The 57,671-nt window shown below is 66.7% G+C and carries 45 protein-coding genes and 1 pseudogene (1 of these 46 running past the window's edge); 20 read left to right on the plus strand and 26 right to left on the minus strand.

The features are described 5' to 3' along the window. Positions 1-285: transposase family protein (locus BST40_RS03960; RefSeq protein ID WP_142276707.1), on the minus strand; the 285-nt coding region annotated here is incomplete at its 3' end. Between the two features lie 799 nt (positions 286-1,084). Here BST40_RS03960 and BST40_RS03965 point away from each other — a divergent pair. The 4 genes from BST40_RS03965 to embB all read left to right on the plus strand — a co-directional run bounded on the left by BST40_RS03965 (position 1,085) and on the right by embB (position 9,980). Beyond that, a complete protein-coding gene (locus BST40_RS03965; RefSeq protein ID WP_158083991.1) occupies positions 1,085-1,753 on the plus strand; it encodes an NHL repeat-containing protein in 669 nt (222 codons plus the stop codon). Between the two features lie 659 nt (positions 1,754-2,412). Next, on the plus strand, positions 2,413-3,408 hold the full coding sequence (locus BST40_RS03970) for a glycosyltransferase family 2 protein (RefSeq protein ID WP_158006389.1): 996 nt from the start codon (positions 2,413-2,415) through the stop codon (positions 3,406-3,408). An 84-nt stretch (positions 3,409-3,492) separates the two neighbouring features. Then, positions 3,493-6,762 (plus strand): arabinosyltransferase domain-containing protein, encoded by a 3,270-nt coding sequence (locus BST40_RS03975; RefSeq protein ID WP_083153539.1) that lies wholly within the window; start codon positions 3,493-3,495, stop codon positions 6,760-6,762. After that, complete coding sequence (gene embB, locus BST40_RS03980) at positions 6,759-9,980, plus strand: arabinosyltransferase EmbB (protein WP_083153541.1); 3,222 nt, start codon at positions 6,759-6,761, stop codon at positions 9,978-9,980. Before BST40_RS03975 ends, embB begins: the two co-directional genes overlap by 4 nt. An 80-nt stretch (positions 9,981-10,060) precedes the next feature. Here embB and BST40_RS03985 read toward each other — a convergent pair whose 3' ends face one another. Then, entirely contained in the window at positions 10,061-11,521 is a 1,461-nt protein-coding gene (locus BST40_RS03985) for an arylsulfotransferase family protein (RefSeq protein ID WP_075549794.1), read from the minus strand. Between the two features lie 116 nt (positions 11,522-11,637). Next, a complete protein-coding gene (locus tag BST40_RS31400) occupies positions 11,638-11,877 on the minus strand; it encodes a hypothetical protein (protein WP_240316536.1) in 240 nt (79 codons plus the stop codon). On the opposite strand from BST40_RS31400, the gene BST40_RS03990 reads away from it, so the two are divergent. The 4 genes from BST40_RS03990 (at position 11,876) to BST40_RS04005 (ending at position 15,080) form a co-directional block, all read left to right on the plus strand. Then, complete coding sequence (locus BST40_RS03990; protein WP_240316537.1) at positions 11,876-12,262, plus strand: hypothetical protein; 387 nt, start codon at positions 11,876-11,878, stop codon at positions 12,260-12,262. The two genes, BST40_RS31400 and BST40_RS03990, sit on opposite strands and share 2 nt — an antisense overlap. 109 nt (positions 12,263-12,371) lie before the next feature. Next, positions 12,372-12,839 (plus strand): hypothetical protein, encoded by a 468-nt coding sequence (locus tag BST40_RS03995; protein WP_240316538.1) that lies wholly within the window; start codon positions 12,372-12,374, stop codon positions 12,837-12,839. Further along, positions 12,836-13,183, plus strand: coding sequence for a hypothetical protein (locus BST40_RS04000; protein WP_075549791.1), 348 nt, complete (start codon positions 12,836-12,838; stop codon positions 13,181-13,183). Before BST40_RS03995 ends, BST40_RS04000 begins: the two co-directional genes overlap by 4 nt. 118 nt (positions 13,184-13,301) lie before the next feature. Beyond that, on the plus strand, positions 13,302-15,080 hold the full coding sequence (locus BST40_RS04005; protein ID WP_083153543.1) for an acyl-CoA dehydrogenase family protein: 1,779 nt from the start codon (positions 13,302-13,304) through the stop codon (positions 15,078-15,080). A 117-nt stretch (positions 15,081-15,197) separates the two neighbouring features. Here BST40_RS04005 and BST40_RS04010 read toward each other — a convergent pair whose 3' ends face one another. The 11 genes from BST40_RS04010 to glf form a co-directional block, all read right to left on the minus strand. Further along, positions 15,198-16,751 carry an acyl-CoA carboxylase subunit beta gene (locus BST40_RS04010; protein WP_083153545.1) on the minus strand — a complete coding sequence of 518 codons (1,554 nt, stop codon included), beginning with the start codon at positions 16,749-16,751 and terminating at the stop codon, positions 15,198-15,200. A gap of 11 nt (positions 16,752-16,762) precedes the next feature. Further along, a complete protein-coding gene (gene pks13, locus BST40_RS04015) occupies positions 16,763-22,135 on the minus strand; it encodes a polyketide synthase Pks13 (RefSeq protein ID WP_083153547.1) in 5,373 nt (1,790 codons plus the stop codon). Between the two features lie 23 nt (positions 22,136-22,158). Continuing rightward, complete coding sequence (fadD32, locus tag BST40_RS04020) at positions 22,159-24,048, minus strand: long-chain-fatty-acid--AMP ligase FadD32 (RefSeq protein ID WP_075549788.1); 1,890 nt, start codon at positions 24,046-24,048, stop codon at positions 22,159-22,161. 351 nt (positions 24,049-24,399) lie between these two features. Beyond that, the gene (gene culp6 / locus BST40_RS04030) at positions 24,400-25,416 is read right to left on the minus strand and encodes a carboxylesterase Culp6 (protein WP_075549787.1); all 1,017 of its coding nucleotides are present in this window, start codon (positions 25,414-25,416) and stop codon (positions 24,400-24,402) included. Positions 25,417-25,645: 229 nt separating this feature from the next. Continuing rightward, entirely contained in the window at positions 25,646-26,551 is a 906-nt protein-coding gene (locus BST40_RS04035; RefSeq protein ID WP_083153571.1) for an esterase family protein, read from the minus strand. 206 nt (positions 26,552-26,757) lie between these two features. Further along, positions 26,758-27,789, minus strand: coding sequence for a diacylglycerol acyltransferase/mycolyltransferase Ag85A (gene ag85A / locus BST40_RS04040; RefSeq protein ID WP_075549786.1), 1,032 nt, complete (start codon positions 27,787-27,789; stop codon positions 26,758-26,760). A gap of 384 nt (positions 27,790-28,173) precedes the next feature. Continuing rightward, positions 28,174-30,051 (minus strand): terminal beta-(1->2)-arabinofuranosyltransferase, encoded by a 1,878-nt coding sequence (gene aftB, locus BST40_RS04045; protein ID WP_089024998.1) that lies wholly within the window; start codon positions 30,049-30,051, stop codon positions 28,174-28,176. A gap of 88 nt (positions 30,052-30,139) precedes the next feature. Continuing rightward, the gene (locus BST40_RS04050; RefSeq protein ID WP_075549784.1) at positions 30,140-31,048 is read right to left on the minus strand and encodes a decaprenyl-phosphate phosphoribosyltransferase; all 909 of its coding nucleotides are present in this window, start codon (positions 31,046-31,048) and stop codon (positions 30,140-30,142) included. Continuing rightward, complete coding sequence (locus BST40_RS04055; protein WP_075549783.1) at positions 31,045-31,602, minus strand: phosphatase PAP2 family protein; 558 nt, start codon at positions 31,600-31,602, stop codon at positions 31,045-31,047. Before BST40_RS04055 ends, BST40_RS04050 begins: the two co-directional genes overlap by 4 nt. Then, entirely contained in the window at positions 31,595-33,493 is a 1,899-nt protein-coding gene (locus tag BST40_RS04060) for a glycosyltransferase (protein WP_075549782.1), read from the minus strand. The genes BST40_RS04055 and BST40_RS04060 overlap by 8 nt, the downstream gene beginning before the upstream one ends. Next, on the minus strand, positions 33,490-34,689 hold the full coding sequence (glf, locus tag BST40_RS04065; protein WP_075549781.1) for a UDP-galactopyranose mutase: 1,200 nt from the start codon (positions 34,687-34,689) through the stop codon (positions 33,490-33,492). Before glf ends, BST40_RS04060 begins: the two co-directional genes overlap by 4 nt. A gap of 264 nt (positions 34,690-34,953) precedes the next feature. Here glf and BST40_RS04070 point away from each other — a divergent pair, with 264 nt between their 5' ends. The 3 genes from BST40_RS04070 to BST40_RS32435 all read left to right on the plus strand — a co-directional run bounded on the left by BST40_RS04070 (position 34,954) and on the right by BST40_RS32435 (position 39,657). Beyond that, positions 34,954-35,895 carry a hypothetical protein gene (locus tag BST40_RS04070; RefSeq protein WP_075549780.1) on the plus strand — a complete coding sequence of 314 codons (942 nt, stop codon included), beginning with the start codon at positions 34,954-34,956 and terminating at the stop codon, positions 35,893-35,895. Positions 35,896-36,047: 152 nt separating this feature from the next. Continuing rightward, positions 36,048-37,688, plus strand: a complete 1,641-nt coding sequence (locus BST40_RS04075) for an LGFP repeat-containing protein (RefSeq protein ID WP_183154937.1) — start codon at positions 36,048-36,050, stop codon at positions 37,686-37,688. Between the two features lie 22 nt (positions 37,689-37,710). After that, a complete protein-coding gene (locus BST40_RS32435) occupies positions 37,711-39,657 on the plus strand; it encodes a spermine/spermidine synthase domain-containing protein (protein ID WP_279629012.1) in 1,947 nt (648 codons plus the stop codon). Positions 39,658-39,688: 31 nt separating this feature from the next. Here the strand turns inward: BST40_RS32435 and BST40_RS04085 are convergent, their stop codons facing one another. From BST40_RS04085 to BST40_RS04115, 7 genes are all read right to left on the minus strand, one after another. Beyond that, positions 39,689-40,144, minus strand: coding sequence for a DUF350 domain-containing protein (locus BST40_RS04085; RefSeq protein ID WP_075549777.1), 456 nt, complete (start codon positions 40,142-40,144; stop codon positions 39,689-39,691). A 51-nt stretch (positions 40,145-40,195) separates the two neighbouring features. Then, entirely contained in the window at positions 40,196-41,362 is a 1,167-nt protein-coding gene (locus BST40_RS04090) for a glutathionylspermidine synthase family protein (RefSeq protein WP_075549776.1), read from the minus strand. After that, complete coding sequence (locus tag BST40_RS04095) at positions 41,359-42,021, minus strand: hypothetical protein (protein WP_240316539.1); 663 nt, start codon at positions 42,019-42,021, stop codon at positions 41,359-41,361. The genes BST40_RS04090 and BST40_RS04095 overlap by 4 nt, the downstream gene beginning before the upstream one ends. A 121-nt stretch (positions 42,022-42,142) precedes the next feature. Further along, complete coding sequence (locus tag BST40_RS04100; RefSeq protein WP_075549775.1) at positions 42,143-42,970, minus strand: Cof-type HAD-IIB family hydrolase; 828 nt, start codon at positions 42,968-42,970, stop codon at positions 42,143-42,145. Further along, a complete protein-coding gene (locus BST40_RS04105) occupies positions 42,967-43,821 on the minus strand; it encodes a lysophospholipid acyltransferase family protein (RefSeq protein ID WP_075549774.1) in 855 nt (284 codons plus the stop codon). Before BST40_RS04105 ends, BST40_RS04100 begins: the two co-directional genes overlap by 4 nt. A 22-nt stretch (positions 43,822-43,843) precedes the next feature. Continuing rightward, entirely contained in the window at positions 43,844-44,599 is a 756-nt protein-coding gene (locus BST40_RS04110) for a lysophospholipid acyltransferase family protein (RefSeq protein ID WP_075549773.1), read from the minus strand. Between the two features lie 3 nt (positions 44,600-44,602). Beyond that, a complete protein-coding gene (locus BST40_RS04115) occupies positions 44,603-45,382 on the minus strand; it encodes a lysophospholipid acyltransferase family protein (RefSeq protein ID WP_075549772.1) in 780 nt (259 codons plus the stop codon). Between the two features lie 88 nt (positions 45,383-45,470). On the opposite strand from BST40_RS04115, the gene BST40_RS04120 reads away from it, so the two are divergent. The 3 genes from BST40_RS04120 to BST40_RS04130 all read left to right on the plus strand — a co-directional run bounded on the left by BST40_RS04120 (position 45,471) and on the right by BST40_RS04130 (position 48,157). Next, complete coding sequence (locus tag BST40_RS04120; RefSeq protein ID WP_083153549.1) at positions 45,471-46,205, plus strand: phosphotransferase; 735 nt, start codon at positions 45,471-45,473, stop codon at positions 46,203-46,205. Between the two features lie 72 nt (positions 46,206-46,277). After that, positions 46,278-47,828: an MBL fold metallo-hydrolase gene (locus BST40_RS04125; protein ID WP_075549770.1), complete on the plus strand. Its 1,551-nt coding sequence runs from the start codon at positions 46,278-46,280 to the stop codon at positions 47,826-47,828. After that, positions 47,825-48,157, plus strand: coding sequence for a hypothetical protein (locus tag BST40_RS04130; RefSeq protein WP_075549769.1), 333 nt, complete (start codon positions 47,825-47,827; stop codon positions 48,155-48,157). Before BST40_RS04125 ends, BST40_RS04130 begins: the two co-directional genes overlap by 4 nt. A gap of 68 nt (positions 48,158-48,225) precedes the next feature. Here BST40_RS04130 and BST40_RS04135 read toward each other — a convergent pair whose 3' ends face one another. Both BST40_RS04135 and BST40_RS31405 read right to left on the minus strand, forming a co-directional pair. Next, positions 48,226-49,782, minus strand: coding sequence for a phytoene desaturase family protein (locus BST40_RS04135; protein ID WP_075549768.1), 1,557 nt, complete (start codon positions 49,780-49,782; stop codon positions 48,226-48,228). A gap of 51 nt (positions 49,783-49,833) precedes the next feature. Next, positions 49,834-50,460 (minus strand): TetR/AcrR family transcriptional regulator, encoded by a 627-nt coding sequence (locus tag BST40_RS31405; RefSeq protein ID WP_075549767.1) that lies wholly within the window; start codon positions 50,458-50,460, stop codon positions 49,834-49,836. 70 nt (positions 50,461-50,530) lie between these two features. On the opposite strand from BST40_RS31405, the gene BST40_RS04145 reads away from it, so the two are divergent. Further along, positions 50,531-51,010, plus strand: coding sequence for a DUF2834 domain-containing protein (locus BST40_RS04145; protein WP_075549766.1), 480 nt, complete (start codon positions 50,531-50,533; stop codon positions 51,008-51,010). Here the strand turns inward: BST40_RS04145 and serS are convergent. Continuing rightward, on the minus strand, positions 51,007-52,263 hold the full coding sequence (serS, locus tag BST40_RS04150) for a serine--tRNA ligase (protein WP_075549832.1): 1,257 nt from the start codon (positions 52,261-52,263) through the stop codon (positions 51,007-51,009). The genes BST40_RS04145 and serS overlap by 4 nt on opposite strands. A 120-nt stretch (positions 52,264-52,383) precedes the next feature. On the opposite strand from serS, the gene BST40_RS04155 reads away from it, so the two are divergent. The 3 genes and pseudogenes from BST40_RS04155 (at position 52,384) to BST40_RS31410 (ending at position 54,377) form a co-directional block, all read left to right on the plus strand. Beyond that, positions 52,384-53,742 (plus strand): septum formation family protein, encoded by a 1,359-nt coding sequence (locus tag BST40_RS04155; RefSeq protein WP_183154938.1) that lies wholly within the window; start codon positions 52,384-52,386, stop codon positions 53,740-53,742. Positions 53,743-53,745: 3 nt separating this feature from the next. Further along, positions 53,746-54,165 (plus strand): annotated as a pseudogene (locus tag BST40_RS04160) (metallopeptidase family protein). Continuing rightward, positions 54,162-54,377, plus strand: coding sequence for a hypothetical protein (locus BST40_RS31410; protein ID WP_082275687.1), 216 nt, complete (start codon positions 54,162-54,164; stop codon positions 54,375-54,377). The pseudogene BST40_RS04160 and the gene BST40_RS31410 overlap by 4 nt, the downstream one beginning before the upstream one ends. On the opposite strand, the gene BST40_RS04170 is transcribed toward BST40_RS31410, so the two are convergent. Both BST40_RS04170 and pheA read right to left on the minus strand, forming a co-directional pair. After that, a complete protein-coding gene (locus BST40_RS04170) occupies positions 54,354-55,052 on the minus strand; it encodes a histidine phosphatase family protein (protein WP_075549763.1) in 699 nt (232 codons plus the stop codon). The two genes, BST40_RS31410 and BST40_RS04170, sit on opposite strands and share 24 nt — an antisense overlap. After that, entirely contained in the window at positions 55,049-56,005 is a 957-nt protein-coding gene (gene pheA / locus BST40_RS04175) for a prephenate dehydratase (RefSeq protein WP_075549831.1), read from the minus strand. The genes BST40_RS04170 and pheA overlap by 4 nt, the downstream gene beginning before the upstream one ends. An 89-nt stretch (positions 56,006-56,094) precedes the next feature. Between pheA and BST40_RS04180 the strand changes: the two genes are divergently transcribed. Together BST40_RS04180 and BST40_RS31025 are read left to right on the plus strand one after the other, a co-directional pair. Next, complete coding sequence (locus tag BST40_RS04180) at positions 56,095-56,901, plus strand: DUF2470 domain-containing protein (protein WP_075549762.1); 807 nt, start codon at positions 56,095-56,097, stop codon at positions 56,899-56,901. Positions 56,902-56,953: 52 nt separating this feature from the next. Next, positions 56,954-57,671, plus strand: partial view of an LCP family protein gene (locus BST40_RS31025; protein ID WP_083153551.1) — the 5' portion only. Its footprint extends 524 nt past the window's final position; the window shows 718 of its 1,242 coding nt (coding positions 1-718); the start codon lies at positions 56,954-56,956; its stop codon lies beyond the right edge, outside the window.

Here is a 57,671-nt window from a genome sequence, read left to right on the forward strand (position 1 = left end):
GTCTTGACGCCACACGTGCGCGCAGCCCGCGCATCGGTAGCGGCGGATCGTGACCAGCAAGGTTGTCGGCCGCAACCCGAATGGCTCGTGCGCAAGTTGACGGGTCACGGTGTCGCGCACCGCACCTTGCTCGCCGCAGCGCCGACACCACGAGTCGTCGCCGACGATCCGGCACGCCAGCACCGCCTGCTCGGGTCCCAGGCGTTGTCCAGTCACCTCCATCCCGAGCTCATCAAGGCGGCAGAACGTGGTCAGATCAGGGCAAGCGAAGGTAGCGTCAGGCATGTCGAGGTCTTCCAGATCAGGTGTGTAGGAACCCTCATCTTCGGAAGACCTCGACCCCTATCCCGGCAACGACGCGCCGACCACCTCTACACCCTCATCTGCGAAGAGCCCTATTGGACCGCTACCGGCGATCGCTGGTATGAGTCGTTCAATCAAATCTGGCGAGACAGCCTGTCGGTTCACGCAGACCAGGACGCCCGCGACGCCGGATTCTTCGTCGGCGAAGACCTATCTGTCACCGACCGGTTTACGGGGTACTCGCTCGCGGAACGAGCCGGCCGTCAAGCGCAGGCACAAGCATTCGCCGGCGAAATCCGTCAACGGGTCCTGCAATTGATTAGCACCGATCAGCAAGTCGCGGGAAAAATTACGAGCGCAATGGGAGGAATCGGCAACATCTTCCCCGAAGATACTCCCACGACTACGACCACCACACCAACTCAGCCGCCCCCACAATGCAAGACTGGGGACATAGCGAAGCTGCAAAGAAAAGTGGACGAATTTAATCGCAGAGAACAAGACTACTTGAGGAGAGTAGCCGCGCATGATAGGAAGCCACGCGATTACAACATGAATGACCCGGCGCAGCGCGAAAGCATACGATTTATGTGTCAAAGAAGAAACTGACCACCGGCAAGACGCTCAGCGGCCAGCGCCATCAGACAGCGCCGCCGAACGACCGCCAGCCGGCGACATCAGTACAGTCGGTGGTCCCGTTCACCGGGCCTGTCCCGTCCCACAGGGCTGGCCGTTGATGCCGCGAATAACGTCTACGTCGCCAGACACCGGCAATAATCGCGTGGTCAAATTGGCTCCTGAATCTGGCGCGCAGCAAGTGGTTGGTTTCTCGGGTCTCAACAGTCCTTTTGGTGTCGCAGTCGATTTGGCTGGCAACATCTATGCTGTTGATGACGGCCAGCGAGTGGTGCAGTTCCTGGTAGGGCGCAACATCCGAAATGTGTTGCCATTTGCCGGCCTGTCCAGCATTGGTGGAATAGCCGTCGATTCCGCCGGAAACGTCTACGTTGTCGACACCGGCAATAATCAGGTGTTGATGTTGCCCGCCGGGTCGAGCACCCAGCAAGTATTGGGATTTTCCGATCTTCACTACCCGGGCGACGTGGTGGTCGATTCGGACGGCAACGTCTACGTCAGCGAAATCTGGACTTATCGAGTCCGAGTCGTGGACGCAGGTTCGGGCCACCAGCACGAGTTGTCCTTTGACCATGATTTGTACCACATCCACGTTTTTGCGGTAGCTGTTGATCGCGCCGCCAATGTTTATGTCACGGACAATTTTCAGGGCCAAGGCTATTGGGTGGCGGAGTTGGCGGCTGGTTCAAGGGCGCCAAGGCTGCTGCCGTTCACCGACCTAGACGGACCCAATGGGGTGGCGGTTGATGCCGCCGGCACCGTCTACGTCACCGATTATGGCCACAGTCGGCTCGCCAAGTTGACATCGCGATAGTCGGCCGCGGTGACATCCCGTTCAGCGAACGCTGAGGGCCGGCGCACCGCGCCGCACACGGTAGGCCCAAAGCTCGGGTTGCACCAGCTGAGCGCGCCGTCGGGCACCGGCGGTTGATTGCTGGCTGGCGATCGACCTCGGCCAGCCGACCGACAGGCAACCCACGCTCCCGGAAGGATACCGCTCAGTCCCGAGATGTGTCGCGGCGCCATCGGCACTAGCAACGCGTTGGTCCTATTTGGCTCGAGCGTTCTGGTCAACCCAATCTAGGATCTAGCATTTGCCAACCGTGATTGACTATTATGTCAACTTATGTTGACGGTTACGCGGGTGCTGCCCCACAGTGACGCCAATCGAGCGACGCCCTCGGGTGGTGCATACCGACCTCAGACCCGGTCGGCTTCGTGGGCATGCGGCGTCCATCGCTCGTCGAGCCACCCGGGTGCCCCGGATCAGAACTCGTGGCGACGCACCTGCAGATCGATGCAGGTCGGGCCGTTCTGCATAGCGGTTTTCGGCAAAGCAATTACTGATCGGGACGCGTGCTCTGGTCGGATCTCTGAACCCTCCCCCCACGGACCGTATTCCGGCATACCTGGAGGCCCACTGATTGCGCCTCGAAGAGATGAAGGGGCAACAGCGTGTCGCAACAGCTATCCGTGACGATCGTTATTCCGGCCTACAATGAGGCCGAGTTTATCGGCAATTGTCTGGAGTCGTGCATAGCCCAATGCTCGCTACCGGAAGAGATCATCGTCGTCAACAACAACTCGGTCGACGAGACGGCGTCGATCGTTTACCGCTATCAAGCGGAAAACCCGCATATCAACATCCGCCTGCTCCATCAAAACGACCGTCAGGGCATTACCCCGACGCGTAACCTTGGCTTCGATAATGCTTCGCATGACGTGATTGGCCGTATCGACGCCGATTCATGTATCAGCCCTGATTGGGTTCAAACGATCCGGCGCTGCTTCCAGGACCCTGACATCGCGGCGGTCACCGGCCCAGTCTTCTATTACGACATGCCCCTGCGGAGGTTCATCCTTTGGCTCGACGACAAAACACGCCAAATGCTGCACCGCAACGCGCGGGACGAAGGGTTTCTCTACGGATCCAATATGGCCATTCGCGCCTCGGCCTGGAAGGAAGTCCGGCAGCTCACACATCCGGATACCGAGAACCTGCTTCACGAGGATATCGACCTGGCGCTGACATTAGTCGAAAACAACTTGCCGATCGCATACGATCCCACACTCGTCGCGGGACTCTCGGGGCGCCGGGTGGAGAGCTCGCCACGAGATTTCTACCGGTATGCGACACGCTACGGCAGGACGACGCGGCTCCACGGAATGAGAAGTCGCATGGCGCCGATAGTTACCGCGATTCTGCTGTTGGGATATTTTCCGGTGCACGCGATAAGGCGTTCATATGATGCCGAGAATAGAAAGCTTTCCTTCCCTATCAAAGCTATACAACGGGAGCGAGCTGCTTTCAGGAACGCCCCGGATACCCGCGCATTTCAGACCGCTCCTCGTGGCTCTCAGCCGGACGCGGCTGGAGTCGGGCGCACCAGGACCCCACCGACCGAGCCCGCGCTGACCGCGCCGAGACTGCGCCCACATCGCCGCTCAGCGCCGGCTCCACGCACCTGACGCAGACTCGATCTCAATAACCACCCCCGCTGTCCGGCCCCGCATCTCAAAGCCACTCAGCCTCGTCGCCTACCATCGACCCTCGTGCCCCTCGACGGTAATGAGCGATCTCACCGGATCGCCCGCCTAGTAGCCGTCGTCTCGGGAATCGCCGGACTGCTGTTGTGTGCCCTGGTTCCGCTGCTTCCGGTGAAGCAGACGACGGCGACCATCCTATGGCCGCAGGGCACGACCGCCGACGGCGATATAACCCAGATCACCGCACCATTGGTATCCGGAGCACCGCGGGCACTCGACATCTCGGTCCCGTGCCCGGCGATCGCCACCCTGCCCGCCGGCGGCGGCCTGGTGCTGTCGACCCTGCCGGCCGGTGGCGTGGACACCGGTAAACATGGCCTGTTCGTTCGGGCCGACAAGGACACCGTCGTCGTCGCCTTCCGCGACACGGTGGCCGCGGTGGCATCGCGCTCGGCAATCGCCGAGGGACGCTGCAGCGTGCTGCACCTGTGGGCCGACGCCGGCGGTGCGCACGCCGACTTCGTCGGCATTCCCGGCGCCGCGGGAACTCTGCCCGCCGAAAAGAAGCCACAGGTCGGCGGGATCTTCACCGACTTGACGGTGGCCGCCCAGCCCGGCCTGTCGGCCCGCATCGACGTCGACACCCGATTCATCACCAACCCCACCGCCGTCAAAACGATCGCGATGACCCTGGGCGCGCTGGCGGTCGCGGTAGCGATCCTGGCTTTGGCGGTCCTGGATCGCCAGAGCCGGGGCGGTGTGCGGCTCTCCCGACGCCGCCCCGGCTGGGCAATCTGGCTCGCCGACGCCGGGGTGATCGCCACACTGCTGCTCTGGCACATCATCGGCGCCACCTCCTCCGACGACGGCTACAACCTGACCATCGCCCGCGTCGCGCCCAAGGCCGGCTATGTCGCCAACTACTACCGCTACTTCGGCACCACGGAGGCGCCGTTCGACTGGTATCTCGGGGTGCTAGCCCGGCTGGCATCGCTGAGCACCGCCGGCGTGTGGATGCGGCTGCCGGCCACGCTGGCCGGGATCGGCTGCTGGCTGATCATCAGTCACTTTGCGCTGCGGCGGCTGGGACCCGGCAAGGGCGGCCTGGCGTCCAACCGGGCGGCGGTGCTGACCGCGGGCGCGGTGTTCCTGGCCGCGTGGCTGCCGTTCAACAACGGCCTGCGCCCCGAGCCGCTGATTGCCCTGGGTGTGCTGGTCACCTGGGTGCTGGTGGAACGCTCGATCGCGCAGCGGCATCTGGCGCCGGGCGCGCTCGCCATCATCGTCGCAATGCTGACCGCCACGCTAGCGCCGCAGGGCCTGATAGCGCTGGCCCCGCTGCTCACCGGCGCGCGCGCCATCGCCCAAATCATCCGGCGGCGCCAGGCCACCGACGGCCTGCTGGCGCCGCTGGCAGTGCTGGCAGCGTCACTGTCGCTGATCACCGTGGTGGTGTTCCGCAGCCAAACGCTGGCGACGGTCGCCGAGTCGGCCCGGATCAAGTACAAGGTCGGACCCACGATCGCGTGGTACCAGGACTTCCTGCGCTACTACTTCCTCACGGTCGAGTCCAATGCGGACGGGTCGATGTCGCGCCGGTTCGCGGTGCTGGTGATGTTGCTGTGCCTGTTCGGGATGCTGTTCGTGCTGCTACGGCGCGACCGGGTGCCGGGGCTGTCCAGCGGTCCGGCCTGGCGGCTGATCGGCACCACGGCCGTCGGCCTGCTGCTATTGACGTTCACCCCGACCAAGTGGGCCATTCAGTTCGGCGCGTTCGCCAGCCTGGCCGGTGCCTTGGGGGCGGTCACCGCGTTCACCGTGGCGCGGATCGGCCTGCACAGCCGGCGAAACCTCACGCTCTACATCACCGCGTTGCTGTTCGTGCTGGCGTGGGCCACTTCGGGCATCAATGGCTGGTTCTACGTCGGCAACTACGGCGTGCCGTGGTACGACATCCAGCCGGTCATCGCCAGCCACCCGGTGACGTCGATGTTCCTTGCGCTGTCGGTGCTGACCGGCCTGCTGGCCGCCTGGTACCACTTCCGGATGGACTACGCCGGGCACACCGAGGTCAAGGACAACCGGCGCAACCGGGTCCTGGCCTCGACCCCGCTGCTGGTGGTCGCGGTGATCATGGTGTTGGGCGAAGTCGGCTCGCTCGCCAAGGGCGCGGCCGCCCGCTACCCGCTGTACACCATCGCCAAGTCCAACCTGGCCGCGTTGGAATCCGGGCTGTCACCAAGCAGCTGCGCCATGGCCGACGACGTGCTGGCCGAACCCGATCCCAATGCCGGTATGCTGCAACCGGTTCCGGGTCAGACCTTCGGACCCGACGGACCGCTCGGCGGCGTCAACCCGGTCGGCTTCAAACCCGAGGGCGTGGGTGAGGACCTGAGGTCCGACCCGGTGGTCAGCAAACCCGGAGTGGTCAACTCCGACGCCTCGCCCAACAAACCCAACGCCGCCATCACCGACTCCGCCGGCACCGCCGGCGGCAAGGGCCCGGTCGGGGTCAACGGCTCCCACGCGGCATTGCCGTTCGGGCTGGATCCCGCTCGCACCCCGGTGATGGGCAGCTACGGCGAGAACACCCTGGCCGCCACCGCCACCTCGGCCTGGTATCAACTGCCAGCCCGCAGCGCAGACCGGCCGCTGGTCGTGATCTCGGCCGCCGGGGCCATCTGGTCGTACAAAGAGGACGGCGACTTCGTCTACGGCCAGTCTTTGAAACTGCAGTGGGGTGTCACCCGGCCCGACGGCGGCATCCAGCCGCTCGGGCAGGTGTTCCCGATCGACCTCGGGCCGCAACCGGCGTGGCGCAACCTGCGGTTCCCGCTGACCTGGGCCCCGCCCGAGGCCGACGTGGCGCGCATCGTCGCCTACGACCCCAACCTGAGCCCCGAGCAATGGTTCGCGTTCACCCCGCCGCGGGTCCCGGTGCTGGAAACGCTGCAGCAGCTGATCGGCTCCCAGACACCGGTGTTGATGGATATCGCGACAGCCGCCAACTTCCCCTGCCAGCGGCCGTTCTCCGAACACCTTGGCGTGGCCGAACTTCCGCAATACCGGATCATGCCCGACCACAAACAGACCGCGGTGTCGTCGAACCTGTGGCAGTCCAGCTCCACCGGCGGGCCGTTCCTGTTCACCCAGGCGCTGCTGCGGACCTCGACCATCTCCACCTACCTGCGCGGCGACTGGTATCGCGACTGGGGAACGGTGGAGCAGTACTACCGGCTGGTGCCGGCCGATCAGGCACCGGATGCCGTCGTCCACCAAGGCGTGGTGACCGTGCCCGGCTGGAGCCGGCAAGGACCGATCAGGGCTCTCCCATGACGGCGGCCATCAGCATGACCGCGGCCGGCCGTGACGTGCGGGTGACCCGCTGGGTGGCGACGATCGCGGGCCTAGTCGGCTTCGTGTTGTCGGTCGCGACGCCATTGCTGCCGGTTGTGCAGACCACCGCGATGCTCAACTGGCCGCAAAACGGACAACTCAATAGCGTTACCGCGCCGTTGATTACGCTGACGCCGGTCGACCTGACGGCCACCGTGCCCTGCGAGGTGGTGCGCGGCATGCCGCCGCAGGGCGGGGTGGTGCTGGGCACCGCACCCAAGCAGGGCAAGGACGCCAACCTGCAGGCGATGTTCGTCGTCGTCAGCAGTCAGCGGGTCGACGTCACCGACCGCAACGTGGTGATCCTGTCCGTGCCGCGCGACCTGGTGGCTTCCCCGCAATGCCAGCAGATCGAGGTCACCTCGACGCACGCCGGAACGTTCGCCACCTTCGTCGGCCTCAAGGATCCCGGCGGGCAACCATTGCGCGGCGGCTTCCCCGATCCCAACCTGCGCCCCCAGATCGTCGGGGTGTTCACCGACCTCACCGGACCCGCGCCGCCCGGGCTGAAGTTCTCGGCGACCATCGACACCCGGTTCTCCACCACCCCCACCACACTGAAACTGCTGGCGATCATCGGCGCGATCGTGGCCACCATCGTCGCGTTGATCGCGCTGTGGCGCCTGGACCAGCTGGACGGCCACCGGATGCGTCGGTGGATTCCACAGAACTGGCGCACCTTCACCCTGCTCGACGCCGTGGTGATCTTCGCGTTCCTGCTCTGGCACGTCATCGGCGCCAACTCCTCCGACGACGGCTACATCCTGGGCATGGCCCGCGTCGCCGACCACGCCGGCTACATGTCCAACTACTTCCGCTGGTTCGGCAGCCCGGAGGACCCGTTCGGCTGGTACTACAACCTGCTGGCGCTGATGACCCACGTCAGTAACTCCAGCTTCTGGGACGCCAGCATCTGGATGCGGTTGCCGGACCTGTTCGCCGGACTGGTGTGCTGGCTGCTGCTCTCGCGTGAGGTGCTGCCACGGTTGGGGCCGGCGGTGGCGGCCAGCAAACCCGCCAACTGGGCCGCGGCGATGGTCCTGCTGACCGCGTGGATGCCGTTCAACAACGGCCTGCGGCCCGAAGGCATTATCGCGCTGGGCTCGCTGGTCACCTACGTGCTGATCGAGCGGTCGATGCGGTACAGCCGGCTCACCCCGGCGGCGCTGGCGATCATCGCCGCCGCGTTCACGCTCGGTGTGCAGCCCACCGGCCTGATCGCGGTGGCCGCGCTGGTGGCCGGTGGGCGCCCGATCCTGCGGATCTTCGTGAAACGCCACCGACTGGTGGGCACGTTGCCGTTGCTGTCACCGATGCTGGCCGCCGGCACCATCATCCTGACCGTCGTCTTCGCCGACCAGACGCTGTCAACGGTGTTGGAAGCCACCAGGGTTCGCGGAAAGATCGGTCCCAGTCAGGCCTGGTACACCGAGAACCTGCGTTACTACTATCTCATCCTGCCCACCGTCGACGGTTCGCTGTCGCGCCGGTTCGGCTTCCTGATCACCGCGCTGTGCCTGTTCACCGCGGTGTTTATCATGCTGCGGCGCAAGCGAATTCCCGGCGTGGCGCGGGGGCCGGCGTGGCGATTGATGGGCGTCATCTTCGCCACCATGTTCTTCTTGATGTTCACCCCGACCAAGTGGGTGCACCACTTCGGGCTGTTCGCCGCGGTGGGGGCGGCGATGGCGGCGCTGACGACGGTGTTGGTATCACGGGAGGTGCTGCGCTGGTCGCGCAACCGGATGGCGTTCCTGGCGGCGGTGCTGTTCATGCTGGCGTTGTGCTGGGCCACCACCAACGGCTGGTGGTATGTGTCCAGCTATGGCGTGCCGTTCAACAGTGCGATGCCGAAGATCGCCGGAATCACGGTCAGCACAATCTTTTTCGCGCTGTTCGCGATCGCCGCGCTGTATGCGGCCTGGTTGCATTTCGCCCCCCGAGGCAGCGGTGAGGGCCGCCTGACCCGCGCACTCACCAGCGCGCCGGTCCCGCTGGCGGCCGGCTTCATGGCTTTGGTGTTCGTCGCGTCGATGGTCGCCGGGATCGTGCGCCAGTACCCCACCTACTCCAACGGCTGGTCCAACCTGCGGGCCTTCGTCGGCGGCTGCGGACTGGCCGACGACGTGCTCGTCGAGCCGGATCCGAACGAGGGCTTCATGACTGCGCTGCCCGGCGACTACGGCCCGCTGGGGCCGCTGGGTGGCATCAACCCGACAGGCTTTACCCCCAACGGCGTGCCGGAGCACACCGTCGCCGAGGCGATCGTGATGAAACCCAACCAGCCGGGCACCGATTACGACTGGGACGCGCCGACCAAACTCAAGACCGCGGGCATCAATGGATCCACGGTGCCGCTGCCCTACCAACTCGACCCCGCCCGGGTTCCGCTGGCCGGCACCTACACCACCGGCGCGCAGCAGCAAAGCAGACTCGCCTCGGCGTGGTATCTGCTGCCCAAGCCGGACGACGGACATCCGCTGGTGGTGGTGACCGCCGCCGGGAAGATCGCCGGGCACAGCGTGCTGCATGGCTACACCCCCGGGCAGACGGTGGCGCTGGAGTACGCCCGGCCGGGGCCGGGCGCGCTGGTGCCCGCCGGCCGGCTGGTGCCCGACGACCTCTACGGGGAACAGCCCAAAGCCTGGCGCAATCTGCGGTTCGCCCGCGACAAGATGCCCGCCGACGCCGTCGCCGTCCGGGTGGTGGCCGAGGACCTGTCCCTGACCCCCGAGGACTGGATCGCGGTGACCCCGCCGCGGGTGCCGGACCTGCGGTCGTTGCAGGAATACGTCGGCTCCACCCAACCGGTGCTGCTGGACTGGGCGGTGGGGCTGGCGTTCCCGTGTCAGCAGCCGATGCTGCACGTCAATGGCGTCACCAAAATCCCGAAATTCCGCATCACACCGGACTACAACGCCAAGAAGCTGGACACCGACACCTGGGAAGACGGCGTCAACGGCGGGCTGCTGGGCATCACCGACCTGCTGCTGCGCGCCCATGTGATGGCCACCTATCTGTCGCGCGACTGGGCCCGCGACTGGGGATCACTGCGCAAATTCGACACCCTGGTCGATGCGGCGCCCGCACAACTCGACCTGGGCACCGCGACCCGCAGCGGATTGTGGTCACCGGGCAAGATCCGGATCGGCCCCTGAGTTCGAGTCTGCGTTCATCGCGGGTGCCAGGCCGCTAGGCACGCGCTGGTCACAGTTTCGGCGACATAGACGCAGTCTCGTCACCGGGCGATCAGCACACTCCTGCCGATGACGGCCCCGTCGGCGCCCAGCGCCTCGAGTTGGTAGTAACCGCCAGCATTCCCAATCTGCGGAATCGACGTGTCGTAGCCGGACCAGGCGACGGTGGTCCGCGGCGTCAAGGTGTTGCTTTCCGGGCCGTGCAGTAACCGCCACCGGTTCACCCTGGTGGCGCCGTTCCAGACGGCGTGTGCGGTATCGCCGGCGAAGGTCAGTTGCGGGGGTTCGACGGGATCGCCGGTCCACTCGTCGAGGAACGCCCGATAGGTACCGCCGGGCAGGCTGGCGTCGAACACCATCTCGCCAGCCGCGGTGAACTCGGAGATGCGTTCGGCGGTGCCCCATCCGGAGAAGGCGTTGCCACCCGGAAGCTGTTGCAGGTTACCCATGGCCCCGACGCTGAGATTTCCCGGGTGCCGCTGGGCCCGGACCAGGCTCGCCCGCCCGGCGGCGATATCCAGATGGATCCATTTCAGGCTGGTCGGCACCACGCCATCGCCCATGTGCCCCTGACTGCCCTCGTAGTGGTTGTCGAACAACGTGATCGTGGCGGCATCGGGCATCTCCACGTCGTGCTGATACGCGAATTCGACGCCGTCGCCCAGGGCGAACGTGGACCGCTTACCACCCAGTCGCCAGTTGATGGCGCCGGTGCGGTAGTCGACATTGAAGACCGTGGAGAGGGCGCGCATGCTGATCACCAGGTTGCCCGCCGGGTCCAGCGCGATCGAGTTCATGTGGTACACGTCGAGCGTTTGGCCGGCGGTGTATTTTGCCGGCGAGTCGCTGATCGCGATGTGGCTCAACGCATCCCACTGGAACAGCGTCTGTTTCGTGGCTACGTCCACCACCGACGCGGTGCAGTTGTAGACCCGGCCGTCCTTCGGCCCGCCGATGGCCGTCAGGTCGGCCGCGACCTCCGGGTAGGACGTGATCAGGGCGCGACCGTCCGCGGTGAGCCGGAATTCGTGCATGTCCGACGGCAACTCGCCGCCGGGCGTCAGGGTCCTGATCACGTTGTAATGTTCGTCGGCGATATAGCTGGCGCCGAGTCCGTGGCCCCATTGCTTGCGGCCCTGCCACCACGTGAGCACCGGCTTTCCCCGGTAGCGCTGGACCCGGAGGTTGCCGGCGGTCTCCCCGGCCGGAAGTTCGCGCTGCCACACCACATGTCCGGATTTGTCGGCGACGACCAGCACACAGGGGCGCGTCACGTTCCCAAGATGGGCCGCCGTGGTTCCGGAGACAAAGAATACGTAGCCGGGCGCACCGCCGGACTCGTTGACCTTGATCGTGTACCCCAGCGACTGCGGCGAGACGGCCGATGCCGCTGGGTTCGCGGACTTGTGCCCGCGGGTACCGACGGCGATCAGCCCGCCCGAGAGAATGGCGCCCGTGGCGACACCGAGTTGTCGCCGCGAGATCCGCAATTCGCGTGTCATCGAACTCGTTTCGACGTGCACATCACCCTGAGCGTCACACCCCTTGGAGAGCGCTACTTCCGGCGGCCGGTCGCTGTGGTTATACACCAGATGCGATGAGCAGGCAGCCTGATTCGTCAGCCCCAGCCGGCAAAGCCTGGCGAGGTTTCGCCGTCGCTGATGCGGTCAATATCTAGTGCGGGTCGGGCAAACCGCGGGGAAAGAACGGTGGGGGCCATGCGCAGGCTGACACGATATATGACCTTTACGGCAGCAATCACTTTGGTGACTTGCCCGGCGGCGACGATCACGGTCGCCACTGCGGCGGCTAATCCGGGCTCGAGCAGCGCCACCAGGGTGGCGCTGGGAGCGGCCATGCGGCAATGCGATTACAGCCGCACCTCGGTCGCGCCCAGGTTGCCGGCGGTTCCTCCCCCTACAGGCACCGGCTCCGCGCTCATCCACCGCGCGGGATCGCAGGCGGTCGCCGAGGTACACCTGGTCAACCCCGCACAGCCCGGGATGCATTACGACGTCGGCCTGATCCAGGCACCCCGCCCATCGACGGCCCCGTGCGGTCCCGGGGCCCCGGGCACCGCTTTCACCGGCCTTGACCTCGATGCGGGCGGGACCGGGACGGTGACCATTCAGGACACGGTCCGGCAGGGTACGACCGGGGTGTGGGTAATTGTCGAGCGTCCCAACAGCAATTCCCAAAACCCCGCCGAGTTCTATACCTCGGAGTTCCTGGTGCCCATGTAGGCGAGGCGACCGCTCGCAAACCAGCAGGGACTTCGGTCCCTAGCGCGGCACGCCGTCGCATGATGCGATTCAAGGTGATTCGTCGATGGCGTCGGATGGAGGTATTGCCATGAACGTCTCACCCGATTCGCAGACCCGAACCCGGATGTTCTCCCGGGTGCTTGGTCCTTTCCTGGTGATCGTCGACGTGACGGCCGTGGTACGTGCCTCCGATATGGCGAAGCTGCTATCACAATTCGAGGCGAATTCGCTGTGGACCTGGGTGACCGGGGCTTTCGTCTTGCTGTTCGGCCTGATGATGGTGGCCAGTCACCAGTACTGGCGCGGTGCGGCGGCGATCATCGTGTCGCTGCTTGGCTGGCTTGTCACGTTGCGCGGGCTGCTGCTGTTGGCCTTTCCCGGGGCCTTCGTGTCGGTCGCCAACGCCATGATCGGGGCGCAGGCCGTGTGGGTGAGCTTATGCGTCGTTTTTGCGCTGGTCGGGCTGTATCTGACCTACGTCGGCTGGGCCCCGACGCCCAGCCGGCCGACCCAGCATGCGGCAACGGCAAGGCCGGATCTGCCACGCGCCGCGTGAGCGCACCCCGGTTTCTCGGCGCAGCGCGCTCGATCGCCGGCCTGGTGGCGACGGCGGTGACCGTCACCGCCGTCGGATGCACCACGACCGAGCCGTTCACCACTGACGGCAGATCATCGGGGGTGCACGAGGACGCCGTGGTCAGGCTCGACACTACTCAGCCGGACAAGCCGGTAGGTGTGCACTTCGGCCGCCATGCGGCCATTTACCTGCTGCAACGCGACGATCCCCAGTTCGCCACGCGGCTGGCGGTACTGCAACGAAGCCTGGACGAGGGGACGCCCGTTCGGTTCGACTACGCGGTGGCGGGGCCGCGGCTCACGCTGGTCGAGCCCGTGAAGTAGCGGTGCGCTGGATTCCGTTGTGGCGCAAGCTGTTTATCGCCACTGAAGCGGCGGGCCGGGTCGGAGCCGCGTCCCGCACGTATAGACATATATAAAACCTATGTAATAGTGTCGCGGGATGAGCGAATACCTGCTGGAGGCCGTGGACCGGCTGCCGTTCTCGACACCGGAAAAGGCCGAGCGCTACCGCACCGAGAATTACCAGGGCGCCACCGGTCTCAACTGGTACCTCACCGATCCCATGCTGCAGTTCACCATGGCGTACTACCTGCAGCCCGAAGAATTGGGAGTCGCCGAGCCGCATCTGACCCGCATCGGTGAGCTGATGGGCGGCCCGGTGACCCGTTGGGCCGAGGAAACCGACCGCAACCCCCCGCAGCTGGAACGCTACGACCGGTGGGGCCACGACATCAGCCGGGTGGTGATGCCGGAATCGTTCACCCGGTCCAAGCGGGCCATTCTGGACGCCCAGCAAGCCCTGCGCGACGACGCCAAGCGGTCCGGCGTGAGCCCGTCGCTGCCACTGTTCGCGTCCAACTATCTGCTCAACCAGGCCGACATCGGGATGGCCTGCGCGCTGGGCACCGGCGGCAACATGGTGCGGTCACTGGTGTCGGCCTACGCGCCCCCCGACGTGCGCGACTACGTCCTGGGCAAACTCAACTCCGGCGAGTGGGACGGCGAGGCGGCGCAACTGATGACCGAGCGCACTGGTGGCTCCGACCTGGGCGCGCTCGAAACCACAGCGACCCGCTGTGGCGACGCCTGGCTGCTGAACGGCTTCAAATGGTTTGCCTCCAATTGCGCCGGTGAGGCGTTCGTGGTGCTGGCCAAACCCGAGGGCGCCCCCGACTCGACCCGGGGAGTGGCCTCCTTCCTGGTGTTGCGGACCCGGCGGGACGGCTCCCGCAACGGCGTGCGCGTCCGGCGGCTGAAGGACAAGCTGGGCACCCGCTCGGTCGCCTCCGGCGAGATCGAGTTCGTCGACGCAGAAGCCTTCCTGCTGTCCGGCGAACCTCAGGCCGACTCCGGGCCGGCCGACGGCAAGGGACTCGGCCGCATGATGGAACTGACCAACAAGTTACGGCTGGGCACCGCCTCGTTCGCCGTCGGCAACGCGCGCCGCGCCCTGGTCGAGGCGCTGTGCTATACCCGCCAGCGGCGCGCGTTCGGCGAGGCGTTGATCGACAAACCGCTGATCCGGCGCAAGCTGGCCGAGATGGTCGTCGACGTCGAAGCCGCGCTGGCGCTGATTTTCGACGGCACCGGAGCCACCAACCACCGTCAGCCGCAAACGATCCGGCAGCGCATCGCCGTGCCGGTGACCAAACTGCGGGTGTGCCGGCTCGGACTCACCGCCGCGTCCGACGCGGTCGAGCTGCACGGCGGCAACGGCTACATCGAAACCTGGCCGGTAGCAAGGATTTTGCGGGACGCGCAGGTCAACACCATCTGGGAAGGTTCCGACAATATCCTTTGCCTCGACGTGCGGCGGGGCATGGAACAGTCGCGGGCGCACGAGCCGCTGCTGGCCCGGATGCGCGATGCGGTCTCGGTGTCCGACGACGACGAGACCACGCGCCTGGTGTCGCAGCGTATCGAGGATCTCGACGCGGCGATCACGGCCTGGACGAAGCTGGACCCGGAGGTGGCCGAGGCGCGACTGTTCCCGCTGGCCCAATTCATGGGCGATGTCTACGCCGGGGCGTTGCTCACCGAGCAGGCGGCGTGGGAGCGGGCCACCCGCGGCGCCGACCGCAAGGCGCTCGTCGCCCGGCTATACGCGCAGCGGTATCTGGCCGAGCGCGGCCCGCTGCGAGGGATCGACGCCGAATCCGACGAAGCGCTGCAGCGCTTCGACCAGCTGATTGATGGCGCCTTCACGCATCGGTTGTGAACTCGCCCGACGCTCATTCGGCGTGGCGCGTCGCCGCCGCCCCCGGAGCACCAGCAGACGCAGAATCGCCCAATTTCGGCGGAAATTGGGCGATTCTGCGTCTGCTCGGCGCTACAGCTAGACCGGGATCAGCCCGTGCTTGCGACCCAAGCGTTGCCACTGCTGCTTGTCCCGCAACAAGTGCATCGACCGGCGCAGCAGCAGCCGGGTTTCGTGCGGATCGATGACCGCATCGATGAACCCGCGCTCGGCGGCGATCCATGGAATCGCCATGTTGAGGTTGTAGCCCTCGATGAAGTCCTTCTTGATCGCCTGCGCCTCCGGCGCGTTGGGGTCCGGGAAGCGCTTCATCAGCAACTGTGCGGCCCCCTCGGCGCCGATCACCGCGATACGCGCGGTGGGCCAGGCGAAGTTGAAGTCGGCGGTCAGCTGCCGGGAGCCCATCACCGCGTACGCGCCGCCGTAGGACTTGCGGACGGTGATGGTCACCTTCGGCACGTCGGCCTCGACCACGGAGTACAGGAACCGGCCGCCGCGCTTGATGATGCCCCTCTTCTCCTCCTCGGCACCCGGCAGAAACCCTGGGGTGTCCACCACGAACACCAGCGGCAGCTGGAACGAATCACAGAACCTGATGAACCGCGCCGCCTTGTCGGATGCCTCGTTGTCGATGGCCCCGGACAAGTGCATGGGCTGGTTGGCGATCACGCCCACCGGGCGCCCGTCAACCCGGGCGAACCCGGTGATGATGGCCGGCCCGTGCTGCGCGGCGACGTCCAAGAAGTCGCCGTCGTCGAAGATGCGCAGCAGAATCTCATGCATGTCGTAGGCCGCATTATCGGAGTCCGGCACGATCGAGTCCAGTTCCAGATCGGTCGGGGTGATCTCCGGTTCCAGTCCGGGATTGATGACCGGCGGCTTGCCGAAGCAGTTGGACGGCAGGAACGACAGGAATTCGCGCACGTACTGGAACGCCTCCGCTTCGGAATTCACCACCTGGTGGATGTTGCCGTAGCGGGCCTGCGCGTCGGAGCCGCCGAGCTCGTCGAGGGTGACGTCCTCGCCGGTGACCTCGCGGATCACGTCGGGTCCGGTGACGAAGAAGTAGCCCTGGTCACGCACCGAGACCAGCAGGTCGTCCTGGATCGGCGAATAGACCGCTCCGCCAGCACATTTGCCGAAGATGAGGGAGATCTGCGGCACCACCCCGGACAGCGCTTCGTGACGTTGGCCCAGCTCGGCGTACCATGCCAACGACGTAACCGCGTCCTGGATGCGGGCGCCGCCGGAGTCGTTGATGCCGACGATCGGGCAGCCGACCATTGCGCACCATTCCATCAGCCGGGCCACCTTGCGGCCGAACATCTCCCCGACCGTGCCGCCGAACACCGTCTGGTCGTGCGAGAACACCCCGACCGGCCGGCCATTGATGAGCCCGTGCCCGGTTACCACGCCGTCACCGTAGAGCGCATTGGGGTCACCGGGAGTGCGGCACAACGCCCCGATCTCGAAGAAGGTACCCGGATCGACCAGCGCGTGAACGCGGGCGCGGGCGCTGGGGATGGCCTTCTTGTCGCGCTTGGCCGCGGCCTTCTCACCGCCGGGTTCTTTGGCCAACTCCAGTTTTTCGCGTAGTTCGGCCAGCAGCTCGGCGGTGGTCTTCGTGCTCACTTAGGGGCCCTCTATTCAGCCTCGACGTTGTCTAACGCGCGGCTCATGTGCTCGCCCACCTTGGCGATGATCGGCTCGTCGATGGCCTGGATATGCTCACCACCGATCGGCACGACCTCGAGGTCGGAGACGTACTCGCCCCAACCACCGTCCGGCTGGCGAACGGCATACCGCGGCTCGAACATGATCGCGTCGTCATGGTAGCGATCGGCCATGTAGAGGGTGACATGCCCGTCGTATGGCTGGATCTCGGCGGTGTCGATCGCCCGGTTGTCCAGGTACGACGTCCGCTGGTGCTCGATGATCCCGGCCGGGATCTGCACACCGGACTCCCGGACGGCGTCGAGCACAAACCGGACCTGGCCCTCGTCGTCGAGCTCCTCGAGCTGCTCGTAGGGGATCGCCGGGATGGTGACGTTGAACGTCTTCTCGGCGAAACGGGCATAGCGGTCCCAGCGCTTGCGGATCTCCTCCTTGGTCTGCGGGATCTCCTCGCCGGCGCGCACCGCGTCGATCAGGCCCACGAACCGGACGTCCTTGCCCAGCCGCTTGAGCCCGATCGCGCAGGCGTAGGCCAGGACCCCGCCCAGCGACCAGCCGACCAGGATGTAGGGACCGGCGCCCTGCATCTCGATCAGCTTCGGCACATAGACAGCGGCACGCTCTTCGATCGACCCCTCGACTCGTTCGAAGCCGTACATCGGGGTGTCGGCCGGCAGCCGATTGAGCAGCGGTTCGTACACCACGGTCGACCCGCCGGCCGGGTGGAACACGAACACCGGCGGCTTGGTGCCGCCCTCCGGCCGGGCCCGCAGCGTGCGCACGAACCCGTCGATCTGGCCCGCCTCCAGGTAGCCACGCACCTTGTCGGCCAGTGCCTCGATGTTCTCCGACGTCAGCACGTCCTCGGCGGTGATCTCACCTTCGGCACGCTCGGAGAGCCGCTGCGCCATTGTGGCCGCCTTGTCGTCGTCCAACTTGGGCAGCGGGTTGAAGATGCCGCCCGGCGACTTGCCGGTGACGATCGCCCAGGTGGCGAAGGTGACGCGCTCGGCGGCATCGCGCGGCGGCACGTCGGAGTTGAGCGCCTTGGCGACCGCTTCCCGATTGAGCGCTTCCGCGGCGGCCACCAGGTTGGGCTGCCCATTACCGGTAGGGCCGGAGGGGTCCGTCGGCGGCGGCGGTACGGGAATGTCCGAAGCGGGCGCGGCCTGCGTTTCCGGTGCGGCTTGCGGATCAGGTGCCGGCGCAGTCACGGTGGAAACCGTTGCCCCACTGACCAATTCAGCCTGCGCCCGGGCGATCTCCTCGGCCGTCTGGGTCTTCTGGTACTCGCTGAGCTGCTCGACCTCGTCGCGGTGCTCGACCGCGTACTCGATCAGCTTTTCGACGTTGTAGAGATTGGCGTCGCGCACCGCCGTCAACTGAATCGGCGGTAGATCGAAGTCGTACTCGACGCGGTTCTTGATCCGCACCGCCATCAGCGAGTCCAGACCGAGCTCGATCAGCGGCACCTCCCACGGCAGGTCCTCGGGCTCGTAACCCATCGCCGACCCGACGATCAGGCCCAACCGGTCGGCGATGGTCTCCCCGGAATCCGGTGACCATCTGCCCACATCGCTCGGCAGGTAGCGGTTGGTCAAGCTGTCGGTCAGCGTGTCGGCTTCCGGTTCCTCGACCGAAGCTTCGGGGACCAAAGCGGGTGCAGCGGTGATCGCCGCGCCCGCCCCAACCTGGACCGGCAGCACCGCATCGGAACCGGCCCGAGCCACCAGGGCGTCGTAGACCAGCGTGAACGATTCGTCGATGCGGGCGTGCACCTGAACCGACGCACCGCCGGGATGGCGGGTCATGGTCGTCACCAGCCGGGCACCGTCGGCGGGTATCGCGCGCTGCTCGGCGGCGGTCAGCTGTGCGTCGGTAAGCACTTGGGCCGCAGCGGCTCTGACCAAAGCCGCGAGGTCCGTCTGGCCGTCGCGCGGGGCATACTCCCACACGTGGCGGCCATCCGGCAGCGCGACATGGTTGCCCGGCATGATCACCGAGGCGTCGCCGGAGAAGTGCGCGTCGAGCCAGTGCTCCTTGCGCTTGAAGCGGGTCGGCGGAATGTTGGCGAAATCTTCGGGGCCAGTGGCACGGCTGAACAGCGTCCAGATGTCCAGGTCGTGGCCGTAGACGTAGAGCTGGGCCATGGTCGAGATCATCGACTCGACCTCGTCCTGCTTGCGGGCCAGTGTCGGAATCAGCTGGGCGTCATGCAGACCGGCGGCGGCCGTGGTCAGGCCCACCTGCATCAGCGCCACCGGGTTGGGCGCCAGCTCCAGGAAGGTGGTGTGCCCAGTGTCGACGGCGTTGCGGATCCCGTGGGTGAAGTAGACGGAATGCCGCAGGCCCTTCTTCCAGTACTCGACGTCGTGGATGGGCTCGCTGCCCGGCTTGATGTAGCTGCCCTCATGCACCGTCGAGTAGATCCCGCAGGTGGGGCTCAGCGCCTTGATGCCCTGCAGCTCCGCGGCAAGCTCGCCGAGCAGCGGATCCATCTGCTGGGTGTGGCTGGCGCCCTTGGTCTGGAACTTACGCGCGAACTTGCCCTCGGCTTCGGCCCGGGCGATGATCGCGTCCACCTGTTCGGGCGGGCCCCCGATGACGGTCTGGGTGGGAGCGGCGTAGACGCACACCTCCAGATCGGGAAAGTCGGAGAACACCGTCTTGATCTCGTCGGCGGAGTATTCCACCAGCGCCATCAAGCGGATGTACTCGCCGAACAGCATCGCCTCGCCCTCGCCCATCAAATGCGAGCGCGAGCAGATGGTGCGGGTGGCATCGCGGAGCGACAGACCGCCGGCGAAATACGCCGACGCCGCCTCGCCCAGCGACTGTCCGACCACCGCGGCCGGCTTGGCGCCATGATGCTTGAGCAGCTCACCCAGGGCGATCTGGATCGCGAAGATGGTGACCTGGGTGGTCTCGATGCCGTAGTCCTGCGAATCGTCCAGGATCAGCTCGAGCACCGAGTACCCCAGCTCGTCCTGGACCAGCGCGTCGACCTTCTCGATCCACTCGGCGAACACCGGATTGCGCAGGTACAGGCTCTTGCCCATCTTGCGGTGCTGGGCGCCGAACCCGGCCAGCACCCACACCGGACCATTGGTCACCGGCCCGTCGACGCTGAACACGTTCGGCGCCTGCTTGCCCGCGGCGACGGCCCGCAGCCCCTTGATGGCTTCCTCGTGATCGTGGGCCAGCACCACCGCGCGGGAGCGGCCGTGGTTGCGCCGCGACAGCGACCGGCCGATCGACTCCACCGACGACGCCTGCCCTTCGGGGCTTTCCATCCAGTCGGCCAGCTCGGCGGCCGCGGCCTTCTTGCGGGAGGTCAGGAACGCCGACACCGCCAGCGGGATCAGCGGGGGCTTGGGACCCTCCTGCGCCTCTTGCGCCGCAAGCTCTTCCAACGCAATTTCCTTGAGCCGCAACGCCTCCGCGGTGACGCCCGGCAACTCCGGTTCGTCGTCCTCGACAGGCGCGGTCGCGTCTGTGATGATGTTGCCGAAGTCGTCGAACCGCAGCGCGTGGCCTTCGAGCGCGGGTGCCTCGGATGGGGCGGTCTCGGCGGGCGCGGCCGCTTGCGGCTCGGGTTCGGGCTCGCGCTCGATCACGTCGCGGGGCAAGACCTCACGCACCACCACGTGCGCGTTGGCGCCTCCAAAGCCGAAGCTGGACACTCCCGCCACGGCGTAGCCGCCGTAGCGCGGCCAGTCGGTCACCGTGTCGATCACCTTCAGCCGCATCGCGTCGAAGTCGATGTAGGGGCTGGGCCCGGCGAAGTTGATCGACGGCGGCAGCTTGTCGTGCTGCAAAGCCAGCGCCACCTTGGCCATGCTGGCCGCTCCGGCCGCCGACTCCAGGTGTCCGACATTGGTTTTCACCGCGCCGAGTAGCGCCGGCCGATCGGCGGGACGACCCTTGCCGACGACGCGGCCCAGCGCCTCGGCCTCGATCGGGTCACCGAGGACGGTTCCGGTGCCGTGCGCCTCGATGTAATCGACGGTGCGCGGATCGATGCCGGCATCCTTGTAGGCCCGGCGCAGCACGTCGGCCTGCGCGTCCTGGTTGGGCGCGATCAGGCCGTTGGACCGGCCGTCGTGGTTGACCGCGCTGCCGGCGATCACGGCGAGGATCTGGTCGCCGTCACGGCGGGCGTCGTCGACCCGCTTGAGCACCAGCATCCCGCCGCCCTCGGAGCGGGTGTAGCCGTCGGCGTCGGAAGAGAACGACTTGATCCGGCCGTCTGGTGCCAGCACCTGTCCGATCTCGTCGAAACCCAGCGTCACCACGGGGGTGATCAGCGCGTTGACGCCCCCGGCCACCGCGACGTCGCATTCGCCCATCCGCAGGGCCTGCACCGCCTGGTGGGTGGCTACCAGTGAACTCGAGCATGCGGTGTCGACCGCGACCGAAGGGCCGCGGAAGTCGTAGAAGTAGGACACCCGGTTGGCGATGATCGAGGTGGCGGTGCCGGTGATCGCGTACGGGTGGGCAACTGTGGGGTCCGATACCGCCAGGAAGCTGTAGTCGTTGTTGGAGACGCCGACGTACACGCCGACGGCCCCGCCGCGCAGGCTCGACGCCGGGATGCGAGCGTGTTCGAGCGCCTCCCAGGTCAGCTCCAGCGCCATCCGCTGTTGCGGGTCGATGTTGTCGGCTTCGGTCTTGGCCACCGCGAAGAACTCCGAGTCGAAACCCTTGATGTCCTTCAGGTAGCCGCCGCGGGTACGCGCCGCCTTGACCCGCTCGGCCAGGCGCGGCTCTTCGAGGAATTCCGTCCAGCGGCCCTCGGGCAGGTCGGTGATGGCGTCGCGGCCTTCCAGCAGCGCCTGCCAGGTTTCGTCGGGAGTGTTCATGTCGCCGGGCAGCCGGGTGGACAGGCCCACGATCGCGATGTCGACCCGCTCGGCGGGGCCGTTGCGGGTCCAGTCGGTGACGTCGACGCCGTCGTCAGCCGTTTCGGGTTCGCCTTCGATGATCCGGGTGGCCAGCGACTCGATGGTCGGATGCTGGAAGGCCACCGCGACCGACAGCGTGACGCCGGTCAGGTCTTCGATGTCAGCCGCCATCGCCACGGCATCGCGTGACGACAAGCCCAACTCCACCATCGGCACCGACTCGTCGATCGAGTCCGGCGACTTGCCGACCGCCTTGCCCACCCAGTTGCGCAGCCACTGCCGCATCTCGGGGACCGTTGTTATGCGCCGCTCCTCAGCATCGCTTCGTCCCCCGCAAGCGGGCGGTACCCCCACTGCATCGTCGCCGGCGCGCATGTCGGTCCCGCCGGCGGGCGGTTTCTCCGGGTCGTTCGCCTGGGATACGTCTATGTCAGCCATGGGTACCTTTGTGGTTCTGGGGCTCAGGATTCGGTGGCAAATGCCGTCGGGGAACCGACGCCGCTGCGCAGGCTGCCGTCGAGGTAGGCGGCCCGGCACGCGCGCCGTCCGATCTTGCCGCTGGAGGTCCGGGGAATCGTGCCGGCCGACACCAACAGCAGGTCCCGCACGGTCACCCCATGCCCGACGGCGATAGCGGCACGGATGTCGTCGGCGATCGGCTGGTATTCCAGTTTGTGCGTACCGGCAGCGCGTTCGGCGACGATCACCAGCTGCTCGGAGGTGTCCTCGGGGTCGAACTTCAGCCCGGCGTGCGGATCGTCGAACACCTTCTGCGGCAGCTGGTTGGCGGGCACCGAGAAGGCGGCCACGTAGCCGACCCGCAAGGCCTTGTTCGACTCCTGCGCGGTGAACTCCAGGTCCTGCGGGTAGTGGTTGCGGCCGTCGATGATGACCAGGTCCTTGATCCGGCCCGCTATATAGAGGTGTCCCTTGAAGTAGGTGCCGTAGTCGCCGGTGCGCACCCACAGGCCGTCGTCGGGGGCTCCCTCGGCGTGTGACTCGCTGATCCGCGACTTCAGGATGTTGCGGAATATCTGAGCGGATTCCTCTTCCTTGCCCCAGTACCCGATGCCCAGGTTGTTGCCGTGCAGCCAGATTTCGCCGATTTGCCCGTCCGGCAGCTCGCTGGCCGTGTCCGGGTCGACGATGACCGCCCACTCGTCGACGCCGACCTTGCCGGCCGAGACCTGCGCGACGGCATTCGGCGCGCCGGCGGGCACCTCGACGAAACGCTGATTGTTGAGCTCGTCTCGGTCCACATGGATGACGGTCGGCGGCTCGTTGGGCGCGGTAGTCGAGACGAACAGCGTCGCCTCGGCCAGACCGTAGGACGGCTTGACCGCAGTCTCGGGCAGACCGTACGGGGCAAAGGCTTCGAAGAATTTGCGCATCGACGCCGGCGACACCGGTTCACTGCCGTTGAGGATGCCCTTGACATTGCTGAGGTCCAATGGTGGTTCATCGTCGCGGGGCAGGCCGCGCACTGCCGCATGCTCGAAGGCAAAGTTGGGTGCGGCGGAGAAAGTTCCCCCGGTTTCGCCGGGCTTACGAGCGAGTTCGCGAATCCAGCGGCCGGGTCGGCGCACGAACGCGGCCGGAGTCATGAAGGTGAAGCTGTGGCCCAGCACCGACGTCAGCAGCACCGTGATCAGGCCCATATCGTGGAAGAACGGCAGCCAACTGACACCGCGGTCACCTTCTTGCCCTTCCAGTGCATGCAGCACCTGCAGCACGTTTGTCGGCAGATTCAGATGGGTGATCTGCACGCCGGTCGGCGTCCGGGTCGATCCGGAGGTGTACTGCAGGTAGGCCGTGGTGGACTCGTTGGCGTCGGGCTCCTGCCAGGTCGACGCGACCTCAGTGGGAACCGCGTCGACGGCGATCACCCGGGGCCGTTCCTTTGCCGAGCGGCTACGGATGAACTTGCGCACACCCTCGGCGGAGTCGGTGGTGGTCAGAATGGTCGACGGGGTGCAGTCGTCGAGTACCGCGTGCAACCGGCCGACGTGACCCGGCTCGGCCGGGTCGAACAACGGCACCGCGATCCGGCCGGAATACAGCGCGCCGAAGAAGGAGATCAGGTAGTCCAGGTTCTGTGGGCACAGGATGGCGATACGGTCGCCGGGCTGGGTGACCTGTTGCAGCCGGGCGCCGACGGCGCGGTTGCGCGCGCTGAACTCCGACCACAGGATGTCGCGTTCGATGCCGTCCCGTTCGGTGGAGAAGTCCAGGAACCGGTAGGCCAGCTTGTCGCCACGCACCTTCGCCCATTTTTCGACGTGACGCACCAGATTGGTGTTCTCCGGGAACCGGATTCGTCCATTGACGATGAACGGGTTGTGGTACGCCATGCCGCCCTCTCCTGTCACAACACTGCTTGGTCGGCTACGCCGACAGGGTTTACATCCTGGTCGGCTCCGCCGACGAGTTACATCCGTACGCGATCCGGCCCCTGAGCGGCGCGCACACTCGCGGGCGCGCCAATCGTTGCCGGCTACGACCCAGCCGGGTCATCCACATGCTCTTAAATTTCTCTTAATGTTAAGGGCCGTGAGGCGTCAGACCAAATCACAAGGTACCGCTGATCCCATTACGATCGGGGCACTAGCGACTGTGTCCCGCTGCCCCAATCTGCGAGCGCCCGGCCGCTGCGGCGCCTGGGGCCCGCCCTCGCCCGCCGTGTTCGGGCCACCCGTCTCGCCTCAGCCGTGTTTGGGATGCGGCGCCTTGTCGATGAGGTCGTGAGCCCAGTTCAACGTCCATTGCGTAGCCGGCTGCCCGTCGGAGTTCCAGAATTCGGGGGTGGCGTACATCGCGTGGACCGGTTGGCCGGCCCCACCCGCCAGCGTGTTGAGGGTGGTCGGCAGATTGGCGGGACTGAACGCCTCCTGCGGGGCGGCGCAAATCAGATCGCCCTGGGCACAGATCTCGTTGGTGCGACTGTCGAGTGCGCCGAAGCCACCCGGACGCGCCCCCGTCATCGTCAAGCCGAGCCCGGACAGCACCGGCACCTCATGCAGGGTGACCTCGGCGCCCTCGCCCGGGGGGCTGGGCGGGATGTCGTTGCCCACCCCCGGCTGGCGACGGCCATCGGCGATCAGCGTCACGCCCAGCACCAGGTCGTCATCGACCGGTCCCCGGCCGTTGCCGATATCGCTGGCCACATCGCCGGCAATCACCGCCCCCTGCGAGAAGCCGACCACCACATAGCTGGTCAGCGGGCACTTGTTATTCATGTCCGTCATCGCCTGCACCATCGCGCGGGTGCCCTCCGCCCGGCTTTCGTTGTAGGACATCTGACCGTCGGAACTGAGCGGATTGTGGAACTGCGCGGTGTAGGGAACCGTGTACGTCTGCACCCGCGATCCGGGGAACTGCTGGGAGATCGGCCCGGTCACATTCAGTAGCAACGCCTTCGGGAACTGCACCGGGTTGAGCGGGTTGTCCTGCGGCGACGACTCCCAGGTGCCGGGTACCGCGATCAACTGCACGTCCGGGCAGGACGCATCCTGGAAGGCTGGCCGGGGTTTGCGTGGGTGAGAGGTGGTGGGACCCGGGGTCAGCACCCCGGGCGGTACCGCGCTGGGCGGTGCTTCCTGGCGGCGCAGCATGACCACGCCGGCGACGATGACCAGCGCGACGACCGACGCCAGGGCGCCGGCCGCAACCCAGGCGAGGATTCGTTGGCGGCGTCTTCTGCGCCGGGAGTTGGTAGCCATGTTCTCCTGCTAGCAGCGTCGGTAAGTTTGAGTACAGCCTGCGGTCGGCGGCGATGTCGCGCACGCTCGCCGCCCGAGCCGCCCGAAGTCACCACACCGCGTCGGCACCCAGTGGCGCCGCCCGCTGCCGCACCCCATACACGGTACCGGCTGGTGACGAAGTTCCGTCCCGGACGATGTCTACGCCGCGTGGCCCGGGGCTGGCTAGCTGGATCCGCCCGTCGGCTCGCTAGCGGATCGCGCCGACGATATCGCCGGACATGGCACCCAGTTGCGCCGACCACGAGCCCCAGCCGTTGTCGCCGCCGCCCGGGAAGTCGAAGTGACCGTTGTGCCCGCCGACGTTGCGATACTGCTGGTAGAACGACCTACTGTCGCCCATCGCCGCGCCGGCCTGACCGATCATGGCGGCAGGATCACTGGCGCCCAGGTTGGTCGGACTCCACACCCAGACGCGGGTGTTGTTCTGCGCCAGCAAAGCGACATGCACGCATGGGTCGTGCCACTTCCACCGGCCCAACTGTGGGGCACCCCACATGCCGTTGCCGTCCACACCGCCGAACTGCTGCAGGCCGGCGAGGATCGCGCCGTTGGTGGTGGTGCTCGACGGGTACAGAAACCCGGAGAGCGATCCGGCGAAGCCGAATCGGTCCGGGTGGAACGCGGCCAGCGCCATTGCGCCATAGCCGCCCTGAGATGCGCCGACGGCGGCGTGACCGCCGGGCGCCAGGCCTTTGTTGGCCGCCAGCCAATCGGGAAGCTCACCGGACAGGAAGGTTTCCCACTGCTTGCTGCCGTCCTGTTCCCAGTTGGTGTACATGCTGTAGGCACCGCCGGCCGGGGCGACCACCGAGATTCCCTTGCCAGCCAGGGTGTTCATCGCGTTACCCGCCGTAACCCAGTTGCTGACGTCGGGGCCGGCGTTGAAGGCATCCAGCAGGTACACCGCGTGCGGGCCACCGCCAAGAAACGCGACCGGGATGTCGCGGCCCATGGCGCCCGACGGCACCATCAGGGTCTCGTAGGGGGCGGCTTTGGCCGTGCCCCACGATCCTGCTGCCACGGTGACACCGCCCAACGCGATCGACAGCACCGCAACGCAGAGCAGCCGTAGCACCACCGACAGACCCCTCATGTCCACCTCCATCGTGTATCGCTGCATGCCCGTAGCGCCCGACCGTGCGGCGGGTTCGAGGCACGCCCCGGCCCGCAAGGTAGCTAACCACACCGCACACAACGCGATAAAGGGGAGATAACGCAGAAGTAACCAACGGCGGCGACCCCGAAGGGTCGCCGCCGTCGAATGCGGGTTCTCGGACGCCGTTGCGGCGCCCAGGGCGTCTAGGTGCCCTGCGTGGTGCCGTTGCCGCCGCCACCGGGTGTCGCACCCAGCGTGTGCTGCAGGTCCGGCTTCATGGCGTTGAGCTGCGCACCCCAGTACTCCCAGCTGTGCGTGCCGTTGTCGTCGAAGTTCCACACGGCGTTGTGCCCACCGGCCGCGTTGTAGGCGGTCTGGAACTTCAAGTTGCTGGTCCGCACGAAGCCCTCGAGGAACTTGGCGGGCAGGTTGTCGCCACCCAGGTCGGACGGCTTGCCGTTGCCGCAGTACACCCAGATGCGGGTGTTGTTGGCGACGAGCTTGCCGACCTGCAGCGTCGGGTCGTTGCGCTGCCACGCCGGGTCATCCTTCGGACCCCACATGTCGGAAGCCTTGTAGCCACCCGCGTCGCCCATGGCCAGGCCGATCAGCGACGGCCCCATCGCCTGCGACGGGTCCAGCAGCGCTGACAGCGATCCGGCGTAGATGAACTGCGCCGGGTGGTATGCGGCTAGGATCAACGCCGACGAGCCGGCCATTGACAGACCCACGGCGGCGCTGCCGGTGGGTTTGACCTGCCGATTGGCCGACAGGTACTGCGGCAACTCGCTGGTCAGGAAGGTCTCCCACTTGTAGGTGGTGCAGCCGGCCTTACCGCAAGCCGGGTTGTACCAGTCCGAGTAGAAACTGGACTGCCCGCCGACCGGCATGACCACCGAGAGGCCCGACTGGTAGTACCACTCGAACGCCGGGGTGTTGATGTCCCAGCCGTTGAAGTCATCCTGGGCGCGCATACCGTCCAGCAGATACACCGCCGGCGAGTTCGCCCCACCACTTTGGAATTGGACCTTGATGTCGCGGCCCATGGCCGCCGAGGGCACCTGCAGGTATTCCACCGGCAGGCCCGGCCGCGAGAACGCATTCGCGGTCGCCGAACCGCCAGTGACGTCAACGACACCGACCAGACCCGACAGCAGGGCCGCACCAACGGCTCCCACCATGAGTCGGCGCGGCATACCCGTCACGGCGCCACGAAACCTGTCAACAAGCTTCATCCTTGCTTCCTCATCCTCAATCTTTTAGGCGCATCCGGTGGATAGGGCGCATCCTCAACTACGTCGGACTGCGCGCGCTCGGCGTCGCAGTGCCCGTGTAGTCAACCACAACTTGGGGTCGGTTCTCTCATCGAGCACGACGCCGAAAGCGTTACCGGGCCGCGATTCCGGGTGATTTTCGCGCCGTATGCGGCGGCCCGAGATCTCGTTTCCGCATGTGCCCGGGGTCCGGGGGCCGCTGGTAACGGCTCAATTGTGATGTTGCTGTCAGTCTCGCCTCACACCACGGCACCCGCGTCGCGGACGCCTGATCGCAATTGGGCCGAAATTCTTCGCGGCACGGCCCGCGCGGCCCGGCATTCGGGCCGGATCGCTGACCCCGAATCACTCCCGGGCCGGGGCCGGCGGCACGTCGGGCACCTCGAGCCCGCACCTGATGAGTTCGTTGAGCGGAACCCGGTCAATCCGGTACCTGGTGAACTCGAAGGAGTGCACCACGTTGGACACAAAACGGCGCACGGTCAACGGCGCGCGCACCGAATTCAGCACCGCCTGGGTCGCGGGACACCGCAGGGCCGCCTCCGCCTGCGCCACCCAGGCCGGGTCGAGATAACCCGGAACACCCGGATACCACTTCACCCACGGACCGTCGGCGATCACCCAGTCGGGGAACAAGTTCTTGTCGTGGCCGATCCGGCCGTGCTTCAACCGCTCGGTATGTTGGGCCAGCGGGTTCGCCAGCCCGATCTGATCGAGCACCCTGACGTCCAGACCCACGTTCATGCCCAACATCCCCAAATTGGTGAAAAACACCGCGTGCTGCGGCTTTTGGCTGGCCGGGATACCGGGAGCCGTTCCCGGCGGGATCATCGGTACCAGATCCCACTGGTTGTAGTTGCCCGACGGCAGCAGCAGCGCGCCGTCGGGGGTGTTGTCGAGCGCGGTCAGGACCGCGGCCATCCGCGGGTAATCGAGATAGTCCGCGGCGGTCAGCGGATGGGCGTGTCCGGTGGCCTGCGCGTAAAAGCGGCGCTCGTCGACGATGCCGGTATAGGTGACGTGCGTGGCGTCGTCGCCCATCCCCGGCGAGTTCGCTGCCCACAGCGACCAGCCCGCCACACCCAGCCACAGGATGCTGACGACACCGGCCAGCCAGTAACCGGTCTCTTTGGAGAAGTCCCTGCCATCGGGCAGTGACAACGGAATTACCGCCACCGGAGCCAGTAAGCAAAAGAGCGGCGCCAGCAACACGCGGCCGTGCATGAAATCGCCGCCTTGCCGGATCCAGTACAGCGCCTGCAGCAGGCCGCTGCCGACCATGAAGGCCACCACCGCCGCCGGGCTCTGCACCGCCCGCGCCAGCCGCCCGTAATCGGGCGCCACCACCGGACGCAGGAACGACGGCCTGCGACGAGCCAGCATCAGAACCAGGCCAAGCGGCACCAAAAGCACGATCGGCACCCACAGGGCGTAGGGCCGGTTGAAATTCGAGAGATAGATCATGCCCTGCGACCACTTGTCGCCGGCGGCGTCTTTGGCCAGCGCGGTACCGGGCACCAGTAACGCGTAGTAGCCCATCCGGAAGATCTGGTAGGCGACCGGCAGCAAGCCGCCGGCCACCACGATCAGCACCCGGCGGCGCCAGGTCCGCGCCGCGACCAGCATCATGATCAAGGCCAGGCCGCCCATCAGCGCCAGCTCGGGCCGGACCAACACGCTGCATCCCGCGACGAACGCCAGCGCACCGATGAACACCCGGCCGTGGGGACGGACCCGCAGCGGCTGCGCCCAGCACACCATCAGCCACCACAGCAGCCCGAGATAGGTGAGCACCAGCCCGCTTTCCAGCCCTGACGTGGCGAAGTCTCGCGCCGGCGGCACCGCGATATAGACCAGCGCGCCGGCCGGCAACATGATCGCCCGGCGGCCGCGCAGGCTGGGCGCATACAACCGGCCGGTGCCGAGCATCAGCAGCGCCACCCCCAGCAACGACAGCACCAGGGCCACGGCCAGCGCCACATATTCCAGCCGCATCGGCCCGCCCACCCAGCTGGCCGCGTAGAGCAAATAGGTCCACGCCGTCGAGGTGTTGGCCTCCACCCGCTCTCCCATGTTGAACACGGGCCCGTTGCCGGCCAGCAGATTACGCACCGTACGCAACACGATCAGACCGTCGTCGGCGATCCAGCGTCGTTGCCACGCACCCCAACCGAACAGCACGCAGATCACCGCCACGCTGACCCACAGACTGATCCGGACCACCGGCTCATAGGGAAAAACCGGCCATCTGGCCCGCCGGACTGGGGGCCTGCGGGCCAGCGCGCTGGCCCGCAGGGCCTTGAATCTCGAACTAGCCGAAGGCAACAGCGGCCCCAACTGTTCCTATCCACGCCAGCGCCAGCAACTGCAACACCCGGTCGCGCAGCGCGATGTCTTCGGGCTCCCCGGCCAGCCCCCCGTCGACGTCCACGGCGTAGCGCAGGATCGCGATGGTGAACGGGACCATCGACACCGCATACCACGAGCCCGAGTACCGGTCGCGTTCGAACGCCCACAGCCCGTAGGACACCACCACGGCGGTGGCCGAGAGCGTCCAGACGAATCGAAGGTAGGTGCTGGTATAGCTCTCCAGCGACTTGCGGATCGCCGCGCCGGTGCGCTCGGCCAGCTGCAGTTCGGCGTAGCGCTTGCCGGCCACCATGAACAGCGACCCGAACGCCGCCGTCAGCAAGAACCACTGAGACAGCGGGATGTCGGCGGCCGCGCCGCCGGCGATGGCGCGGATCAGGTATGCCGACGACACGATGCAGATGTCGATCACCGCTTGGTGTTTGAGGCCGTAGCAGTACCCCAGCTGCATGGCCAGGTAGACGGCCATCACCACGGCCAGGCTGGGGGTAAGCCACCAGGCAATGGCCAGCGAGGCCACCCCCAGCACCGCCGCCACCGTGTAGGCCAGCCATTCGGGCACCACACCGGCGGCGATCGGGCGGAACCTCTTGGTGGGGTGCTCGCGATCAGCCTCCACATCGCGCACGTCGTTGATCAAGTAGATCGCCGAGGCGGCCAGGCTGAACACCACGAACGCCACCGAAACCTTGGTCAGCACCTCGGCGTAGTCGTATCGGACGCCCCGGCCCGCCGCGGCCAGGGGCGCGGCCAGCACCAGGACGTTTTTCACCCATTGCCGCGGGCGCATCGCCTTGACCACACCAACAACCAAGTTGGCCGGAGGTCCGGTCACCAGGTCTTCGCTCATATCGACACACCCCTGGTTAGTCGGAGGTCGAGTCGCACCGCAACGGCGGCGACGGCGGCGCCGAGCGCCACACCGGCGGCGACGTCGCTGGGGTAATGCACCCCCAGCAGTATTCGGGACAGCGCCATCGGCGGCACCAGCACCGCCGCGCCCAGCCCGGTCGGCAGGCCGGTGGCCCTGCTCATCAGGATGGCCGCGGCCGTGGTGGAGGTCGCGTGCGCCGACGGGAAACTCAGCTGACTGGGCGTGCCGACATTGACCGCGACGGCGGGATGGTGCGGCCGTTTGCGCCGGACCACCCGCTTGACCAATACCGCTGCCGCGTGGGCGGCGAAGGCGCCGGCGCCGGCGACCAGCCAATCCCGGCGTCGCCGCGGGGAAAGAACCGCTCCGAGCGCCGATACCGCCAGCCAGCCGATGCTGTGTTCGCCGAAGTGCGAAAGCCCCTGGGCCACCGTCAGCGATTCCGGTCGGTCGGCCAGCGCCGATTGAACGGCCACAATTGCAGCGGCTTCACCGTGCGCCGGTGCCCCCAACGGACGGGCTTCAGGCATGTCGGTGCTCTTGGTTTTCCGCCGTGAAGAGCACCGTCTCCCACTTCTGCTTGCTGGACAGCACGGGCAACGCCGCGCGATAGACCCTGCGCATCTCGTCGAAGCGCCGGGCCAGCTGCCGCTGGCGGCGCAGCGACTGCCACAGCAGCGCGACCATCTTGGCCCGATCGCGCTGACGGTAGACCACCCCGCAGCCGTCGGCCGTCGTGACCGTAACACCGTCGACCGTGCACAACCGGAACCAGCGGGCGTCCTGGGTCGGCACGTTGTACTCGGGACGCACGTGGTGGGCCGGATCGGCGGCCTTGAGGTTGTGCACGATGCCCCGGGCGAGCCGGTAACCAATGGTGACCGGGTTCACCGGCGGCTTCATCACCTTGTTCTTGTGCAACGGCGCCGGCAGCTCGCTGGCGGCGGGCAGCACGACCGCATCGGGATAGGCCTTGCGGATCCGGTGTATTTCCGGCAGCGCCGATTCCAGGATCGAGAAGATGTGCTCGGGACCGGCCAGGAAGTCGTCGATGGCCTTGTTCTGGATCGCAACCGTCGAATATTCAAGGCAGGCAAGGTGTTTCAGCGTCGCCTTGAGATGGCTACGGACCAGGCCGGTGATGTCGCCGTTCCAGTGCATCGCCGCGACCACCAACCGGTTGCGCAGATGGAAGTAGGCCTGCCAGTCGATCGCGTCGTCTTTGTCGCTCCAGGCCATGTGCCAGATCGCGGCTCCGGGCAGCGTCACCGTGGGGTAGCCGTGTTCGGCCGCGCGCAGACCATAGTCGGCGTCGTCCCATTTGATGAACAACGGCAGCGGCTGGCCCAGCTCCTCGGCCACCTGCCGCGGGATCATGCACGTCCACCAGCCGTTGTAGTCGACGTCGATGCGCCGGTGCAGCAGCTTGCTCAGTTCCTCTTTGTCGCCCAGCGGGTACTCGGCGAAGTCGTGGTCGTATTCGGCGTGCGGCGCGGCGGTCCACATGAAGTTCGAGCGATTGACGACTTCGCCCATGATGTGCAGGTGCGACGGCTCCTGCAGGTTGAGCATCTGCCCGCCGACCAGCATCGGGCTCTTGGCGAAGCGGTGCATCGCCAGCACCCGCAGAATTGAGTCCGGCTCGATGCGGATGTCGTCGTCCATGAACAGGATCTGTTGGCAGTCAGTGTTTTTCAGCGCCTCGTACATCACCCGGCTGTAGCCACCGGAGCCACCCAGGTTGGGCTGGTCGTGAATGGAGAGCCGATTGCCCAGCCGGGCAGCCGCGGCGGGGAAGTCCGGATGGTCGCGAACTTTGCGGGTGCCCTGGTCGGGCACGATCACCGCGCCGATCACCTGGTCCACCAGCGGGTCTGCAGTGAGTTCGGCCAGCGCGTTGGCGCAATCCGCGGGGCGGTTGAAGGTGGGGATGCCGACGGCGATGTTGGCGGTGCCCGGGGCGGCGATGGGCGCGTACCAGCCACCGTTGAGCAGGGTGACCGCGGTGTCGGTGGTGATGTCGAACCAGATCCAGCCACCGTCCTCGAACGGTTGCAGCCCGATCTCCATCTCCAGCGTCTCCGGAGTGTCGTCGCCGCCGGCGAATTCGCGGCCCTCAATGAAGATCCGGGCACCGGTGGCCTTGGTCCGGTAAACGTCGACACGCCCGGATCCGGCCAGCTCGACGCGCAGCACCACGGACGTGCAGATCGACCAGCGTCGCCAATAGCTGGCCGGGAACGCGTTGAAATACGTGGCGAACGACACCTCTGACTCGGGGCCGATCTGCAGCGAGGTGCGGCTGGTCGCATGAGCGCGCCGCGAGTTGGTGGTCGACTCCTCGAGGTACAGCTTGCGCACGTCGAGCGGTTCGCCCGGTCGCGGCAGGATGATCCGGGACAGCAGGCTCACGGCGGTCATGCGCGAGATCCCGGATCGACAAGCGGAGCGCCGTCGCGCAGGTGCGGCGCAACGACGTTTTCGTACATGTTCAAAGCGCTGGCAATGGCCATATGCATATCCAGATATTGGTAGGTGCCCAAGCGACCGCCGAACAAGACCTTCGCCGCCGCGGTTTCGGACTTCGCCCGGGTACGGTAGGCGGCCAACAGGGCGCGGTCGGCCTCGGTGTTGATCGGATAGTAGGGCTCGTCGTCGGCTTCGGCGAACCGGGAGTATTCGCGCATGATCACCGTCTTGTCCGTCGGGTATTCGCGCTCGGGGTGGAAGTGACGGAACTCGTGGATCCGGGTGTACGGGACGTCGAGGTCGTTGTAGTTCATCACCGGCGTGCCTTGAAAATCACCGCAGTCGCCGAGTACTTCCACCTCGAAATCCAAGGTGCGCCACCCCAACCGGCCGTCGGCGTAATCGAAGTAGCGGTCGATCGGACCGGTGTAGACGACCGGAGCATCCGGACTGGCCGCGCGCAGTGCGTCGCGGACGTCGAACCAGTCGGTGTCCAACCTGACCTCGACGCGGTCGTCGGCGGCCATGTTCTGTAGCCACGCCGTGTAGCCGTCGACCGGCAGGCCCTCGTAGGTGTCGCTGAAGTACCGGTTGTCGAAGGTGTAGCGCACCGGCAGTCGATTAATGACGGCAGCCGGTAACTCCGCGGGGTCGGTCTGCCATTGCTTGGCGGTGTAGCCCTTGACGAACGCCTCGTAGAGCGGCCGGCCGATCAACGAGATGGCCTTCTCCTCGAGGTTCTGCGCGTCGGCGGTATGGATTTCGGATGCCTGTTCGGCGATCAACCGGCGCGCTTCGGCCGGGGTGAAGTATCTGCCGAAGAACTGCGACACCAGGCCCAGGCCCATCGGGAACTGGTAGGCCTGCCCGTTGTGCATCGCGAACACCCGATGCCGGTAGTCGGTGAAGTCGGTGAACTGCCGCACGTAGTCCCACACCTTCTTATTGGAGGTGTGGAACAGGTGCGCGCCGTACTTGTGAACTTCGATCCCGGTCTGCGGCTCCGGTTCGGAATAGGCGTTGCCGCCGATATGCGGGCGGCGCTCGACAACGAGGACCCGCTTGCCGAGTTGGGTAGCCACGCGCTCGGCGATCGTCAGGCCGAAGAATCCGGAACCGACGACGAAGAGGTCGAAACGTGCGGTCATCGGTTGCCTAGGTTATCCGACCCCGCTGCCAAAACCCGACTTGGCGGCTCGCCCGAGTGCGGGTTCTCGCAGGTTTTGGGCAAGTGCGCAGGTTCTCATATCCGTCGCCGCCCCAACATCGCACCTTTGGTGCGATTGCCTCACGATTCGATATAGCCACTCTAGTCACACAAACCTCACTCGTACCATCGATCTTGTGGGCTTCCTCCGTCGACGACGGCGAGGGAGCCGACGCGACAAATAGTCCAGATTGAGGAGACTTCCGTGCCGAATCGACGCCGACGCAAGCTCTCGACCACCATGAGCGCAGTCGCGGCCCTGGCAGTTGCGAGTCCTTGTGCATACTTTCTCGTTTACGAATCGACCGCGGGAAGCAAACCGCCCGAGCACCACGAGTTTGTCCGGGCGGCAAGCGTGGCCGATCTGCCCGGTGAGCTGATGTCGGCCCTGTCGCAAGGGCTTTCGCAGTTCGGTATCAACCTGCCGCCGGTGCCAAGCCTGACCGGCGGCAGTGCCGCCGGCACCGGCCTGACCAGCCCGGGGCTGACCAGCCCGGGGCTGACCAGTCCGGGGCTGACCAGTCCGGGCCTGACCAGTCCGGGCCTGACCAGTCCGGGGCTGACCAGCCCGGGCCTGACCAGCCCGACGGGTTTGACGCCGTCGACGCCGGGATCGCTGGCCCTGCCTGGTACCACGTTGACGCCACCGACGCCGGGGACAGCGGTGAATCCCGGGCTGACCAGCCCCACCGGAGCGACGCCGGGCCTGACCAGCCCGACGGGGCTGGATCCGGCACTCGGCGGCGCCAGCGAGATTCCCATCACGACACCGGCCGGTCTGGACCCGGGGGCCGACGGCACCTACCCGATCCTGGGAGACCCATCGCTGGGCTACGGGCCGGGAACCGGCTACGGGCCGGCGACCAGCCCGATCGGCACCGGTGGTGGCGCAGCCAGCAGCGGCGGCGGCGGGCTGCTCAACGATGTGATGCAGGCGGCCAATCAGCTGGGCGCCGGGCAGGCCATCGACCTGCTGAAGGGCGTGCTGATGCCGTCCATCATGCAGGCCATCCAGAACGGCGGCGCCGCGGCGCCGGCCGCTGGCGCGCCCGCCGTCGGTGCACCCGCCGTGGTCCCGCCCGCGGTGCCGGCGGCTGCCGCACCGGTGGTGGCACCACCGGCAGCGCCGACGACGCCCGTCGCCTGAAGCCCCGCAGCCTCGAAAAGGACCTAGGGACCTGCCACCTGACGACACCGCAGAGTCGCCACGTCATCACTCTGCGGTGTCGTCGACAGGTTTTCCCCATAAGTACCGTGTCGCCTCATAAGAAACATTAGGCACACAAGTAACATCGGCTGGTGGCGTCTCGCAGCCGTGCCCCGACAATGCTGGTCACCGCTGTCGCCGCCACGGTGGTCATCGTCTCGTGGGTGCTGAACCGTCCTGCGCACAGCGCCCATGAGCGACCGCCGGCGCAGGACACCCAACTCGTCGAGCAACCGCTGATCGGCCTCGGCGGCGGCGTCACGGTTCGCGAACTGACTCAGGACACGCCGTTCTCGTTGGTCGCATTGACCGGTGACCTGACTGGTACCTCGACGCGGGTGCGGGCCAAACGTCCCGACGGGTCGTGGGGGCCGTGGTACCAAGCCGAGTATGAAACCGCGGCGCCCGACGCACCGGGCTCGAGTTCGGCGAACCCCGGTGAGGGGCCGCGCAGCACCGATCCGGTGTTCGTCGGCACCACCACGACCGTCCAGGTCGCGGTCACCCGACCGGTCGATGCGCCGGTGACCCAGCCGCCGGTGGCCGCCGAAACGAACCCGGCCGGCCTGGGTTATCGTCCGGCCACCAAGGAGCAGCCGTTCGGGCAGAACATCTCGGCGATCCTCATCTCGCCACCGCGGGCGCCGGCCCGGACGCAGTGGACACCACCGACCGGGGTCACGATGCCCGGCCAAGCGCCGCCCATCATCAGCCGTGCCGAATGGGGAGCCGACGAATCGCTGCGCTGCGGTAGCCCGCAATACGACCGGGCGGTTCGCGCCGCGGTGGTTCACCACACCGCCGGCAGCAACGATTATTCGCCCCTGGAGTCCGCCGGGATCGTCAAGGCGATCTACACGTATCACAGCAAGACGCTGGGCTGGTGCGACATCGCCTACAACGCGCTGGTCGACAAGTACGGCCAGGTGTTCGAGGGCAGTGCCGGTGGCCTCACCAAACCGGTCGAGGCGTTCCACACCGGCGGATTCAACCGCGACACCTGGGGTGTGGCGATGATCGGCAACTTCGACGACGTCGCGCCGACACCGCTGCAACTCCGCGCCGTCGGGCGACTGCTCGGCTGGCGGCTGGGCATGGACGACGTCGACCCCAAGGGCACCGTCGAGCTGGAGTCGGCCGGCAGCTCCTACACAACCTATCCGGCTGGTGCGATAGCGCGGTTGCCAGCCATCTTCACCCACCGCGACGTCGGCAACACCGACTGCCCGGGCAATGCCGGCTACGCCCTGATGGATGAAATCCGGGACATCGCCGCACATTTCAACGATCCCCCCGAGGAGTTGCTGAAGGCCCTGGAGGGCGGTGTGATCTACGAACGCTGGCAGGCGCTGGGGGGGATGAACAGCGTACTGGGCGCACCCACCTCGCCCGAGGCCGAGGCGGCCGGTGCGGCGCGGTACGTAACTTTCGCCAAGGGAGCGATGTACTGGTCACCCGAAACCGGCGCGCAACCGGTCACCGGCGCGATCTACGACGCCTGGGCTTCGCTGAGCTACGAACGCGGGCCGCTTGGCCTGCCGACCAGCGCCGAGATCCAAGAACCGCTGCGAATCACGCAGAACTTCCAGCATGGGGTGTTGAACTTCGAACGGCTCACCGGCAATATCACCGAGGTTGTCGACGGAATCACGACGCCGCTGTCGACTCAGCCCCCGAGCGGCCCCGAGGTCCCTCCCGAACACTTCTCGCTGCCAACGCATCCAGTGAACTGAGGTCCGGTTAGTCTTGCGTCTCGTGCCCGAGACGCCGTATCTGACGATCGACCTGGCTCGGGTGCGGGACAATTTCGCGGCGCTGCAAGCCGCGCTGCCCGGCGCTTCGATTCGCTATGCCGTCAAGGCGAACCCGAGCGAACCGATTCTGCGCCTGCTCGCGGGCGAAGGCTCCGAATTTGATGTTGCTTCGCCCGGCGAGATCGACGCGTGCCGATTGGCCGGTATCGACGGTAGCCGGCTGGCGTTCGGCAACACCATCAAGAAGCCGGCCGCGGTCGGCCATGCGTATGCCAGCGGGGTGCGGCGGTTCGCGTTCGACACCGCTGAGGGTTTGGCCGCGATCGCCGAGCATGCTCCCAAAGCCAGCGTGGAATGCCGTATCGCTCCGGCCTTTCCGTCGTCGGTCACGCCGTTTGGCCACAAGTTCGGGTGTGCCCCCAAGGAGGCCGCCGGGCTGCTCGTACATGCCCGGCATCTGGGCTTGCACCCCGAGGGCGTCTGCTTCCACGTCGGTTCCCAGCAGCTCGACCCGGCCGCGTGGGAGCTCGGGATACGTTGTGCCGCGGACATATTCGCAGAGTTCGACGGCCTCACGACGGTCAACGCCGGCGGCGGATTCCCCCTTGCCTATGCCACCGGTGCCCCACCACTAAGAGCCGTTGCCGACACCATCAGGTCGGCGCTGGAACGTCATTTCGGCCCCCGTCATCCCACGCTGGTGATCGAACCCGGCCGCGCGATCGTGGGTTCAGCGGGTGTCATACGCGCCGAAGTGGTGTCGGCAAGGACCGGTACCGATGGTCACCGTTGGGTGTACCTCGACATCGGTCGCTACCAGGGTCTTGCGGAATCGGAAAACGAGTACATCCGTTATCGCCTGAGGACCGACCGGGACGGCGACCCGGTCGCCGATGCGGTGCTCGCCGGACCCACCTGCGACGGCGACGACGTGCTCTACCGCAGCTACCCGCTTCCGGTGACGCTGCGTCCCGGCGACGGCGTACAGATCGACGATGCCGGGGCCTACACCGCGAGCTACGCGGCGGTGAGATTCAACGGATTTGCGTCGCTGCCAACATATTTCGTGGGTGGAGCCGGTGTCGCCGCACCGAGCCGGGAGATCATCGAGCCGCTGGCGCCGGGGCTGAGCCGACGCTGGCAACTGGACCAGGTCATCTGTGAGGAAAGTACCCCATTCCAGCGACTGCTGATTGGCAAGACAGCCCAGGGCGTGGCGTTGTTCAGTGATGGCGAACGGCAGAGCACCGAGTTCAGCCAGCTGGTGTATCACGAGGCGTTGCTGGTGCCGGCCTTGCTGTTGGCGGAGCAGATCGACCGAATATTGGTCATCGGTTCCGGCGAAGGTGTGGTGAGCCAGCTTGCGGTAGCCGCCGGGGCGACACATGTCGATCACGTCGACATCGATCGAGATGCCGTTCGGCTCTGCGCCGAGCATCTGCCCTACGGCTACTCGATGGACGAACTGCGCAGCGCTGAACAAGGATTCGGTCCGGTCACCGTCCATTACTGCGACGGAAGGGAATTCGTCGAGCGGTGCACCGAGTGCTACGACGTCGTCGTGGTCGATCTGCCCGACGAGCGCACCGGGCTCGCCCAGCACAACCGGTTGTACGACGTCGACTTTCTCAGACCATGCCGCGCAATCGGCCGAGTCGTCGTGTCCCAGGCCGGCTGCCCGACACTGTGGCGCAACGAGTCACTGCGCCGGTCGTGGCGACGCTTTCACGAAACCTTTGACACCGTGGTTTATTTCGGCAGTGACGAGCACGAATGGGCGTTCTTGTGTGGAATGTCCGGACCTGTTCACCCTGATCCCGTCGCTCTGATGGCGAAACGATTGCCGAGATTGCTCTACCGCCCACGCACCATCGATGCCAGCTCGCTCGCTGGGCGCACCGTTGCCCCCAATGCGCTGCGCACTTTCTCCAACCCCAAGTTCCGCTGACCGAGTTCGGTCTAAATCTCTAAACGCCCCATCAAAGAATCGCCACGGCAACCACTATGCCCAACGCGAATTGCGCCGCCGCCACGATAAGACACTCGAAGCTGTATTCGTCGGCCTGGAACAACGTATCCATGTCGATTCCGATGACCAGGGTCGCGATCCGCATCATCACCACCTGCGCGGCGATGCCCACGATGCCGAACGTCGCCGACGCCAGCAGCCCCTCGCCCAACCTGCCCGACGACGAATAGATCGCCAGCACCACAATCAGCGCCATGCTCACCATCCCGGCGGCGGCCACAATGATGGCGTTGGGCTTACCCGCGCGCACCATCTTGCGCAACGGTCCCGGGGTGGTGAAGTCGATCGCGTGGAACCCGATGATCATCAGCACCAGACCCAGGATCGAGTACAAGACGACGGCGCCGACCCCGCGACCGAGCCAACTCCAGTAGTCCGAATGCAGCGCCACGATGGATGTCGTCATCGAAGATCAGCTCCGTTTCATTTTGGCGGAAGGTTCACTTGGCGGAACGGTTTATTTCAGCGGAATCCGGTGCGGGACAAACGCAGCGCCATCGTCGGTGACCAGTCCGGCGGTCTCCCGGATACCCATACCCGCCGACGAGTCACCGACGATCCACGCTCCCAAGGCGGGGCGCATATCGTCGAATTCCGGTAGCGGATCCAGTAATTGGTAGACGAAGCCCTCTTCACCGTAGACACCGCCGGTGGCGGTCTCCATGCCGGCGCCGACGATCGTGATATTTGCGCCTTCGCGACCCAGCTTGGGTTTGCGGACGTACTCGGTGAGTTCATGCGGGTCGTCGATGTAGGCGGGCAACAGGTTCGGGTGCCCGGGATACATCTCCCACAACACCGCAAGGATCGCCTTGTTGGACAACAGCGCCTTCCACAGCGGCTCGATCCACATCGTCTGCGGCAGGCTCGATACCACGTGCTGGCCGAACTGATCATCGAGCACCCATTCCCACGGGTGCAGTTTGAAGATGGCCTCGATCGGCGCCTCTTCCAGATCGACGAATCGCTCCAGCGCGGCATCCCAGCCGACGTCCTCGATCATCAAGCCGACGGTCTGAAAACCGGCTTCAGCCGCGGTCTCCTGCAGGTACGTCGTGGTGATCTGGTCTTCGCCGGTCGCTTCCACACCCGACCAGGTGAAGTGAAGTTCGTTGCCGGGCAACAGATCAGCGACCGCCTTCCAGCGGTCGACGAGCTGTTCGTGCAACGAGTTCCACTGGTCGTCGGCGGGGAATTTGTCCTTGAGCCAATACCACTGCAGGATTGCGGCCTCCAGCAGTGTGGTCGGGGTGTCGGCGTTGTATTCCAGCAGCACCGCCGGCCGGCGACCGTCGTAACGCAAGTCGAAGCGGCCGTAGACATGTGGATCGGAACGCCGCCACGATTCGGCGATGAACGGCCAACTCCACTCGGGCAGACCGAAATCGGCGTACCGCTCCATCAGGACCACCTGCTCGACGGCATTGAGGCACATCGAGTGCAGCAGTTCGACATCGGCTTCCAGCGCCAGGATCTCGTCCATGTCGAACTCGTAGTACACCGATTCGTCCCAGTACGGCCGGTCGGCGCCGGTCGCATCGCGCGCGGGCGTGCCGTACACCAGGCCTTGCGATTCGACGATGGATCGCCAGTTGGGACGCGGCTGGGTCCGGGCGCGTTTCACGAGCCGCTGCTCCCGCCGCCGCCCTTGCCGCCGCTGCCGCCGAGCCCGCCGCGCGAAATCGTGGTACCGGACTTGGTGGTGATCGTGGCGCCCTTCGGCGCAACCGTGGTGCCTCCGCTGGGGCGTTGACCGACGTTACCGGAGCTGCCGTAGTAGTACCGGTACTGATGTCCGCCGTAGAAGAAGAAGCCGTTGAGGCCCGCGGTATGGCCGGTGCAGTAGCTGTCGGGGACGATCACCGGTTGACCATTCGGGTCGTCCTGGACGCATTGGGCGGTGACGTGCTCGGGCGTCAGCAACCAGTACCCGAGGCCGGCCACCAGACCCACCACGCCGACGCCGGCCGCGGCGCCCATTAGGACACGCTTCTGCTTGGCGCGCTTGGCCTCGGCCTCCCGCCGAGCCTCTTCGATCTCGCGCTGCTTGTCCTCGTACTTCCGTCGGGCCCGCAGCTCGGCCGGCGTCGGGGGCCGCGGCCGCGCGGTTTCGGGGTCCTGATACTGGATGCTGCCGCCGGCCCGGCGCTTGGCCGGTGCGTCTCCTGCTGATTCGGCATCCGGCACCGGCTGCGTCTCGTCGGACCGCTCGGCAGCCGCGGCGGGCCCGCCCTGGTCGTCGTCGGGGCGGCTGCTAACCGGTGGGTCTGGTTCCGACCCCACTAGCTCTCCTCCGGTCCGGGTAACGGGCCCGGCGAGGCGACACACTTGCCGCCCAGGGGGCGAGCATCAGGCTGGTACGCCGGCACGCGGGCAGTCTCCCACATCAGCGGCGCCGTCCGGATCAGGACCACCAGCGCTCCAGCACCCGCGCGACGCCGTCGTCGGTGTTGGCAGCGGTGACCTCATTGGCCGCGGCGCGCGCCTCGGGGTGGGCATTGCCCATCGCCACCCCGAGCCCGGCCCGCAGCAGCATCGGCACGTCATTGGGCATGTCCCCGAAAGCCACCACGTCCGCCTCGGCGATCCCCAGGGGCCGGCCGATTTCTGCCACACCGGTGGCCTTGCTGATGCCCAACGGAACGACCTCGACCAGCCCATTGTTGGTCGAATAGGTGATTTCCCCTGCGGTTCCGAGATGTTTGGCCAGCCGGGCCGCCATCTCCGCGCTGGTGGCGCCGGTCTTGCGGATCAGCAGCTTGATCGCGGGCGCGCTGAGCAGATCTTCGATCGACACCTCGGTGTGGTCCGGGTTCAGCCAGGCATGCTCGTAGCCCGGTGAACTGACGAACTGCGGGGTCGCCGTATCGTGCGCACGGTCGCCGATGCGCTCGACGGCCAACCCGGAACCGGGGATGACCCGCCGGGCGATCTCGGCCAGAGCGGCCAGAGCATCCACGGACAGGGTGTGCGCCGATACCACCCGATCGGTGGCGGGGTCATAGATGACCGCGCCATTGGCACACACCGCCATCGGCGCGAAGCCGAGTGCGTCGACCACCGGCCGCACCCAGCGCGGTGGGCGGCCGGTGGCCAGGATGAACGTCGCGCCGCCGGCGACGGCGGCGCGCACCGCCGCGCGGGTGCGCGCGGTCACGGTTTCGTCGTCGTCGAGCAGGGTGCCGTCGACGTCGCACGCGATGAGCGCCGGCGGGCTCGGCGGCGTCGTCAGTGCGGTACGCCTTTGCTGCGACTGGGCGAGGTCACTCCGTGGTGCCCGCGCCGGCGCGCGCGCTGGGCCAGTTCGGCGATTCTGCTGCGACTCTGCGATGCTATGCGGGCCTGCTCACGCTTTCGCGCCCGCTCAGCCAACTCAGCAATGCGGTAGGCCTTCGACTCCTCCGGGCTGGGCGCACTGCCACCGAGCCGTCGGGGCACCCAGTACTCCCCTGGCGGATGCGGATACTGCTCCTGCACGCGATACAGCATCGATTCCATCGCCTGGCGCAACGTGGCGTTTAGCGTCACCGCATCGCCCTGCGGACGCAATGGCGGTCCGACTGCCACGGTGATCGGAATCTTGTTGCGGAACAAGTCCTTGGGTTGATCTTTGGGCCAAATCCGGTGCGCACCCCAGACGATCATGGGAACGATCGGCACCTGCGCCTCCAACGCCATCCGCGCCGCGCCGGTCTTGAACTCCCGCAGTTCCAGACTGCGGCTGATGGTCGCCTCCGGATGCAACCCGATCAGTTCGCCCTCGCGCAGCCGCTGCACCGCCACCGCATAGGCATTGGCGCCCTCGGAGCGGTCCACGGGAATCAGCTGGGCATGCTTGATCACGTAGTTGACCGCCTTCACCTCCTGCATTTCGGCCTTGATCATGAACCGCAACCGCCGCCGGCAGTGCTTGGCGGCGATCGACGCGGGAATCCAGTCCACGTAGCTGGTGTGGTTGAGGGCGATCAAGGCGCCGCCCCGCTCCGGAATGTTCTCCAGGCCGTAGTAGGTGATCTTGTTTCCGTTGGCCGCGACAATCGATGGGACAAGAAACTCCATCATTCGGAAAAATGGCTCGGCCATTTCGTATGTTCTCCTTCCACCGCTACCGCGACTGATGCGGTGCACGGCCGGCCGCCTTCGCCGCCGCCTCGTCAGCATCCAACTGAGCCGCCTCGGCCGGCGTCGGCGCACCGCCACCGAGTCGGCGCGGCACCCAGTACGCCCCGGGCGGATGGCGATACCGTTGCTGCACCTGATGCAGCAGCCCGGTCATCGCCTCCCGCAGAGCAGCATCGGTCTGCGCGATATCGCCGCGGGCCGGAAAAGGCGGTCCCACCTGCACAATGATCGGCACTTTGGTGCGTCCAATGCGCCGGGGATGGCCTTTGGTCCAGATCCGCTGGGCACCCCAAACAATAACGGGAACAATCGGGACGTCTGCCTCCACCGCCATCCGGGCGGCCCCGGACTTGAACTCTTTGAGCTCGAAGCTGCGGCTGATCGTCGCCTCCGGATAGACGCCGACCAGTTCACCTTCCCGAAGCCGCTGCACCGCCACCGTATAGGCGCCGGCGCCGGCACCTCGGTCCACCGGGATAGTCCGGGTGCGTTTGATCAAGAAATTGACCAGCTTCACCCGCTGCATCTCAGCCTTGATCATGTACCGCATCCGGCGGCGCCGACGATTCATGGCCAGCGCGGCCGGCAGCCAGTCGACATAGCTGGTGTGGTTGATCGCGACCACGGCGCCGCCCCGTTCGGGCACGTTTTCCACACCGAAATAGCTGATCCGGGTTCCGGTCGCCAGCACCAGCAACTTGGCCAGGATCTCCAGGGTGCGGTAGGTCGGCTCGGCCATCGGTCACTGCTCCGCGGCTCCGGCCGGATCGGCGCGCTGCGCACGGCGAGCCGCCCTCTCCGCCGCCTCCTGCGCGTCCATCCGGGCCGCCTCGGCCAGCGACGGCGCACCGCCGCCGAGCCGGTGCGGTACCCAGAACTCGCCGGCCGGATGCGGTCCGTACAGCTTCTGCGCCCGTTCCAGCAAATGCTGCATCCGTGAGTGCAGCAACCTGTTCAGTTCGGCGGTGCCCAGTGTCGGTTCGATCGGTTCGCCGACGACGACCGCTATCGGCACCTTCGGACGCACCAGCTTTTTGGGGTGGCCCTTCGTCCAGATCCGTTGCGCGCCCCACACGATGTGCGGAACGATCGGCACGCCGGCCTCGACCGCCATCCGCGCGGCACCCGACTTGAATTCCTTGATCTCGAAACTGCGGCTGATCGTGGCCTCTGGATAGACGCCGACCAGCTCACCATCCTTGAGCATCCGGACCGCCGCCTCGTAAGACGCGGCCCCCTCCTGCCGGTCTACCGGGATATGCCGCAGCCGACGCATGATCGGACCGGTGACCTTGTGGTCGAAGACTTCCTGTTTGGCCATGAACCGCACCTTGCGCCCGAGACCCTGCTGGTAAGCCGGCAAACCCGCGAAGGTGAAGTCCAGGTATCCGGTGTGGTTGATCGCGACGACGGCGCCACCGGTGGCCGGTACGTTCTCCACACCGGTGACGGTGATCCGGAGACCCTGGATGCGCCAGGTCAAGCGGGCAAGCTGAATGATAGTCCCGTATACCGGCTCCACAGCTGTCCAGCCTAGTGCTCCGGGCCGCCAAGGCTGAAGCCGAAAATGAGAGGCAAAGACCGGAAAAGAGAGGCGGCCTTCCCTTCCCATGTCTTTCCCGACGTCACCGCCGGCCGTACCCACAGTTGTCCGCACATTTGCTGCCGGCCGGCGCGTGCGCGCCGTCTGGACCAATGAACTCGGCGGCGTCACCTTCCGGATCGGTCCGGGCACCGAATTCGTCAAGGTAGCCGGAGCCGCCACGGTCGACTTCGCCGACGAAGCACGGCGGTTGCGCTGGGCGGCGCAGCACACGCCGGTGCCGGCGGTATTGGGTTTCGGCCTCGACGGCGACCGGGCATGGCTGCGCACCGGTGGGCTGCCCGGTGTATCAGCGGTGCACCCTCGCTGGCTGGCGGCACCTGACGTGGCGGTGCGGGCGATCGCTGTGGGGTTGCGCACACTGCACGACACGCTGCCGGTCTCGTCGTGTCCGTTCGACTGGTCGGCGGCCGGCCGGTTGGCCCGGCTTTCCCCGGCCTGGCGGGCAAAGCTCGGCGACCCTCCGCCGGTCGATCGGGTGGTGGTCTGTCACGGCGATGCGTGTTCGCCCAACACGCTGATCGATGAGCACGGCCGGTGCTGCGGACATGTCGACGTCGACTCCCTGGGCGTGGCCGATCGGTGGGCCGACCTCGCGGTGGCAACACTGTCGCTGGTCTGGAACTACCCGGGGCGCGGCTGGGACACGGTGTTCTTCGAAGCCTACGGAGTCGATCCGGACCCGCCGCGCCTGGATTACTACCGACGCTTGTGGCAGGCCGAGGATATCGACGCAAGCTAAGCTCGATGCTGCATTTCGCGGCCCCCACGCGCGCAGCAGGTCGATCTTCCTGAACGACACGGAAAGGCATTTGTGCAGGTCACCAGCGTCGGCCACGCCGGCTTTCTGATCCAGACCCACGCGGGCAGCATTCTGTGCGACCCCTGGCTCAACCCGGCCTACTTCACTTCCTGGTTCCCGTTTCCCGACAACAGCACACTGGACTGGTCCGCCCTGGGCGACTGTGACTACCTGTACGTCTCCCACCTCCACAAGGACCATTTCGACGCGGAGAACCTGCGGAGCCACGTCAACAAGAACGCGGTGGTGCTGCTGCCCGACTTTCCGGTGCCCGATCTGCGAAACGAGCTGGAGAAGTTGGGGTTTCACCGGTTCTTCGACACCACCGACTCGGTCAAGCACCGGGTGAGCGGGCCCAAGGGTGAACTGGACATCATGATCATCGCGCTGCGAGCCCCGGCCGACGGTCCGATCGGGGACTCGGCACTGGTGGTTTCCGACGGCGAGACGACGGCGTTCAACATGAACGATGCCCGTCCGATCGATTTGGACGTGCTGGCATCGCAGTTCGGCCCTATGGACGTGCACATGCTGCAGTATTCGGGCGCCATCTGGTACCCGATGGTCTACGACATGCCGGCGCGCGCCAAGGAAGCTTTCGCCACCCAGAAGCGGCAGCGCGGGATGGACCGGGCTCGCCAGTACATCGCGCAGGTCGGGGCCACCTGGGTGATTCCGTCGGCCGGACCACCGTGTTTCTTGGACCCCGAACTGCGCCACCTCAACGACGACGGCAGCGACCCGGCCAACATCTTCCCCGACCAGATGGTGTTCCTGGACCAGATGCGCACCCACGGCCACGATCGCGGCCTGCTGATGATCCCGGGATCTGTCGCGGATTTCACCGGCGCGGAGCTGAATTCGCTGAACCATCCACTGCCCGTCGAAGACGTCGAAGCCATCTTCACTACCGGCAAGGCGAAGTACATCGCCGACTATGCCGAACGGATGGCGCCGGTCGTCGCGGCCGAACGGGCAAGCTGGGCCTCCGCCAGCGGAGAGCCGCTGCTGGAACCGCTGCGCGCGCTGTTCGAACCGATCATGATGCATAGCGACCAGATCTGCGACGGCATCGGCTACCCGGTGGAACTGGTCCTGGGCCCCGAGACCGTCGTCTTGGACTTTCCGAAACGGACGGTGCGCGAACGCATTCCCGACGAAAAGATCCGTTACGGCTTCGCGATCGCGCCGGAGCTGGTACGCACCGTGCTGCGCGACCGGGAACCGGACTGGGTCAACACCATCTTCTTGTCGACCCGGTTTCGGGCCTGGCGCGTCGGCGGTTACAACGAATACCTCTACACCTTCTTCAAGTGTCTGACCGACGAGCGGATCACCTACGCCGACGGCTGGTTCGCCGAGACTCACGACGACAGCGCATCGATCACCCTGGACGGCTGGGAAATTCAGCGGCGCTGTCCCCACCTGAAAGCCGATCTTTCGAAATTCGGTGTGGTGGAAGGCAACACGTTGACCTGCAACCTACACGGGTGGCAATGGCGGCTGGACGACGGCCGCTGCCTGACCACCCGCGGCCACCAGTTGCGGAGTTCGAAAACATGATGCAGTTCTACGACGACGGCCTGGTCCAGCTGGACCGTGCCGCACTCACGTTGCGCCGGTACCACTTTCCGTCCGGCACGGCCAAGGTCATCGCGTTAGACGACATCCGCGGCTACCAGGCCGAGCCGCTGGGCCTGCTCACCCACCGGTTCCGTATCTGGGGCAGCTCGGACCTGCAGCGCTGGCTACCGCTGGACGTCAACCGGCCCCTCAAGTCGACGTTGATCACCCTGGACATTCGGGGGGCGCGATGGAAGCCTGCCTTCACGCCCGCGCGTCCGGTCGATTTCGTCGCGCTGCTGGATGGGTTGCTCGCCGAACGGCGTTAGCTCTAGCCGAACGTGTATCCACTGCGAGATTTTCGCGAGTTCTTCGCGTTGAGAGCACGTTCGGCGAGTCATAACCCCGCCAGGACCGCACGGCCGGCGTTGAAGCCGGGAATAAACGTGATTCCGGGTCCGCCGTGGCATCCCGCACTTGCCAGGTACAGCCCGTCGATCGGAATGGGCTGGCCGAGATAGCCTTTCGGCCCCGGCCGGTTTTGTCCGATCTGGTTGGGATGCAACAGCCCGTGGCAGTAGTCGCCGCCGGGCGCGCCGAACATCACCCCCATGTGCTTGGGCGTGAAGGTGGTGTGCCTGGTGATGCTGCCGGCGAAATTGGGTGCCAGCCGAGTGATCTTGTCGATGACGCGCTGACCCATGTCGAGTTTGGATTGCCCATAGTCGGCGCCGCCCTCGATGGGGAACCACAGGGCAAACGCCGACGCGGCCTGCCTGCCTTCCGGGGCCAGCTGCGGATCGTGCAGCGACGGGATCTGCAGCACGACGGTCGGGTCGGCCGGCACAATTCCGCGACGGCATTCCTCCCACTGCTGCTGCACCTCCTCCGGTGTGCAGAAGATCCCGATCGAGGCCTGCATGGCCGGGTCATTGAGCGCCTGGTATGGCGCGGCAAAACTGGGCGTCTCGTCCAGGGCGAAGTGCATCTGCAGGTAGCTGCCGCGGTGATCGATACGCGCATACCGTTCCCGAATGTCGGCGGGCAGCGCCGCGGGATCGATCAGCTCGTTGACCGTGACGTCCGGCGCGACGGCCGAGACCACGATCGGGGCGCTCAGGATGTCGCCGGCCTCGGTACGCACGCCGCTCACCCGGCCGCCCTCGACGCGGATCTCGGCCACCTTGGATCGCAACCGGACTTCGCCGCCGTGGCTCTGCAGCAGCCGGCACAGATGCGCGGTCAGCGCCCCGATGCCGCCGCGCAGCTTCTTCATCTGCACGAAGTCGCCGTCGGGCATACCCAGTCCGAAGGCCAGTGCGGCGGCGCTGCCCGGCGTGGCCGGCCCGCGGTAGATGGTGTTGACGGCCAGCACCGTCATCGAGCCGCGCAGGGCGGCGTGCTTCTCGCGGTCCGGCAGGTAGCGGTCCAGCACGTCGGTGACCGACCCGAACAGCATGTCGTCGATGGCTGAGCGCTCGAATTCGTTGGTGGCGCAGGCATACATCTCGTCGAAGGTCTTCGGCAGCGTGCCGGCCTCGAAGCGTCCCAGCGCCCGTGTCGGCGCCCGGCTCCACGCCAGCAGCCCCGCCATTCCGGTGACCACGTCCGCGCCGTGTACCTCGTTGAGGTGGGCGAACATCTTCACCGGGTCGGTGTACTGGATCAGCGGATCGTCGCCGATACCGCGCAACGCCACCGACATCACCTCGCACTGGACGGACGGCAAGGTATCCAGGCCCAATTCGTTCACCACCACCGCCGACGTGGGGAACTGCACCGAGCCGGCGATCTCGAACCGGTACCCGTCGAACAGCTCGACGGTGGTGGCCATCCCGCCGGCGTAGCGCTTGGCGTCCAGGCACACGGTTCGCAGCCCCGCCCGCTGCAGCAGCACCGCCGCGGTCAGCCCGTTGTGCCCGGCGCCGATGACTATGGCGTCGTAATCAGACATGCTCCTGCCCTCCAGCAAGGCACGCTGGCACGGATGCAAAGGTTTTGTCAATTATGACGAAACCTGGCCGGGAAGCCACGACTCGGTGATACCGGCCCGCAGCGATTCCAGCGCCGTATGACACATCCGCGCCAACTCACCGAGCGACCGCTCATCGCCGAGCATCCACACCTCCATCGCACCGAACACGGCCGCGGCGATACACCTCGCCGTCACCGCCACCCGCAACCGCTGGTCCGGAGTCGGGTCAGCCACGCAGCTACGGCGTTGCAGCTGCCTGGCGATTGCCTCGGCGAAGTCGGCCTGGACGTCACGAATGTGCCGGACGATGCGCCCGGGGTCGAGTTCCGCACCCCGCAACGCGGCGATTTTCGTGACGGCTTCCACGTCATAGGGAAACGCGAAGACGGCCGACCGCACGGAATCGATGATCGGCTCGTCGGCCGGCCTGGCGTCCAATGCCGTGCGAAACCAGTGCAGCCCGGTGTAGTCGGCAAACAACAAATCGTGCTTGGAGTGGAAGTGGCGATAGAACGTCCGCAGCGATACCCCCGCGTCCGCCGCGATCTGTTCGGCCGAGGTGTCCGCCACGCCCTGGGCCAGGAATCGCACCAGCGCGGCCTGACGCAACGCCTCCCGGGTGCGTTCGCTGCGCGCCGTCTGCGCTGGCCGGACCATGGCAGTAAACCGTACCAAGAATCATTATGACAATATTGACAAAACTTTCCGGTGCGATGAGACTGCGGCCATGGTGTCGCTGGTTATCCACGCGCTACTCGGGCTTGCCGTCGTCGCCTGGATCGTGGCGTCGAACCCCAAGGTCTACGCGAAACCGGCGGGCGGGGCCTGGCTGTCGCCGCTGGAATGCGTGTATTACACCGCCGGCATCGCCTCGATCGCGTTGGGCTGGTACTTCAACATCCACTTCATGCTCGGCGCGCACGGTCAAGGCAACCTGGTCTCCGGACCGGGCAGCTACCCGAACTTCCTTCGGCTGCAATTCGCAAACCCGGCCGCAGGCTCCGGCAATCAGGACTACCTCATCGCGAATGTCGTTCTGCTGCCGGTGTTTACCATCGTCGACGGCTATCGGCGAGGTCTGAAACGCCCGTGGCTGTTCTTTGTGGCCAGCTTCTTCACCAGCTTTGCCTTCCCGCTCGCCTGCTACTTCGCCACCATCGAACGCCAGCGCCGGCACGAACAATCGCGCCAAACCCTCAACGTCTAGAGCGGTTCGAGCACCTCGGTACCGACAAACGGGACCAGCGCCGCGGGGACCCGCACGCTGCCGTCGGGCCGCTGGTGGTTTTCCAGGATGGCGACCAGCCAGCGGGTGGTGCCCAACGTGCCGTTGAGCGTCGCCGCGATCTGCGGCTTGCCATTGGCATCGCGGAAGCGGGTCGCCAGGCGGCGCGCCTGAAAGGTGGTGCAGTTCGACGTCGAGGTCAGCTCGCGGTAGCCGCCCTGAGTCGGAACCCACGCCTCGCAGTCGAACTTGCGCGCCGCCGACGCGCCGAGATCACCCGCGGCCACGTCGATGACCCGATACGGCACCTCGATCAGGGCCAACATTTCGCGCTGCCAGGCCAGCAGCCGCTGATGTTCGGCTTCGGCGTCGCCGGGTGTGCAGTAGATGAAGCCCTCCACCTTGTCGAACTGGTGCACTCGAATGATGCCGCGGGTGTCCTTGCCATAGCTGCCGGCCTCGCGCCGGAAGCATGACGACCAACCCGCGTAACGCAGCGGCCCGGCGGACAGGTCCAGAATCTCGCCGGAATGGTAGCCCGCCAGCGGCACCTCCGAGGTGCCCACCAGGTAGAGGTCGTCGGCCTCCAGCCGGTACACCTCCTCGGCATGGGCGCCCAGGAAGCCGGTGCCGGACATCACCTCCGGGCGCACCAGCACCGGCGGAATCATCGGGATGAAGCCGTTGTCGACGGCCAGCCGCAGCGCCAGCTGCAGCAGCCCCAACTGCAGCAGCGCACCCCGCCCGGTCAGGAAGTAGAACCGCGATCCGGACACCTTCGCGCCGCGCTGCATGTCGATGAGACCGAGCGCCTCGCCGAGTTCCAGGTGGTCTTTCGGGTCGTCCAGCCGAGGGGGTTCGCCGACGACGTCGAGCACCGCATAGTCGTCCTCCCCGCCGGCGGGGACGCCGTCCAGGATCACGTTGGGGATCGCCAGATGTGCCGCGGTGAACACCGCCTCGGTTTCGGTTTGGTTCGCTTCGGCGGTCTTGACCTGCTCGGCGAGGTATTTCGCGCGGTGCAGCAGCGCGGGCCGCTCCTCCGGTGACGCGCCGCCCACCCTCTTGCTGGCGGCCTTCTGTTCGGCGCGCAGCGCATCCGCGGCCGCGATCGCGCTGCGCCGCGTGGCGTCGGCCGTCAACAGGTCGTCCACCAGCGACGGGTCTTCGCCGCGACTGAGTTGGGAGCGGCGCACGGCGTCGGGGTCTTCGCGGAGCAGCTTCAGGTCGATCACGGGCGCAAGACTACTTTTGACCGCGCAGCCCGATGGCGTCAGCTGGCCGGGCATCCGGCTCTGGTCTCACATCAGCAACATTGGTAACGCCACCGGGCAGCCCCTGTCACAATGGAACGGATGTTGGACGCTCCCGAGAAGCAACTGCCACCTGACAGCGAAGCTGACAGAACCGGCACCGCCGCAGCCACCCCGCCGGGGGCGGGCTTCCGCTGGCCTCGGGCTCTGCAGGCGTCGGCGACCCGGCGGGCGCTGCTGCTCACCGCTCTGGGTGCCTTGCTGATCGCCGGGCTGGCCACCGCGATTCCCGCGGTGACCACCGGTCCGGGGCGCCTTGCCGGCTACATCGACAACAACCCGGTGCCCAGCACCGGCGCCAAAAGCAACGCCGCCTTCAACCGAGCCACCGGCGGCGACTGCCTGAACTGGCCCGACGCCATGCCGGAGGCCGCGACCATCGTCAGCTGCTCCGACGACCACCGGTTCGAAGTGGCCGAGTCCATCGACATGCGGACCTTCCCCGGTTCGGAGTACGGGCCCAACGCTGATCCCCCGTCGCCGGCACGCATCCAGCAAATCAGCCAGGAGCAGTGCGAGGCCGCCGTACGCCGCTACCTCGGCACCAAGTTCGACCCGAACAGCAAGTTCACCATCAGCATGCTGTGGTCCGGTGACCGCGCGTGGCGACAAGCCGGCGAGCGCCGCATGTTGTGCGGCTTGCAGTTGCCCGGCCCCAACAACCAGCAGGCCCTGTTCAAAGGCAAGGTCGCCGAACTCGACCAGTCCAAGGTCTGGCCGGCCGGCACCTGCCTGGCCATCGACTCGAACACCAACCAACCGGTCGATGTTCCGGTCGATTGCACGGCCCCCCACGCGATGGAGGTGACCGGCACGGTCAACCTCTCCGAGAAGTTCCCGAACGCGCTGCCCGCCGAACCAGAGCAGGACGCGTACATCAAGGACAACTGCACCCGGATGACGGACGCGTATCTGGCGCCCATCAAGTTGCGGACCACCACGTTGACGCTGATCTACCCGACGCTGTCGCTGTCCAGTTGGTCGGCGGGCAGCCGTGAGGTCGCGTGCAGCATCGGTGCGACGCTGGGCAACGGCGGCTGGGCCACGTTGGTCAACAGCGCCAAGGGACCGCTGCTGATCAACGGCCAGCCCCCGATACCGCCGCCCGACATCCCCGAGGAGCGGCTCACGCTGCCGCCGATCCCGGTGCAGGTGCCGGCCCCACAACCCGCGGCCCCGGTCCAGGAGATCCCGGTCACGCCACCGGGCAACCAACACCTGCCCAATCAACAGCCGGTGGTGACACCGTCTCGCGCGCCCGCAGCCCCGGCCACCACCCAACCGCCCGCCGCGCCGGCCACCACCCAAGCACCCGCCGCCCCACCGGCTGATGGCGGGGCGCCGCCGGCGGCCCCGGCACCGGAAGCCCCCGCACCCGCCGAGCCCGCGCCGGAAGGTTAACCCGTGGCGGTGCGGATGGATCCGCAGCGGTTCGACGAACTGGTTTCCGACGCACTCGACCTCATCCCGCGCGAACTGGCAGCCGCGATGGACAACGTGGTCATCTTGGTCGCCGACCGCCACCCCGGCGACCACGACCTGTTGGGCTTATACGAGGGAGTCGCGCTGACCGAGCGCGACTCCGATTACGCCGGAGCACTGCCGGACGCGATCACCATCTACCGCGACGCCCTGCTGGATGTCTGCGAATCCGCCGACGAAGTCGTCGATCAGGTGGCAATCACCGTGATCCACGAGATCGCCCACCACTTCGGCATCGACGACGCCAGGCTGGACGAACTGGGGTGGGGCTGACCGAACCCCGCCGGTGACGGGCGCGGCATCCCGGAATTGTCCGGCCCTGGTGCTAAGAACGCTTCATGAGCACAGTCTGTCGCGACTGCCGGACAGGCGTCTATCACTGCCACGGCACCGTCATTCGTCATGATCTGGGCCGGACCGAATGCACCGAAAACGACTGCGACGGACCCGAGATATCGGTGCACGGGTTCGTCATCGACTGCGACGCGGTCGGCTGCCGATGCGCTGACGCGCCGAACGGAGAGGCCGGATCACCCCATCGGGTCAGTGCTTGACGTCACCGCGTCGATGACCGGCGTAGGTGGGCCTTGCGTGAGGTCGGGGTAGAACGGCGGCTTGAGGTTTCCCCACTGCACACAACTCCAGCGCCCGTCGGTGATCGGAGCCAGCACCACGCATTCGGCATTGCCCAAATGGTTGTCGAGCACGAACGTGCCGTCGACGCCGGCCAGCACCGCCGACGTCAGCCGGATAGCGGCGCCATGGCTAACGACCACGATGTCACCATCCCAGGCGGCGTCGTCCAGGTAGCGCATCCGTAGTTCAGTAAGCACCGGCAGGTACCGGTCCAAGACGTCTTCGCCCGACTCACCGCCGGGCAGCGGCACCTGCAATTCACCGCGATGCCAACGGTCGTAGATGGCGTTGAATTCGGCCACGGCCTCGTCGTCGCTGCGATTTTCCAGCTCTCCCACCTGGACCTCGTGGATGCCGTCGAGCCGCAGCGGCGACAACTCCAGCTCGGCGGCGATCACCTCGGCCGTTTCTGCCGCACGGACCGCGACCGAGTGCGCCAGCAGGACCGGGCGGGCAGAACCGCCGAGCGCGAACGCGCGGGCTTGCTCGCGTCCCAGGGACGTCAACGCCGTGCCGGGTGGCCGGGTGTCCAGCCGGCGCTCGACGTTGCCGTGGGACTGGCCATGCCGCAGCAGCACCAGCCGACCGCTCATCGCCCCGGCTCCCGGGCCGGGGCCGGCTGGCCCTCCCGCAGCCGAGCCAGCCAGATCGATGCATCGTCGGGTGGCGGCGGCTGCATGCCGACCGCCTGTCCCGTCGGCCAGGAACCCAGGTATCGCACATCAGCACAACGACGGTGCAACGCCTTGAGTGCCTCGGCGACGGCGTCGTCGTCGATATGGCCGACGCAGTCCACGAAAAACATGTAGGTGCCCAATTCGGTACGGGTGGGCCGGGATTCGATCCGGGTGAGGTCGATGCCGCGCATGCCGAACTCGGTCAGCGCTTCCACCAGTGCGCCGGGCACGTTGTCGATCCGCAACACCGCCGAGGTGCGATCGGCTCCCGTGCGCGCCGGCGGTCGGGCCGGCCGGCCGATCAACACGAAACGGGTCCGGGCGCTGGATTCGTCGACGACACCGTCGGCCAGCGCCGTCAATGCCCAGTGGGCGGCCGCCAGCGGCGACGTGACAGCCGCGTCGACCCGGCCCTCAGCCACCTGGCGGACCGCGTCGGCATTCGAATACGCCGGGCACATCTCGACACCGGGCAGATGCGCGCTGAGCCATTGCCGTACCTGTGCTGCCGCCACCGGGAAGGCGGCCAGCGTCCGTACCTCGGCCGCACTGCGACCGGGCCGTACGACGATGCTGAAGGCCACGTCGAGGGTGGTCTCGGCGAACACCTGCAGCGGCGAACCGATGGCCAGGCTGTCCAAAGTGGGCGCCAGCGACCCGTCGATCGAGTTCTCCATGGGGACGCAGGCGAAATCCGCCGTGCCGTTGCGGACAGCCTCCAGCGCGGCGGGGGTGCTCTCGACCGGCAGCCGTTGCGGCAGCTCCGTCAGCTCGGCTTCCCGGCCGGGTACCAGCCCGGCGGCCGTTATCTGCAACAGCGCCGCCTCGGTGAACGTCCCTTCCGGACCGAGGTAGGCGATGCAGACCACGTTGACCACACTAGTGGCGCATCGGGTCCTTGCGACGGACGAGCCGAGTAGCTTAAGTTAGGCTTACCTAATTTCGAGGAGCCGCCGCGATGTTTCCGATCACCAACCCGACGCCCACGACCGCCGAGCGCGTTCGCACAATTTGCGCGCGGGCCGGCGCGGGCCTGCTGGCGGTAGAGCCCGACCAACCGATGGCCGCGCCGCTGCATCACTTGATGTCCGACGGTTCCTTCGCCGTGGCCGTTCCCGCTGACCGCGCTGCCGCGGCCGGTTACACGCCCGGCTGTGGATCTCAGGCCTTGCTCGAGCTCACCGATTACGCCCCGCTGCCGGTCCGGGAGCCGGTCCGATCGCTGGTGTGGATCCGCGGTCGCCTGCAGCGGGTCCCGTGGGGAGCAGTGACCTCGGTGCTGGACACGATCGCCACCGAGAACCCGGACCCGACCCTGCTGCAGGTGGAGACTCCCCGATCCGGCCCCGCCCTGCGGCAGCAGCACCGGTACACATTGCTGCGGCTGGAGACCGAATCGGTGGTCGTGACCGACACCACCGGAGCCTCGCCGGTCAGTGTCGCGGACCTGCTGGCAGCCAGACCGGACCCGTTCTGCGAGATCGAATCGACGTTGCTGTGGCACCTGGCGACCGTCCATGGCGACGTCGTCGCCCGGTTGGTCTCCCGGCTGCCCGCCCAATGGCGGCGCGGAGCGATCCGTCCCCTCGGCCTCGACCGGTACGGCGTGCAATTTCGGGTCGAAGGCGACGACGGCGACCGCGACATCCGATTGCCGTTCCATCGGCCGGTCAACGACATGCATGGGCTGGGGCAGGCCATCCGGGTGTTGATGGGGTGCCCCTTCGTCAACGGCTTGCGGGCCCGCCGGCGCTGCGCGTCGTAGCACGCCGTCGCGGCCGGCTGCACTGCCGGGTCCGGCCACGTACGTTGTCCGGGTGAACGGCGATCGATCACCGCAGCCCTGGAGACCCCGAGGACCGCTGCATCACCGGTCGGCGCAGCCGGAGCCGTCACAGGTCATCCGTCGCGAAAACCCGCCACCGCGGCCACCGGGCAGACCCCGGCCCGAACCGGATTCCACACCGGCAACGACTGATCCCCCGCCGTCCTCGACAGCCCGGCCAGTCCGGCTCAGACGGCAGCGCGGTCCGGCCGAGTCGACGCCGCCTCCGCGGCCGGTGGCGCCGAAGGCGCGCCGCAACCGGGTCAGGCAGCGGCGCTGGGGCAGGATCGTGGCACTCAGTGTGCTGGTCGTTTTGTTATTGGCCGGAGCGGGCATCCTCGGCGGTGCGCTGTGGCTGGACACGTCGCTGCGCCGCGAGCCGGTGTTCAGCGACGACGCCGACCGCCCGGGCGCCGGCCGCGGCACGAACTGGCTGCTTGTCGGTTCCGACAGCCGCCAGGACCTCACCACCGAGCAGCAGCAAAGCCTCGCCACCGGCGGCGACGTCGGCGCCGGACGCACCGACACCATCCTGCTGGTGCATGTGCCGGAGTTCGGGTCGAGCACCCCGACGACGTTGGTGTCGATACCGCGCGACTCCTCGGTGCCGATACCCGGTCACGGTCGCGACAAGATCAACGCCGCGTTCGTGACCGGTGGCGCGCCCTTACTAGTGCAGACCGTTGAGCAGGCCACCGGCCTGCGCGTCA

The organism is Mycobacterium persicum (assembly GCF_002086675.1).
Lineage (GTDB): Bacteria > Actinomycetota > Actinomycetes > Mycobacteriales > Mycobacteriaceae > Mycobacterium > Mycobacterium persicum.

Coding starts and splice junctions, on each gene's coding strand:
- BST40_RS04055 (WP_075549783.1), bottom strand. CDS start 31,602: ATGCCTGAAGCCCGTCCGTTGGGGGCACCGGCGCACGGTGAAGCCGCT.
- BST40_RS31405 (WP_075549767.1), bottom strand. CDS start 50,460: ATGGTCCGGCCAGCGCAGACGGCGCGCAGCGAACGCACCCGGGAGGCG.
- pks13 (WP_083153547.1), bottom strand. CDS start 22,135: ATGGCTGACATAGACGTATCCCAGGCGAACGACCCGGAGAAACCGCCC.
- glf (WP_075549781.1), bottom strand. CDS start 34,689: ATGACCGCACGTTTCGACCTCTTCGTCGTCGGTTCCGGATTCTTCGGC.
- BST40_RS04110 (WP_075549773.1), bottom strand. CDS start 44,599: ATGGCCGAGCCGACCTACCGCACCCTGGAGATCCTGGCCAAGTTGCTG.
- BST40_RS03995 (WP_240316538.1), top strand. CDS start 12,372: ATGAACGTCTCACCCGATTCGCAGACCCGAACCCGGATGTTCTCCCGG.
- BST40_RS04050 (WP_075549784.1), bottom strand. CDS start 31,048: ATGAGCGAAGACCTGGTGACCGGACCTCCGGCCAACTTGGTTGTTGGT.
- BST40_RS31400 (WP_240316536.1), bottom strand. CDS start 11,877: ATGGCCGCTCCCAGCGCCACCCTGGTGGCGCTGCTCGAGCCCGGATTA.
- BST40_RS04170 (WP_075549763.1), bottom strand. CDS start 55,052: ATGAGCGGTCGGCTGGTGCTGCTGCGGCATGGCCAGTCCCACGGCAAC.
- BST40_RS04145 (WP_075549766.1), top strand. CDS start 50,531: ATGGTGTCGCTGGTTATCCACGCGCTACTCGGGCTTGCCGTCGTCGCC.
- BST40_RS31410 (WP_082275687.1), top strand. CDS start 54,162: ATGAGCACAGTCTGTCGCGACTGCCGGACAGGCGTCTATCACTGCCAC.
- BST40_RS03985 (WP_075549794.1), bottom strand. CDS start 11,521: ATGACACGCGAATTGCGGATCTCGCGGCGACAACTCGGTGTCGCCACG.
- BST40_RS04135 (WP_075549768.1), bottom strand. CDS start 49,782: ATGTCTGATTACGACGCCATAGTCATCGGCGCCGGGCACAACGGGCTG.
- BST40_RS04005 (WP_083153543.1), top strand. CDS start 13,302: ATGAGCGAATACCTGCTGGAGGCCGTGGACCGGCTGCCGTTCTCGACA.
- BST40_RS04035 (WP_083153571.1), bottom strand. CDS start 26,551: ATGAGGGGTCTGTCGGTGGTGCTACGGCTGCTCTGCGTTGCGGTGCTG.
- BST40_RS04180 (WP_075549762.1), top strand. CDS start 56,095: ATGTTTCCGATCACCAACCCGACGCCCACGACCGCCGAGCGCGTTCGC.
- BST40_RS04105 (WP_075549774.1), bottom strand. CDS start 43,821: ATGGCCGAGCCATTTTTCCGAATGATGGAGTTTCTTGTCCCATCGATT.
- BST40_RS03990 (WP_240316537.1), top strand. CDS start 11,876: ATGCGGCAATGCGATTACAGCCGCACCTCGGTCGCGCCCAGGTTGCCG.
- ag85A (WP_075549786.1), bottom strand. CDS start 27,789: ATGAAGCTTGTTGACAGGTTTCGTGGCGCCGTGACGGGTATGCCGCGC.
- BST40_RS04120 (WP_083153549.1), top strand. CDS start 45,471: ATGTCTTTCCCGACGTCACCGCCGGCCGTACCCACAGTTGTCCGCACA.
- BST40_RS04060 (WP_075549782.1), bottom strand. CDS start 33,493: ATGACCGCCGTGAGCCTGCTGTCCCGGATCATCCTGCCGCGACCGGGC.
- BST40_RS04155 (WP_183154938.1), top strand. CDS start 52,384: ATGTTGGACGCTCCCGAGAAGCAACTGCCACCTGACAGCGAAGCTGAC.
- culp6 (WP_075549787.1), bottom strand. CDS start 25,416: ATGGCTACCAACTCCCGGCGCAGAAGACGCCGCCAACGAATCCTCGCC.
- fadD32 (WP_075549788.1), bottom strand. CDS start 24,048: ATGGCGTACCACAACCCGTTCATCGTCAATGGACGAATCCGGTTCCCG.
- BST40_RS04130 (WP_075549769.1), top strand. CDS start 47,825: ATGATGCAGTTCTACGACGACGGCCTGGTCCAGCTGGACCGTGCCGCA.
- embB (WP_083153541.1), top strand. CDS start 6,759: ATGACGGCGGCCATCAGCATGACCGCGGCCGGCCGTGACGTGCGGGTG.
- BST40_RS04085 (WP_075549777.1), bottom strand. CDS start 40,144: ATGACGACATCCATCGTGGCGCTGCATTCGGACTACTGGAGTTGGCTC.